Origin of the sequence: Levilactobacillus zymae DSM 19395, from assembly GCF_001434115.1 — a bacterium.
Lineage (GTDB): Bacteria > Bacillota > Bacilli > Lactobacillales > Lactobacillaceae > Levilactobacillus > Levilactobacillus zymae.
Window position 1 is genome coordinate 157,573 of sequence record NZ_AZDW01000034.1, and the last position, 45,081, is coordinate 202,653.

The window sequence follows — 45,081 nt, forward strand, 5'->3', positions numbered from 1 at the left end:
GTGATGTTCGGGAACCCCGAAGTAACGCCCGGTGGCCGGGCCTTGAAGTTCTACTCGACGATTCGTTTGGAAGTTCGTCGGGCCGAACAGATCAAGAACGGGACGGACGTCATTGGGAACCGGACCCGAATCAAGGTCGTGAAGAACAAGGTTGCGCCGCCGTTTAAGAAGGCCGAAGTGGACATCATGTACGGTCACGGGATTTCCCAAACGGGTGAACTGCTCGACATGGCGGTGGAAAAAGACATCGTGGATAAGAGTGGCTCATGGTACTCGTACGGTGAAGACCGGATCGGCCAAGGCCGGGAGAACGCCAAGCAATACCTAGCGGATCATCCGGACATGATGGCGGAAGTCAATCAACGGGTGCGGGCCGCGTATGGGGTAGCCGATGAGGACGCTGCTACGACCGACACGAAGGATACTAAGGCGGATAAGACCAAGGACGGCGCTAAAGCCGATACCAAGGCAACGCCTAAGGATGCCGCGACGAAGCCGGCGCCCAAGGTGGATACCACGCCCGGGACGCCCGGTAATTCCGGCGCCACGGTGATTCAACCCAATCATCATAAATAACGTCAAAAATGGTTTGAGCCGGTGAGCTCAAGCCTTTTTTTGTGGGGTCAAGTGGCCCCAATAACGCCTCCATGACCCCCTAGTTGGCCGGTCAAGGGTGGAGATTGACGGCTTCAGCTGCAGAATAGGGAACTGGTGGTGAACTTCGTGCGGCTTTCTGGTGAGTTTAGTTGACAGGCTTGGTGGCAACTATTAAAATTGAATTTGTGTCAGTTATCATACAAACATCTTAAAAAGTCTGATTTTTAATTAGTCATTTTTGATGATGCGGAGGTGGAATCATGAGTGTTCCAAGCATAATCCTCGCAATCATCGCTATCGTTGTTGGTGTCGTGGGTGGTTATTATCTACGGAAATCCGTCCATGAACGCAAGTTAGATGCTGCTAAGTACACGGCCAAGGGTGTGTTAGCAGAGGCTCACAAGCAAGCCGAGACGGCTACTAAAGAGGCACTACTCAGTGCTAAAGAGGACAGTCATCAGTATCGTGCGGAAGTCGAACAGGAGCTCAAGCAACGCCGAGCCGAAGTTCAGAAGCAAGAAGATCGGTTGATTCAACGGGAAGAAACGTTGGATCGCAAAGACAACTCGTTGGAGAAGCGTGAAAACGCCTTGAACCGACGGGATAAAAAGTTGAGCGCTGAAGAGCAGAATTTGACCAAAAAGCAACAACAAGCAGACTCACTGATTGAAAAACGGCAGACGGCGGTTGAATCCGTCGCTGCTCTCTCCCAGGAAGACGCACGTGACCTGATCATTTCCGAAGCCAAAACGGCTTTGGCCGGGGAACGGGCAAAAATGATTAAGGAAAGCGAAGAAACCGCTCGCAAGACGGCCCAGGCCAACGCCAAGGACTTGATTGTTTCCGCGATTCAACGGAGTGCCGCCGATATGGTGACCGAAACCACGATTACCGTGGTCACGTTACCTAACGACGACATGAAGGGTCGAATCATCGGTCGGGAAGGTCGGAATATTCGGACCTTAGAGACGTTGACCGGAATCGATTTAATTATCGACGATACGCCGGAAGCCGTCGTCTTGAGTGGCTTCGATCCGTTACGACGCGAAGTCGCGAAGATTGCGTTAGAGAAATTGATTCAAGACGGCCGGATTCATCCGGCACGAATCGAAGAAATGGTGGCCAAAGCCAAGAAGGAGCTGGGCGAACACGTCCGCGAACTCGGGGAACAGGCAACCTTTGATTTGGGAATTCATTCCATGCATCCCGAGTTGATCAAACTCGTGGGCCGGTTGAATTTCCGGATTTCTCATGGGCAAAATGCGTTAGCCCATTCCATTGAAGTGGCGAAGATCACTGGGGTCTTAGCCGCCGAACTCGGTGAGGATGTTACGTTAGCAAAACGTGCAGGATTACTACATGATATTGGCCGCGCTGCAGAGCACGAAGATGATAGTTCGTACATCACGCTCGGAACTGAACTGGCGAAGAAGTACCGGGAAAGTTCGACCGTGGTGAACGCCATCGCCGCTCAAGCAGACCAAACGGCGCCGCAATCCGTAATTGCGGAACTGGTCAGCACCGCGGATACGATTTCCGCGACCCGACCAGGCGCACGGTCGGATTCCCTGGAAAGTTACATTCACCGCTTAGACAAGCTAGAAACGATCGCCAACCAGTTTGACGGCGTCGATCATAGTTTTGCCATCCAAGCGGGCCGGGAAGTTCGCGTGATTGTGCGGCCGGAGAAGATTTCCGATACGGATGCCGTGGTCTTGGCCCGCGACATCAAGAAACAAATTGAAGGCGACCTGGATTACCCAGGCCACGTCAAGGTTTCCGTGATTCGGGAAGTTCGGTCAGTTGAATATGCAAAATAAGTCAGAGAAGCTAGGCCAATTGGTCCTAGCTTTTTTACGTCATGGACGAAAAAAGCATGGTAAAATAGACAATATTTATAACGACGGGGGTCGCCGCTAGAGTGGCCCGTCAAGATAGGGGTACAAAGATGCGTATTTTGTTTGTTGGTGACGTGGTTGGAAACGTTGGGCAGGCCATGATTCACGAGTATTTGCCACAACTCAAGCGGGATTTGAAACCGCAAGTCACCATCGTTAACGGTGAAAATTCCACGCCGGTGGGCCGGGGAATCAGTTACAAGATTTATAAGCAACTCTTAAAGGACGGCGCCGATGTAGTCACCATGGGCAATCACACCTGGGATAACGCCGAACTGTTTGACTTCATCGATGACGCCAACCGGTTGGTCCGCCCCGCTAATTTCCCGGGACCAACGCCCGGTCAGGGGTGGACCAAGATTAAGGTCAACCAACAGACGCTCGCCGTGGTCAACTTACAGGGCCGGGTCTTCATGAATCAGTTAGTCGACGATCCGTTTGCCATGATGGCCGACTTAGTGGACGAGCTCGACACGCCGTTTGTCTTCGTTGACTTCCACGGGGAGGTCACCAGCGAGAAACGGGCCTTTGCCATGCGCTTCACCGGTGACGTGTCGGCGGTGGTCGGCACCCACACCCACGTGCAGACCAGCGACGCGCAGGTCTTAGACCACCAGACGGCCTTTTTGACCGAGGTGGGGATGACCGGTCCGGCCGATAGCATCTTAGGCATGCAGGCCGATAGCGTCATTACTAAATTCGAAAACCAACGTCCGGCGCGGTATACGGTCCAAGAACAGGGTCCCGGACTCCTCTCCGGTTGTGTGATCGATCTCAACGACAAGACGGGCCACGCGACCGCCATTCACGAGATTCTGATCAGCCCGCAACACCCGTACCAAAGCTAAGCGCTAAAAACGGAAGGATGACACATTTTTCATGAGTAGTACACCAAAACAAACGCCAATGATGGCCCAGTACCAGAAAATCAAGGATCAATATCCCGACGCCTTTCTGTTTTACCGGCTGGGGGACTTTTACGAGATGTTTAACGAGGACGCCGTCAAAGGGTCCCAACTCCTGGAACTGACCCTGACCACCCGGAGCCATAGCGCGAAGAACCCGATTCCCATGTGTGGGGTGCCGCACAAGGCCGTGCAAAACTACATTGATATCCTGGTGGACCAGGGGTATAAGGTCGCCATCTGCGAACAGATGGAGGACCCGAAGCTGGCCAAGGGCATGGTCAAACGTGAGGTCATTCAACTGGTCACCCCCGGGACCCAGACCGATACCGGGGCGGCCGGCGCCAAGCGCAACAACTATTTAACGGCGCTGATCATGCCCCAACCCGACCATTACGGGTTGGCCTACACCGACCTGTCGACCGGGGAACTGAAAGTGGCCGCCATCGACAATCTGACCACGGTGATGAACGAACTCATGAGCCTGCAGACCAAGGAAGTCGTGGTGGACGCCAGCGTCCCGACCGACCTCACGGACCGGCTGAAAAAGCTGGGCCTGTTGGTCTCCCAACAGTTGGCCGTGCAACCGAGTTCGGAAGTCAGCTACGTGGAACAGGACCTGACCGACCCGCGGCTCATCCAGGTCGTGGGCCTGCTGGTGACCTACGTGACCGTGACGCAAAAGCGCAGCCTCGCGCACCTGCAACGGGCCCTGGCTTACCGCCCGACGGCATTTTTGAAGTTCGACCACTCGTCGCAGGTCAATCTGGAACTGACCCAGAACCTGCGGACCAAGAAAAAGTCCGGGACGTTGTTGTGGTTGTTAGACGAGACCAAGACCGCGATGGGTGGCCGACTGCTCAAACAATGGTTGGACCGGCCCTTGATCGACCGGGCCCAGATTGAAGACCGTCAAGCCAAGGTCGGGGCGTTACTCGACCACTATTTCGAACGCAACAGCCTCCAAGACGAACTGGTCAAGGTCTATGACCTAGAACGGTTAGCCGGGCGGGTGGCCTTCGGTAGTGTCAACGGGCGCGACCTGATCCAACTGCAAACGTCGCTGGAACAGGTTCCCCAAATTAAGCACACTTTAGAAGAGCTCGACGAGGCCGTCTTTGACCCGATGCTCGACCAGCTCGACCCGGTCAGTGACGTGGCCGCGGCGATTCGGGCGGCCATCGTGCCGGAACCGCCGCTGTCGGTGACCGACGGTGGGGTGATTCGCGACGGGTATAACGACCAGCTCGACACCTACCGCGACGCCATGCGCAACGGCAAGAAGTGGCTGGCCGAGATGGAGGCTCACGAACGCGAGGTCACGGGCATCAATAACCTGAAGATCGGGTACAATCACGTTTTCGGTTACTACATCGAAGTCACCAAGGTTAACCTGAATAAGCTACCGGCCGACCGTTACGAACGCAAACAAACGTTGGCCAACGCCGAACGGTTTTCCACGCCGGAACTCAAGGAAAAGGAACGCCTGATCTTAGAGGCCGAAGAAAAGTCGGTCGCCCTGGAATACCAGCTGTTCGTGGACCTGCGCGAACAGGTCAAGCAGGCCATCACCCGGCTACAAACGCTGGCCGCCGCAATTGCCAGCTTAGACGTGCTCCAAAGTTTTGCGGTGGTCAGCGAAGACTACCACTTTGTGAAGCCGACCTTTACGCCGGACCACGTCTTAGACATCCAGCAGGGCCGACACCCCGTGGTCGAAAAGGTGCTGGGCCGCCAATCTTACGTACCCAACGACGTGACCATGCCCGACGATACCAATATTTTGCTGATCACCGGGCCCAACATGTCCGGGAAGAGTACCTACATGCGGCAACTGGCCTTGACCGTGATCATCGCGCAGATGGGCTGTTTCGTGCCCGCCGAAAAGGCGCAAATGCCGATTTTTGACCAGATCTTTACGCGTATCGGGGCGGCCGACGACCTGATCTCGGGCCAGAGTACCTTCATGGTCGAAATGCAGGAGGCCAACCGGGCGTTAAGCCAGGCGACGGCCAACAGTCTGATCCTGTTCGACGAGATTGGGCGGGGAACGGCGACCTACGACGGGATGGCGTTAGCCCAGGCCATCGTGGAATACGTCCACAACAAGGTCCACGCCAAGACCCTGTTTTCGACCCACTACCACGAACTGACGGCGCTGGACACGGTCCTCCCGCAATTGAAAAACGTGCACGTGGGGGCCGTGGAACAAGACGGCGACCTGGTCTTCTTGCACCAAGTGCAGCCTGGTCCGGCCGATAAGTCCTACGGGATCCACGTGGCCAAGTTAGCGGGGATGCCGGATTCGCTCCTGCACCGCGCCGACGTGATCTTACAAGAACTCGAACAACAGGCGGCCGCGGCGCCGACCGTGACCAAAGCCGTGATCACGGGGCAGGAGACCGCGGCCGTTGCCCCGGTAACCGCGCCGGTAAATCCGCCGGCCGGCCCAGCTTCGGCGGCGCCAGAACCAACGGTCACCGCCCCCGAACCGGCCGCTACCGACGCGACCGTTGGCGCCGACCAACAGTTGTCGCTATTTACGGACGAACCGGAACTCAACCCCACGCAGGCCAAGGTCTTAGACCAATTGAAGGACCTGAACCTGATGGGGATGACGCCGATGGCCATCATGAACCAGGTTTATCAGTGGCAACAGAAGCTCAATAAATAAAGTTTAATCACACGAAAGGAAGGGTCACAATGGCGAAAATTCATGAATTAGCCTCGGTGTTAGCCGATCAGATTGCGGCGGGTGAAGTGGTGGAACGCCCCGCCTCCGTGGTCAAGGAATTAGTGGAAAACGCCATTGACGCCCACAGTACCCAAATCGACATCACGGTCGAAGAGGCCGGTCTCAAACGCATCTCGGTGGTCGACGACGGCGACGGGATCGCCGATGACGACACCGAAATGGCGTTCAAACGGCACGCGACCAGTAAGATCACCGACCGCCGCGACCTGTTCAAGGTCCAGTCTTTGGGCTTTCGGGGCGAAGCGTTACCCAGTATTGCTTCCGTGGCGGACGTGACGCTGACCACCTCGACCGGCGGTGTGGGGACTCTGATCCACAACGTGGGCGGCCACATCGTCGCCCACGAACCCGCGGCGGCGCGGAAGGGGACCGACATTACGGTCACCGACCTGTTCGGCAACGTGCCAGCGCGACTGAAATACCTGAAGTCGCCGACCACCGAACTGTCAAAGATCACCGATATCGTGAACCGTATCGCGCTGAGTTATCCCGACATCGCGTTTTCGCTGGTGCATAACGGCCGGGAACTGACCCGGACCAGTGGGCGCGGCGACCTCCAACAGGTGATCGCCGGTATCTACGGGGTGCAGAGTGCCCGGAAGATGGTGGCGATTGCCGGGGAGAATTCCGACTTTAAGGTGACCGGTTACGTTAGCTTACCCGAATTGACGCGGGCCAGTCGCCAGTACATTTCCATCCTGCTCAACGGCCGCTACATCCACAACTACCAGCTCAGTAAGGCCTTGGTGGCGGGGTACGGGTCGAAACTCATGGTCGGGCGTTACCCGTTAGCGGTGCTCGCCATCACCATGGACCCGCTATTGGTCGACGTGAACGTGCACCCGACCAAGCAGGAGGTCCGAATCAGTCAGGAACCCGAGTTGACCCAGTTGATTCAAAAAACGGTGTTCGACCGGTTGGCTCAGGAGAATTTGATTCCGGACGTCTTTAACGAACTACCGCAGACCAAGTCGCACGAACGCGCTAGCGACCAGCTGACCATGGCGTTAAACGACGCGTCGCAGAAGTACACGCCGACCACGGGCCCGACCTTGACGCACCGCGAGCCGGCACCGCGACCGACCGCAACGCCCACGTCTCAATCGGCCCCCACGACCGCGCAACCGACGCCCTCAGCGCCGATTGCGGCGGGTCCGGCCCCGTTGAGTACCCCGGCGACCAGTCCGGTGGAACCCGTGATGGTGCAGAAAAAAGCGGAGTTAAACTTGCCGCTGGTGCAACAGTTTGACGCCAAGTACCAACACGAGGGGAAGGTCTGGGCGTTGGGTACGCCGGCGCCGGAATCAGCCGCCCCGGCGAAGACCGCGGCCACGCCGCTCCCGACGACTCCGCGGTTTCCGCAGTTGCGTTATCTGGGACAGGTCCACGGCACCTACCTGTTGGCCGAGGCCGACGATGGGTTGTATCTGATCGACCAACACGCCGCCCAAGAACGGGTGAACTACGAGTTCTACCGGCAGGCGATTGGGGAGGTCAGCGACGACGAACAGAAGCTTTTAGTGCCCATCGTGCTGGATTACCCCACCACCGACGTCTTGGCCTTAAACGACCACCTAGACACCTTAGCCAGCGTGGGGCTCAACCTCGAATCGTTTGGTCCGAACAGCTTTATCGTCCACGAACACCCGACCTGGTTTAAGGCGGGGCAGGAGACCGACACCATCAAGGAAATGATCGACTGGGTCTTACGGGATGGTAAGCTGACCGTGGCAGCGTTTCGGGAAAAGACGGCCATCATGATGAGCTGTAAACGCGCCATCAAGGCCAACCACCACTTAGACGATCAGCAGGCCCGGGCCTTACTGGTCAAGCTGGCCACGGCCGAAAACCCGTTTAACTGCCCGCACGGTCGCCCCGTGTTGGTCCACCTGACCGACCAGGACCTGGAACGCCTGTTCAAACGCATCCAGGATCCGCACCACAGCGGGGATGACTGGGGCGAGTAGTCCATCTTAATTTTTTCCGGAATTATGGTACAATTTAAATGCAAACATACGTTTTCTTAAAGGAGCTAAACTGGCATGTATGAATACCTGCGGGGAACCGTGGCGGCGGTGACGCCCGACCATATCGTGGTGGACGTTCACGGCGTCGGCTACCTGGTCAACACGGCTAACCCCTACCGCTACACGGTCGACGAGCAAGTGACCATCTATGTTTATCAGGCTGTCAGCGATTCGGCCCAGACCCTTTACGGGTTTAGTGACTACGCGGAAAAGCAACTCTTCTTGAAATTGATCGCGGTCAGCGGCATTGGGCCGAAGAGTGCCCTGGCGATTCTCGCCAACCCGGACCATCAAGGGTTGATGCTGGCTATCAAGACCAACGACGTCAGTTTTCTGACCAAGTTTCCCGGCGTGGGCAAGAAGACGGCCGGCCAGCTGGTCTTGGATCTGCAAGGCAAGCTCGACGATTTGGCTCCGGCCGAGACGCCGGACCTCTTCGAACCGGAGACCGTCACGACTGGCGAGGGCAACGCCCAACTCGACGACGCCTTAGCTGCGTTACTGGCGCTTGGCTACCGCGAAACGGCCATCAAGAAGGTGACCCCCAAGTTACGGCAATTTGCGGGGCACGATACCAACGATTATCTCAGTGAAGGGTTACGTTTATTGACCAAGTAAGGTCAGAAAGGAGGGGTCGGTCATGGCAGACGACGACCGGATAGTGTCACCAGAACCGGAGGACGCCAGAGAAGATTCCGTGGAGAAATCCTTACGACCCCAAACGCTGGGGCAATACATCGGGCAAGCACCGATCAAACACGAATTAAACGTCTACATCCAAGCGGCGAAGCAACGCGAAGAGTCCCTGGACCACGTGTTGCTGTACGGCCCACCCGGCTTAGGGAAGACCACCCTAGCTTGGGTGATCGCCAACGAGATGGGCGTGCAGGTGCGCACGACCAGTGGTCCGGCCATTGAAAAGCCGGGGGACCTGGTCGCCTTGTTAAACGAGCTACAACCTGGGGACATCTTATTTATCGACGAAATTCACCGGTTGCCGAAGGTCGTGGAAGAAATGCTATATTCGGCGATGGAAGACTTCTACATCGATATCGTGGTGGGGCAAGGCCCGACCGCGCATCCGGTGCATTTTCCGTTACCGCCGTTTACCCTGATTGGGGCCACGACGCGGGCGGGGCTATTATCGGCACCGCTACGGGACCGGTTCGGCATCGTCGAACACATGGCTTACTACAACGCCGACGACCTGGAAGAGATCGTTTTGCGGTCGGCCGACATTTTTCAAACGCCGATCGCCCCGGCCGGCGCGCACGCCATCGCGTTACGTTCTCGCGGGACCCCGCGGATCGCCAACCGGTTATTGAAGCGGGTCCGCGACTTCGCGGAAGTTTCCCCGGATCACGACACCATCGATCCGGAAATCGTGGACCACGCGTTGACCCTGTTACGCGTGGATTCCGCGGGGCTAGACTCGACGGATATCAAGTTACTGACCACCATGATCGACTACTATAACGGCGGTCCGGTGGGCCTTAACACCCTGGCGGCCAACATCGGTGAAGAAACCGAAACGGTGGCGGCCATGTACGAACCCTACCTGTTACAACGCGGATTTCTGAAGCGTACGGCCAAGGGGCGCGTGGTCACCGAAGCCGGCTACCGCCACCTGGGACGACCGTTGCCCACCGATGATTAGACTGGCTTAAAAGGAGGACTTCACCATGACGGAGACCTTAGCGGATTTTGATTACGATTTGCCGCATGAATTGATTGCCCAGACCCCAATCAAACAACGGGATACGTCCCGCTTGCTGGTGCTCGATCACCAGACCGGTGACTTGGCCGATAAGCATTTTTACGACATTTTAGCTGAACTACACCCCGGGGATGCCGTCGTGCTGAATAATTCGCGCGTCATGCCCGCCCGGTTGTACGGCGTGAAACCGGAAACCGGCGGCCACGTCGAGGTCCTCCTCTTACACAACGTCGCAGGTGACGTGTGGGAGACCCTGATGAAGCCCGCCAAGCGCCTGCGGGTGGGGACCACGGTCAGCTTTGGTGACGGGCAACTGACGGCGACCATCACCGAGGAACGTGAGGACGGGATTCGCTTGATTGAGTTTCACTACGACGGGATTTTTATGGAAATCCTGGAGCGCCTGGGTGAGACGCCGTTACCGCCCTACATTAAGGCCAAGCTCGACGATCCGGACCGCTACCAGACGATTTACGCCAAGGAAAATGGGTCGGCGGCCGCCCCCACGGCCGGGCTGCATTGGACGCAAGAGTTGCTCAATCAAGTGGTCGCCAAGGGTGTGAAGCTGGTTTACCTGACGCTGCACGTGGGGTTAGGAACGTTTCGGCCCGTGGAAGAGCGCAACATCGACGACCACAAGATGCATAGCGAGTTCTACCGCCTCGATGAGCAGGCCGCCCGGACGTTAAACGACGTTCGGGCCCACGGTGGTCGCATCGTCGCGACCGGGACCACGTCGATTCGCACGCTGGAGACCATCGGGACCAAGTTTCACGGTCAACTCCGTGCCGATTCCGGGTGGACCGACATCTTTATCAAACCAGGCTATCAGTGGCAGGTGGTCGACGCGTTTATCACCAATTTCCACTTGCCTAAGTCTACGTTGGTGATGCTGGTCGCCGCCTTTACCGGCCGGGAACGGATCTTAAACGCCTACCAGCACGCCATTGCCGAGAAGTATCGTTTCTTTAGTTTTGGTGACGCGATGTTCATCAAGTAATGGAGGAAGCTATGGAACCCGCGATTAAGTATCAGCTGATTAAAACCGAAAAGCACACGGGTGCCCGCCTAGGGGAAGTCATCACCCCCCACGGGACTTTCCAGACGCCAATGTTTATGCCGGTAGGGACCCAGGCGGCGATGAAGGGGGCCCTCAGTCCCGAAGAACTCGACGAGATGGGCTCGCAGGTCGTGCTGGCCAATACCTATCATCTCTGGCTGCAACCGGGGCCCGACCTGGTCGCAGAGGCGGGGGGCTTACACCAGTTCATGAACTGGCCCAAGGGCATCCTCACCGATTCCGGGGGCTTTCAGGTCTTTTCGTTGGCCAAGCACCGGAAGTTGACCGAAGCAGGCGTGCATTTCCGCAACGAGCTTAACGGGGACAAGCTCTTCTTGTCGCCCGAAAAGGCCATCAACATTCAAAATAAACTGGGGCCGGACATCATGATGAGTCTCGACGAGTGCCCGCCGTTTTTTGAAAGCTACGACTACGTCAAACACTCCGTGGAACGCACGTCGCGCTGGGCGGAACGGGGACTCAAGGCCCACGCACATCCCGATTACCAAGGCTTGTTTGGCATCGTTCAGGGGGCCGGCTACGCAGACCTGCGCCGGCAATCGGCCCACGACCTGGTCAGCCTGGATTTTCCGGGTTACTCGATTGGCGGGTTATCGGTGGGGGAATCCAAGTCGGAAATGAACCGGATCTTGGAACTGACCACGCCGCTACTGCCCACCAACAAGCCCCGGTATTTAATGGGCGTGGGGACCGCCGATTCACTGATCGACGGAGTGATTCGCGGGGTCGACATGTTCGACTGCGTCTTGCCGACCCGGATCGCCCGGAGGGGAACCTGCATGACCAGTCACGGGCGGTTGGTGGTCAGAAACGCGGCTTACGCTCACGATTTTCGCCCCATTGATTCCGAGTGCGACTGCTATACCTGTCGGCACTACACCCGCGCCTACCTCCGCCACCTGTTTAAGGCGGACGAAGACCTGGGGCGGCGCTTGACCAGCTATCACAACTTGTACTTCTTGCATCACCTGATGAAGCGGGTCCGGCAAGCAATTTTAGACGACAATTTGTTAGACTTACGCGCCGAGGTTTTCGAAAAGTACGGCTACAATGCCGAACATCCCAAGAACTTCTAGAAATAATTGGACGGATTCCCCGTAGTCTGGTAAAGTTGTTCATTAGAGTAAGCTACAGAAGGAGTGAACAAATGTGTTAAGTAATCTGGTAGTTGCTGCGGCCAGCCAATACTCCACGTTGATCATCTTAGTGGTCTTCTTGGCGTTGATGTATTTCTTGATGTTACGGCCACAACAAAAGCAACAAAAGAAGCACCGGGACATGATGAGCGAACTGAAAAAGGGCGATCACGTGATCACCATCGGGCGCTTACACGGTGTGATTGACGAAATCAACCAAGCCGACAAAACGGTGACCCTGGACTGTGACGGAATCTACTTGGTCTTCGACTTACGGGCCATTGCCCAAGTCACGGCCCAAGCACCCCAAGCGGTGACGGCCCCTGCTGCGGCAGAAGCCGCTAAGGACCAGGACGCTTCAGCGAAACCCGCTGATGACGCCAAGCCCGCCAAAAACGACGACGCTGCCTCAGCCGATTCAGCTAAGGCTGAAGACACTGATGCTAAGGCAGACGGCGACGCTAAATAAGCTGGTAACGTAACGACTCCACTGTGGGGTCGTTTTTTTTTCGGGAGCGGGGGGATGCAAACGAACAAACGTTCCGTTATAATGGAACTAATGATGAGTCACGACTTGAAAGGGGTGGAAGACGTGCCACGACCGGCGGCAAAATTCACACAACGCAAAATCATTCACGTTGATATGGATGCCTTTTATGCGTCCATCGAGATGCGCGACCACCCCGAATTTCGGCGGCACCCGCTGATCATCGCCAAGGACCCGCGTAAAACCGGGGGGAGAGGCGTGGTCACGACCGCCAATTACCTGGCGCGCCAACACGGGGTCCACTCGGCCATGAGCGCCAACGAGGCCTTAAAATTATGTCCCGAAGCCATCTTTCAAACCCCGAACTTTCCCCATTACCGGGAGATTTCCGAACAGATTCACCGCATCTTTCACGAGTACACCGATAAGATCGAACCGGTGGCCTTCGATGAGGCCTACTTAGACGTCACTGAGAACAAGCACCATCTGCATTCGGCGGTCCAGGTGGCCCACGAACTGCAGGCCGAAATTTACGATCAGACCCACCTAACCTGTTCGACGGGGATTTCTTACAGTAAGTTCTTGGCCAAGGAGGCCTCGGATTTCCGTAAGCCGGTGGGGGTGAGCGTGATCCTGCCCGAAGACGCGCATGATTTCTTGATGGCGCTGCCCATCGAGCGGTTCCGGGGCGTGGGCAAGAAGACCGTCCCCAAGATGCACGACCTGGGCATCCAGACCGGTGCCGACCTGTACCAACGGTCGCAGTTGGAGCTGATCCACGACTTTGGCAAGTTCGGCTACATCTTGTACCAGCGGGTCCGCGGCATCGACGAGCGGCCCGTCGAGTATCAGCGGGAACGTAAGTCGATCGGCAAGGAGCGGACGTACGGGCCGCCGCTGACCACGGCGGGCGAGGTGGAAAACCAGTTGCGCCGCCTAGCGACCATGGTGGCCCAGACGGTCGCCCAGAAGCAACGCCACGGTAAAACGCTGGTGTTGAAGCTGCGGACCAGCGACTTTACCACGGTCACCAAGCGGATCACCCAGGAAGACTTTTTGACCAACGAGGCGACGACCTATTATGAGTTGGCCCTCCAGTTGTACCACGAGGTGGCCACGGCCGACGAACAGATTCGCCTGCTGGGCATCACCATCACGGGACTAGCCGCCCAGAGCTTTGAAAACGTTCGGCTACCTTTATGGGGTGATTAGACAGACTTTCTTTGAAATTACCCCCCAAAACTTGTATACTGAAACGCAGTATTGCGGCGGGTTATCCCGCCAATCGGAAAGAACGGGTGAGCAGCATGGCCATTGAAAACGCCATTTTAGAAGAAATCAAACACTACCAAACCATTATTATTCACCGACACCAGCATCCAGATCCGGACTGCGTGGGGGCTCAACTGGGTCTGCGCGAAATTTTGCGGGCCAGTTTTCCCGACAAGACCATCTTAGCGGTCGGCAAACACTACGCCGGCTTTGATTGGCTGGGCCAGGCCGATACCGACGTGGCCGACGACCAGTACGCCAACGCGTTGGTAATCGTGGTCGACACGGCCAACCAACCCCGCGTCGATGACGACCGCTGGCACACCGGGAAGGCCGTCGTGAAAATCGACCACCATCCCAACGACGACGCCTTCGGGGACCTGCAATGGGTCTTAGATCAGGCGTCGAGTACTTCGGAAATGCTGTACGACTTTTACGCGGCCAACGCTAGCGAGTTAACGTTACCGCAAGAGGCCGCCCGGCTATTTTACGCCGGTATCGTGGGTGACACGGGTCGCTTCATGTACCCGGCCACCTCGGCCCACACCATGGCCGTGGCGGGTAAATTGATGGCGACCGGCTTTTCGGCCAGCGACGTCAACCAGGCCGAAGACGAGGTTTCACCAGCGATGGCCCGACTCTCGGCTTACGTGTACCAGAATTTGACGATTTTACCTAGCGGGGCCGCTTACCTGAAATTAAGCGACGCCGACCTCGAACCGTTCGAATTGGGCGAGACCGACTCGACTTCCGCGGTCGTACCGTTACCCGGTAAGATCACCACGGTTGTGGCCTGGGCCTTCTTCGTGGAAGCCAAGGATCACACCTACCGCATTCGGTTACGGTCGAAGGGTCCGTCGATCAACGGCCTCGCCAAGGCGCACGGTGGGGGCGGCCACGCCTTAGCCAGTGGTGCCACGGCCCACGACCAAGCAGAAATTGACCAGGTGATCCACGAGTTGGACGCCCTGGTCGCGCAAGACAAAGGAGAATAGCATGACCGCAACATTTAACGAGTTTCATTTGCAGCCATATTTAATGACGGCGTTACAGAAGATTGGGTTCAAACAACCCACGCCCGTTCAAGAGAAATTGATTCCCATCATCGCCGCCGGTAAGGACGTCGTGGGTCAGTCCCAGACGGGGAGTGGCAAGACCCATACCTTTTTACTGCCAATCTTTAACCAATTGACCAGTGATAACCAGGTCCAGGCCGTGATCACCACGCCTAGCCGGGAACTGGCCTACCAGATTCACAGTGCGGCCGAACAGTTAGCTGCCGAAGCGCCGTTTGAGATTCGCATCGGTAACTACGTCGGGGGGACCGACAAACAGCGGCAATTGAACAAGCTGCATAATTTCCAACCGCAACTGGTCATCGGGACGCCCGGACGGGTCATGGATTTGATCCAGTCCGACGCCTTAGACGTTCACACGGCGCGGCAGTTCGTGGTGGACGAAGCCGACATGACGCTGGACCTCGGATTCTTGGACCAGGTCGATAAGATTGCCAGCCGGATGCCGAAGAACCTGCAAATGATGGTCTTTTCGGCGACAATTCCGCAAAAACTTAACCCGTTCTTACGCAAGTATCTGAACCATCCCGTGATCGAGGAAATCCCGGCGTCGGCCATCATCAGTGACACCATCGATAACTGGTTGATTTCCACCAAGGGTCAGGACCGCAACCGGTTGATTTACCAACTGATTACCATGGGCGAACCCTACCTGGTCTTGATTTTTGCCAATACCAAGACCCGGGTCGAAGAATTACACGACTACCTGAAGAATCAGGGGTTAAAGGTCGCCATGATTCACGGGGGTATCAAACCGCGGGAACGGAAGCGGGTCATGCGTGAGGTCAAAAACCTGCAATACCAATACGTCGTGGCGACCGATTTGGCCGCGCGGGGAATCGATATTGAAGGGGTCTCGCACGTGATCAACGACGATATTCCCGAAGACCTCGACTTCTTCATTCACCGGGTCGGTCGGACGGGCCGGCAGGGAATGCCGGGAACGGCCATCACCCTGTACTCGCCGGGCGAAGAAAAGCTGGTCTCCGAGATTGAAGCATTGGGGATTCACTTCGAGCCTAAGCGCATCAGTAACGGTGAAATCGTCGATTCGTACGACCGAAACCGCCGGACCAAGCGGCGCAAGTCCACGCAACATCTGGACCCGACGCTGATTGGGATGGTCAAGAAGAAGAAAAAGAAGATTAAGCCAGGGTACAAACACCAAATCAAGCAGGCTATCCACGCCAAGAAGGACCAGGACAAGCGGATTGCCGCCAGAGCGGCCGCCAGAGCGGAACGTAAGCGGCGTAAGCGCGATTCGGATCGCTATCAATAAGAATTGACAACCGGTAGCGTCCCACCTATAATTTCAAGTGGACAATTAAATATTAGTAGAGGATATGCCGGTCGTTGTCGATTTTCAGAAACGTTTTGGTCGCTGTGAAAAACGAATCGTGGTGACCGGTGCTCCCTCGTGAAACATCGCGACTCAGCGTTATGAGTTTAAGAGGTTAACGACTAAACATCGTTGCAAGTAAAGTGGTACCGCGCTTCGGCGTCTTTACGGGCAACGGTGTTTTTATCTTTTTTTGGAGGTTTTTAGAGATGAAAGAGCTCAGTAGTAGTCAAATTCGACAGATGTACCTCGACTTTTTCCAGTCGAAGGGGCACACCATCGAACCCAGTGCATCCTTAGTGCCTAAGGACGACCCGTCCTTACTGTGGATCAACTCCGGGGTCGCCACGATGAAGAAGTACTTTAGCGGCCAGGTGGTTCCCGAGAACCCGCGCCTGACCAGTTCACAAAAGAGTATCCGGACCAACGATATCGAAAACGTGGGTCGGACGGCGCGGCACCACACGCTGTTTGAAATGCTCGGAAACTTCTCGGTCGGTGATTACTTCAAGAAGGAAGCCATCACCTGGGCCTGGGAACTGTTAACGTCACCCGACTGGTTCGGTTGGGACCCCGATAAGCTGTACATGACGGTCTACCCTAAGGATACCGACGCCAAGATGTACTGGGAAAAGGCCGGCGTGGCGCCGGACCACATCATCCCGGTCGAAGACAACTTCTGGGATATCGGTGAAGGGCCTTCGGGTCCCGATTCCGAAATCTTCTACGACCGGGGCGAAAGCTTCAACAACCTGGCCGCCGATGATCCCGAAAATTACCCGGGGGGCGAAAATGAACGCTACCTCGAAGTCTGGAACATCGTGTTCTCCCAGTTCAACCACGAACCGGATGGCAGCTACAAGCCACTGCCCCGGAAGAACATTGATACGGGGATGGGCCTCGAACGGGTGGTTTCCATCTTCCAAAACGCCAAGACGAACTTTGAAACCGACCTGTTCTTACCGTTGATCGAAAAGACGCAGGCCTTAAGTGACGGTAAAAAGTACGGCGCCAACGCGGAAGACGATATCTCCTTTAAGGTGATTGCCGACCACGCGCGGGCGATTACTTTTGCCATCGGCGACGGGGCCTTACCGGGCAACGAAGGCCGGGGCTACGTCATTCGCCGGTTGATTCGGCGGGCGGTCGTCAACGGCCAAAAGTTGGGTATCCAGGGCGCCTTTTTGGACCAACTGGTACCCATCGTGGGCGAAATCATGCAGTCCTACTACCCAGAAGTGCTGAAGCAAAAGGACTACATTGCGAAAATCGTTCGTTCCGAAGAAGACCGGTTCGGCGAAACTCTGACCGGTGGGTTGGACCTATTGAACGGGCTGATCGCCGACTTGAAGAAGACCGGTGGCAAGCAGATTGCGGGTCCCGACGCCTTCAAGCTCTACGACACCTACGGCTTCCCGGTTGAATTGACGCAAGAATACGCCATCGACCAAGGCGTCACGGTCGATCAGGACGGGTTCAAGGCCGAAATGCAAAAGCAAAAGGACCGGGCCCGTAACGCTCGGGGCAAGCAAAAGGCCATGGGCTTACAACACGACCTGCTGATCAACGTCAAGACGCCTAGCGAATACGTGGGCTACACCCAACTGGAAACGCACAGCAAGTTGACCGAACTGGTCGTCGACGACCAACTGGCGGACGAAGCCGTTAGCGGCACCGCCGAAGCCATGTTCGACACCACGCCGTTTTACGCCGAAATGGGGGGCCAAGTGGCTGATCACGGGGACATCTACGACCTAGAAGGTCACGTGGTGGCCCACGTCAAGGACGTGCAACACGCTCCGAACGGCCAAAACCTGCACACCTTAGACGTGGTTTCGCCGTTGAAGAAGGGCGTCACCTACGACTTGAAGGTCGACCAAGTCTTCCACAGCAAGGTCGAAAAGAACCATACCGCGACCCACTTGTTGGATAAGGCCTTACGCGAGGTCTTCGGTGAACACACCCAACAGGCCGGTTCCCTAGTCGAAGGCGATTACCTGCGGTTTGACTTCACCCACTTTGGTCAAGTTGACCCGGCGGACCTGGAAAAGGCCGAAGCCATCGTCAACCAACAGATCTTTGCGGAACTACCCGTCAAGACCGTGGTGACCGACATCGAAAGTGCCAAGAAGATGGGCGCCATTGCACTGTTTAGCGAGAAGTACGGTAAGACCGTGCGGGTCGTCAGTGCGGGCGATTTCGTCACCGAATTCTGTGGGGGGAACCACGTTAAGAACACCAACGAGATTGGCTTGTTCAAGATTACCTCCGAATCCGGGGTCGGCGCCGGGGTCCGGCGGATTGAAGCCGTGACCTCTGCGGCGGCGTACAAGTACCTGAACGACCGCAGCGCCATCTTAGACGCCGTGGCCGCCGACTTGAAGGTCACCCAGACCAACGACATCGAAACGCGGGTCCAGGCCTTACAAGCCCAGGTCAAGGAGCTGCAACAAAAGCAAGCGACCTTGGAAGGCAAGTTGGCCGGACAACAGGCCGGCGCCGTCTTTGACCACGTGGCAACGGCGGGCAACTACACGCTGATCAGTGGGACCGTGCAAGTTTCAAAGATGGACCAACTGCGGGCCTTAGCCGACACCTGGCGGGACAAGGCGTTATCCGACGTCTTGGTCTTAGGGGCGGAAGTCAACGGCAAGGCCAACCTGATCGTTGCGGTCAGTGCGGACAAGCAAAAGCAGGTCAAGGCCGGCGACTTGATCAAAGCCATTGCGCCTAAGATCAACGGGGGCGGCGGTGGCCGACCAAACCTCGCCCAAGCGGGGGGGAAGAACCCCGCTGGTTTGCCGGACGCCATGAGTGCGGCCAGTGCCTGGTTGCAGGAACAGGACTAGGGGCATCTCGACTAGTCTGTGAAACTAGAAATTAGTTAATGGAAGCGCGATTCCCAACCGGGAATCGCGCTTTTTGGATTGGTCTAATTAGGAGATTCCTATAGAGAATCAAATAGTTGGGTTATTGGTCTATTAGTGGTATAGTAAACTCTCCGAAAGGTGAAGTCCCAGGCTGAACTGGGAGAAATCGGCCCCGAGTTTGTATTACGAAAAGATTACATCGGGGGTCGGTCGTTGTAGTTTGCTAGGCAATCGAGTAAAATTAACACTAAGTGAGGAAGTGCGGGGGTGTTATATAGTGAGTTCATTAGACAAAACGATGTATTTTGACTTTGGCGCTAATCAACCGAAGGATGTCCACGAGACGCTGGTCACGGTTTATCGGGCACTAGAAGAAAAGGGTTATAACCCAATTAATCAGATTGTCGGGTACCTGCTATCGGGCGATCCTGCGTACATCCCGCGAATCAATGATGCGCGGAATTTAATTCGCAAACACGAACGTGACGAGATCATTGAAGAACTCGTGCGTTTCTATCTTAATCAGAATGGACCGGTGAAGCCTTCATGAAGTTAATGGGATTAGATGTCGGATCTCGCACTGTCGGGATCGCAATTAGTGATGCGTTGGGCTGGACGGCCCAAGGAATCGAGATCATCCCGATTGACGAAGAAAATGAAGTGTTTGGCTTGGACCGGGTCGCTGAATTAGTGAAGGCCCATGACGTTGACGGGTTTGTGGTCGGACTGCCCAAGAATATGAACAATACTTTAGGGCCCCGGGTCGCCGCCTCGCAGCGTTACGGTCAAATGTTAACGGATCGGTTTCATTTACCGGTCGACTTCGAAGATGAGCGGTTGACAACGGTGGAAGCGGAGCGTATGTTAGTGGAACAAGCTGACACGTCTCGGCGGAAACGCAAGCGCGTCATTGATAAATTAGCAGCTGGGTTGATTTTGCAGAACTACTTGGATCGCAAGGGCAAGTTAACCCGAGAAAAGTGAGGTTTCCCATGAACGAAGACCAAGAACAAATTACATTAGTTGATGAAAACGGCAACGAAGAGTTATACGATGTGTTATTTACGTTTGAATCCGACGACTTTGGTAAGTCTTACATTTTGATTTACCCTGCTGGCAAGAGTGACGACGAAGAAGTCGACATTCAGGCCTACGCCTTACCAGCAGACGATGACCCAGCCAATCCTTCCGGGGGCGACCTGCAATTGATCGAATCCGACGAAGAATGGGACATGGTCGAATCTGTTTTGAACACGTTCTTAGCAGACGGGACCGTTGATCCTAACGCGGGCAAAGAACAAAAGTAAGCAAGCACCAAGGGCGGATTTCCGCCCTTTTTGTTTGCCCTGGTTTTCAAACGGGTCTAAAACTAGGCCGGACCTAGGATTAATGGTAAAATAAGACGTTGTGAAAATTAGGGGGAATCATGAGATGACGGAACAAACTCACCGCTTCAAGGCGGTCATTGCGGGTAAACCGTACACGATTGTCGGCCAAGCGACCGATGATCACATGCGCGCCGTAACGACCCTATTAAACGAACAATTTAAACAATTAAAACAAGTGTCACCAGATATCAGTAAGGAAGACGCCGCCGTGTTGATGGCGTTTAACGCGATTTCGGATCAATTGAAGATGGCGGCGGCCGCAGACGCTGCAGACACTGCAGCTACTGCAGCCACCAGTACGTCGGCAGAACAGCCCCAGGCACCCACTAAGGAAACGGGGGAGTAGCGTTTGCTGCTAAGTATTGGAATCGTGTTGATCCTGGCCTGGGGCTTTTACCGCGGCTTTCACCGGGGGTTAGTGCTACAACTGCTCCTGACCGTGGGCTACCTGGTGGTCTGGATCGCCGCACGCTTTGGGGCCAAACCCTTAGCCAGCGGGTTAAGTCAATTTTTCGGTAACCTGTCTCTCAATAGTTCGGTCAGTGCGGTCACGGCCAGCCAAAGTAGTGCTTTTTTTCTCAACGGGCTGGCCTTCTCCGCCATTCTGACCGTGGGGTACTTCGTGGTGCGCCGCGTGTCCTATGGGCTGAATAAGGTGACCTGGTTACCAGTCATTCACCAGGTAAATTCCTTGGCGGGTGGCTTGATTAATTTGGCTATTCGTTACGTGATTATCTTTTTGTTACTCAATTTACTCATTCTATTGCCAATCGACAGTTTTCAGGCGACCTACAAGACGTCCACCGTGGCGCAGTGGGTCGTCAAGGAGACTCCGGTTTTGTCCCACCAGGTCTATCAGTGGTGGCTGACCCAGCATTAGGGTGACGCTTTAAAAAAGGAGCTCCCATGAATCAAAAAACACTAACCATCATGGAATATGGGCGGATCAAGCAAGCCATTCAGGGTTATCTGGTCTCGGCGGCCGGACAACACGAACTGGCTAAATTGCAGCCCACAGCCGACAGCAAAAAATTACAACGGTGGTTGGACGAGGCCCAAGACGGGGCGGACATCTACCGGTTGGAAAGCGGGATTCCGTTACCCAAACTGGATGACATTCGTCCGCACTTGAAGCGGCTAGCTCTGGAGGCCGTGTTAAACGGCCTCGAGCTGGCGCAAATCAGCCGGGTACTGTGGACCACGAGTTCCGTGGTCAAGTTCTTCGACCAACTCGCCGAAAAACAACTGACGTTACGGTTACTCAATCGCGAAGTTCGCGAACTGGTGACCTTACCGGACGTGACGTGGCGCCTACGCACATCACTGGAGGGCGACGGCCATCTGACCGACGACGCCTCTCCCGAGTTACGCCAGATTCGGCAACACATCGCGCAGACCGCCGCGGCGATCCGCGAAAACATGGATCAGTACACGCGGGGCAAGGACGCCAAGTATTTGAGCGAAACTATCGTCACGATTCGTGATGACCGGTACGTGATTCCCGTTCGTTCGGAATACAAGCAACACTTCGGCGGTATCGTGCACGACCAGAGTGCCAGTGGCCAAACGCTGTTTATCGAACCCCAAGCGGTCGTGAGTCTGAACAACCGCTTACGGCAGAATCAAATGGACGAGCGCCATGAAGAACAACGACTCTTGGCCGAATTGACGGCCTTACTCACGCCGTATCAGGATGAGATCTTACGCAACGCCGAGATTTTAGGTCACTTGGACTTTATCAACGCCAAGGCCCGTTACGCTCACCAAATCAAGGCGACGGAACCCAAGCTCTCGTTGGCAAACCAGGTCAACTTGCGGCAGGCGCGTCACCCGCTGATCGACCCCAAGAAGGTCGTGGCCAACGACATCGCCATTGGCAAGGACTATAAGACCATCATCGTGACGGGGCCCAACACCGGTGGGAAGACCATCACGTTAAAGACGTTGGCCCTGGTCCAACTGATGGGACAGTCCGGGTTATTCATCCCGGCCAACGAAAATAGTGTCATCGGGGTCTTCGACGACATTTTTGCCGACATCGGGGACGAACAGTCCATTGAGCAAAGCCTGAGTACCTTCTCCGGCCACATGGAAAACATCGTCAGCATCCTAAAGCAGGCCGACGACCGCAGCCTGGTCATCATCGATGAACTGGGTGCCGGGACCGACCCGCAAGAGGGGGCGGCGTTAGCCATCGCGATTTTGGACCAGATCGGGACGCTGGGTAGTTACGTGATGGTCTCGACCCACTACCCCGAGCTGAAGGCTTACGGGTATAACCGGCCGGAAACCATCAACGCCAGCATGGAGTTCGATGCGGACAGTCTTCAACCGACCTATCGTCTGTTGATCGGGATTCCGGGACGCAGTAACGCCTTAGACATTGCCGCCCGCCTGGGGATGCCGAGCCAGGTGGTGGCTGCCGCCCGGGGGTTGACCGACCAAGATAGTCAGGACTTAAACGCCATGATCAGTGACTTGACCGAGCAGAAACGCTTAGCCGATAGCCATGCGGCCAACCTGGAAAGTCAACTGACCGAGGCTACGGAACTGCACGACCAGTTACAAAAGCAGTTTGACCAGTACCAACACCAGAAGGATCAATTGTTGTTGGACGCCAAACGGGAAGCGAACCGGATTGTGGACGAGTCCCGCAAACGCGCCAACCAGATCATTAGTGACCTGCGCAAGAAACAGTTAGACGCCGGTAAGAGCGTGGTCAAGGAAGACGAACTGATCGCCGCGCAGGGGGCGTTGAACGCCCTGCAACAGGATACTGGGTTACGGAAGAACAAGGTCTTACGGCGAGAAAAGGCCAAGCACACCTTCAAAAAGGGTGATAGTGTCCTGGTCAAGTCGTATGGCCAGACCGGGGTGCTGATGCAGCAACTCGACGACCAACACTGGGAGGTCCAACTGGGCATCTTGAAGATGAAGATCGCCACGACCGACCTCGAGAAGGCCGCCGATCCCGCTAAATCCAAGAAGCAACCACGGGCGTCGATTCGGCGAACGGGGTCCAACGGCATGTCGCCGACCCTGGATTTACGGGGGCACCGGTACGAAGAGGCCATGGCCGAAGTCGACCGGTACATTGATTCGGCCTTACTGGCGGGTTATCCGTCCGTGACCATCATTCACGGTAAGGGGACCGGGGCGCTGCGCAAGGGCGTGACCGACTACCTGAAACGCAGTAAGCGCGTGAAGAGCTTTGGTTTCTCGCCGGCTAACGCCGGGGGTGACGGCTCGACCATCGTGCGACTCCAGTAACCGAAAAACCGGTTGTGAGCAATTCAGTTGTTATTTGACCCGATTCTGGTAGACTAATGATTGTAGACTTTTTAGCGCTACTGGTTATTAATCATCCCTTTAAGGAGGCAGTATTATGGTAGCAGAAACAACGGACAAGACCTTCGAACAAGATACGGCAACGGGTGTCACGTTGACTGATTTTTGGGCAACGTGGTGTGGCCCATGTCGCATGCAATCACCAGTGGTGGAACAATTATCCGAAGAAATGAGTGATCAGGTCACGTTCAACAAGATGGACGTTGACGCGAACCCGAACACGCCCCAATCCTTTGGCATCATGAGTATCCCAACGTTATTGGTGAAGAAGGATGGCGAAGTGGTGGACTCCATCGTGGGTTACCACTCCAAAGACCAACTAAAGAAGATTCTGGCGCAATACGTTGAAGCCTAACGGGCAGCGCTAAAAAAGCGGATTCCTGGTCGGAGTCCGCTTTTTTTAAACCGTTATTTCGATTGTTGGGGCGTGTCGGGCGTCTCCGGCGTGTCTGGGGCGATAACGTCGAGGGGGGTCGGCGCATCGTAATCGGGGATCACGTCGCTGGGGTCCGTGTAGACGTCGAACGTTACGGCCTGGTCCCGCAGTTTACGACTGGTTTCCACCAGTTCGGCTTCGGCGCTGATGCCCAGTTGTTGGGCCATCATTTCGGCGAGAAAACCGGCTTCTAGAGTGAAATCATTATCGGCCTTCAGTTGTTTGCGGAGCTTGACGGGTTCGCCACTGAGCTGCCAACGGGTCATTTCTCCCGTTTGCTTAAGTAAGGTCAGCGTCCCAAAGCCCACCTGTTGGAAGAAGATGGCGGCATCCTTAGGGTTACCCAACGGAAATTTGCGGGCGAGGGATTTCCCTGCCCAGTAACCGATGGCCCCCTTATCGTCCCCCAGTAATTCCGGAATAAGCGCGTCTCGAATGATGAGCTGTGGCAGGTAGGGCGCCCCCGCAGCGTCGCTCATGACGGTTTGGTATAAGTTTTTCACGATGATTGACTCCTTCGTCCAAAAGTTTTCTCTAATTTGTAATTATACTGTAATTATACCTTAAAAAATCCCAGACACTAGGGACCAGCCAATTTTAAAACTTTTTTATAAGCCCACCTTGCTTATTGGGGCGGCGTGGTTTTCTAGCATCTGGCTTGAAACCGATTTATAAAAAGGCGATAATATAGGTTCAAGTAAGATTGAGGAGGCGTGGCGTCATGCGCAATGCGGCAATTGGATTTATGGACTCGGGCGTGGGTGGTTTAACGGTGTTAAGGGAAGTTCAACGGTTACTTCCCACGGAAAAGACCGTTTATTTGGGCGATCAGCAGCGGCTCCCGTACGGCCCGCGGCCCCAAAGTGAGGTCTTGACGTTTACGCAACAGATTGCGGCGTTTCTTCAACGCCACGATCACATCAAATTGTTGGTGCTGGCGTGCAATACCGCGACTGCGGCGGCGTTGCCGACGTTACAACAAACCCTGGCGATTCCGGTCGTGGGGGTGATCGCTCCGGGAGCCCGAGCGGCGGTGCAGGCCACCAAGACCCATAAGATCGGGGTGATTGCCACCGCCGGGACCGTCAAGAGTCAGGCCTACCAGCAAACCATCCTGGCCCAAGATCCCCGTAATACGGTGACCAGTCTGGCCTGTCCCGAGTTTGTGCAGCTCGCGGAAGCCAACGACCTGGCGTCACCGCACGCCCAGCAGGTGGTGGCGGATAAACTGGCTCCCCTGCAAGGCACGCAGATCGATACCTTGATTCTGGGCTGCACGCACTTTCCACTGTTACGGCAGGTCATTCAACGGGTGCTGGGGCCGGGTGTGCAACTGATCGATCCCGGTACCGCCACCGCCAACGCGGTCACGGCGTTACTCGATTACTGGAACCTGGCGAATTCAACGGGCCAGCCGCAACCGCAGGCGACCTATTATACGACCGGAGAGGTGACCGGCTTTGACCGGGCCGCGAACCATTGGCTCGATACCACCCCGGTCCACGCGCAGGCAATTTCCCTAGAGACGTTAACCCAAATTGATTTGGAGGCTGAATAGAATTATGGCAGATACTTTAGTCATTGCGACCACGAACGCCGGGAAGGCCCGGGAGTTTCGGGCCATCTTTGAACCCAAGGGCATCACGGTCAAAACGTTGGCCGATTTTCCCGACCTACCGGCGGTTCCCGAAACCGGCAAGACCTTTACCGAAAATGCGCAACTTAAGGCCACAACGGTCGCGCAGGCGACCCAGTTACCCGTGTTGGCCGATGATTCCGGTCTGATGGTCGACGCCCTTAACGGCGAACCGGGCATCTACTCGGCGCGCTACGCCGGGGATCACGACGACGAAAAGAATAAAGTGAAATTGTTGACTAAGTTGGAAGGCGTTCCGGCAACCCAGCGGACAGCGCGGTTTCATACCTCGCTGGTGTTGGTCAAGCCCAACGGTCACGAACTGGTGACCACGGGTGAGGTGGTCGGCACGATTCTGACCGCCCCGCGGGGGACCGACGGCTTTGGTTATGACCCGCTGTTCTTCGTGCCGAGCGAACACCAGACCTTTGCGGAAATGCCAATGGCCAAGAAGAATCAGTTGAGCCACCGGGCTAAGGCTACGGCGGCGATGTTACAGGAATTTGACGAATGGTGGGAGGCGTAGAGATGGCTCGCTGGTTAGTAATTAGTGACAACCATGGCGATCGCGCCATTCTCGACACGTTGAAGCACCAATTCCATGCCGACGCGGTCTTTCACTGTGGCGACTCGGAACTCGCCGCCGATGATCCCTGGTTCGACGGGGTCGCGGCCGTTCGGGGCAACATGGATAGTGATGACCGCTTTCCGCTGGTGCTAACGCCCGAAGTCAACGGCTGTCGGGTCTTGTTGGCGCACGGTCACCGCGATGCCGTGAACTGGGATCTGACCAAACTCTCCTTACACGCCCAAGCCGTTGGGGCCCAAGCGGCCTTTTACGGGCATACGCACGAACTGGCCGTCGAGATGGCGGGGGGCTGCTTGTTCCTGAATCCGGGCAGCATTAGTCAGCCCCGCGGCGAGTTTCGCCACTTGGGGGGGACTTGCGCGGTGGTAACCGTGACGCCCGACCAGTGGCAGGTCCAATACTACACCCGCGACGCGCGGCCCGTGACCAAGTTGCATTTTACGTTTGAACGCTAGGCAGAAAGGATGACGGTATGTTAGATCCTGCAGTCGCCGCGTTACTCCGTCAGAGTCCTAAGAGTTACGTGATTTCGGCGGATAAGGTGGCCAACGTGACCGCCACCAATAATTTAGAGCACGCGTTGATGGTGCTTTCCAAGGTGGGGTACACCCGCATTCCGGTCCTATCACCGGATGACCACCTTCAGGGGATGTTGGCGTTATCGGCCGTGACCGACCGGCTCTTACGGGTTCCCGGGGCGGCCGTGGACCAATTAAGTGGGGTCCAGGTTGCCGAAGTAATGCAGCCGATTCGTCACTGGGTCGACGATGCCACCAAACTGGAAACGATTCTTAATTTATTGGTGGACGAACCCTTTATCCCCTTGGTCGATGCGGAGATGACCTTCCGGGGAATCATTACGCGGCGGGAGATTTTAAAACGCGTGAATTACTTAGCCCACAACCTGGATAAGCAGTACCAGGTTAGCCCACGTACCGACGTGGCGGTGGGTGACTAGAAGTGAAACCGCAGCCCCAGACAGCGAAAAACGTTGTCTGGGGCTTTTTGGCGTTGCCGGTGAAATATGAGATAAGGTATAACTGACGGAATGTAGATGATAAAACGGCTAATAATGAGTTGATTAACATTAATAATAACGAACGATTTTAAAATAAATCGTAAAAACAAACGGTAACTTTCGTTGGGGTCTGAATGATCAAGAAAGAATTGTTGTCGATTGATGGTAACTATTAATCGATAATGGATAATCGTATATTAACTCATTAATTTTTCATAAATGCCCATATATTGAAAACAATAAATGCAATTCAGTTATTATAAAATTTTGTATATGGACGAAATAATCCCGTCATGGTATGCTGTATGCATAAAATGTATTAATTAATAATTGTGTGTTGTGCTGGATAAATCCGAACATTATTTAAGTAGAAAGGAAAACCATAGGATGCTTAATAATCGCTTGAAACCAACCAACCGTCAACGTCACCAGTGGCTGTACGTGAGTGCGACCGCCCTGGCGTTAGCCTTAGTCGCGACCACCAACGAAACGGCGCATGCTGAGACGGCGGCCGACCGTTCGACCGAGCACCAGCAGGTCACCCAACCCAGTGTGGCGCAAGCCCAACAGGTCACCCTGACCCCGGCAACGCCGACAACGGACCCAACCCCGACCGCCCCGGCTGACGAGGTGACAGAGGAGCCCGCCACCCCGGTGACCACCACCGACGAGACGCCGGCCGTCACGGCACCGACTGACGTTACCGAAAATGAAACCGCTGACACCGAAAAGACGCCTGACGTTGAGAAGCCGGCCGCGGTGACCACCACCACCGAAAAGAGCGATGCCCCAGCTTCAGCCGCGGCCCCGGTCACGTCAACCCAGCCGGTGGTCTCCGCTGACAAGCCCGCGTCGACTGCCAATTCCCCTGAGCCGCGAGTAGCCCGCGCAACGACCTTTGCAGCGGCCGCGGCTCCGGTCACTCAGTCGTTAAGGACGGGGAACGTTGCCACCGCCGCGACGACCATCGACGACTGGATGCCCAATAAAGTGATGCAAGGGAAGGTGTTAAAGGCCCTCCAAAAGTTGTCCAATCCGGGAAAGACTTGGGCCAGTGTCCAAGACATTACCCAGGATGATTTAGCCCTATTGGACAAGCTATCTTTGGAGGATACCTACTTGGACGGGGACCAGGTCTATTCGCTGGAGGGGCTCCAATATGCCGTTAATCTGACCTATCTGAGCCTAAATAGCGGGTTGAATGCCCCCTCTGGTGCTTACTATGGCAACGTCACGGACATTTCGCCGTTGGCTGGATTGACCAAGTTGACCCAGTTAGATATTCAATACAATCGCATCAGTGACCTCACGCCACTGGAAAATTTAACGAATTTGAAATCGCTGTCGACTTCGTTTAACCGGATCGCCGATTTTCGACCCTTGAAGGATCTGCCGAAGTTAACCGATTTTACTTATGGTAATCAAATTATCGTGAGCGACACCCCGGCTTACGTGAAGCGTTCGGAGCGGACGGCCCACCTCGCAAGTACCATGTACCTGCGGGATGGCACCCAGATCGTCCTCACTCCTAAGGCGGAGGTCGGGGAACCCGTGCAACTGACGTCCAGTTTCCAGTTTTTCTATAAGTGGTATTTCTCGGGCTCGGATGTCGCGAACAACGAGGTCACCACGGATGGCCACGGTGGGTTGAATTTTACGAACCTCAAGGACCAGAAGTCAGGAATTACGGGGACGTACAACGGAACCACCGTGGTTCCCGTTGAGAATTACTACTATTTAACGGGGGCTTACAAGGAAGAAGGAATCGTGTACTTTGCGGCCGTACAGCCTTACGTGCTCTACGATAGTGCCGTGACCGTGCATTACCAGGACGAGCAGGGCCGGCAGTTGGCCGCTGACCGGGTACTATACGGCAACGTGGGGGACGACTATACCACGGAACAGGCCGTGATCGACGGGTATACGTTTAAACAAGTCAACGGCAACGCCACGGGGAAATTTACCGACACTGATCAAGAAGTGACCTACGTCTATACCAAGGATCAGGCTGCCCAGGGCACCGTGACTGTCCATTACGTCGACGAAACGGGAACGGCGCTTGCGGACCCGACCACGCAAACGGGTGATCAGGACAGCACCTACACCACGACGCCCATCGACATTCCGGGCTACACGTTAAGTGAGACGCCGGCGAACGCGACGGGGACCTTTACGGACGGTAACCAGGACGTGATCTACGTTTATACCAAGAACGCCGTAGCGAAGGGCACAATTACCGTGCACTACGTCGACGAGGCGGGTAAAGCCCTCGCCGACCCAACGACGCAAACGGGTGATCAGGACAGCACCTACACCACGACACCGGTCGATATTCCGGGTTACACGTTAAGTCAAACGCCAGCGAACGCGACGGGGACCTTTACGGACGGCAACCAGGACGTGATTTACGTTTATACCAAGAACGCCGTGGCAAAGGGGACCATCACCGTACATTATGTCGATGAAGCGGGTAAGGCCCTCGCCGACCCAACCACGCAAACCGGCGACCAGGACAGTACCTACACTACGACGCCCATCGACGTTCCGGGCTACACGTTAAGTGAGACGCCGGCGAACGCGACGGGGACCTTTACGGATGGCAACCAAGACGTAATCTACGTTTATACCAAGAACGCGGTAGCGAAGGGGACCATCACCGTGCATTACGTCGACGAGGCGGGTAAAGCCCTCGCCGACCCGACGACACAAACCGGTGAACTGGATAGCACCTACACCACGACACCAATTAATATTTCGGGCTACACGTTGAGTCAAACGCCAGCGAACGCGACGGGAACCTTTACGGACGGTAACCAAAACGTCATCTATGTTTACACCAAGAACGCGGTAGCGAAGGGGACGATTACCGTGCACTACGTCGATGAAAACGGGAAGGTCATCGCCCCCGCCACGACCCAGACTGGCGACCAGGGGAGTGCCTACACCACAAGTCCACTGGACATTACCGGCTACACGTTGCAGCAAACCCCAACTAACGCTACGGGGATCTTCACCGAGGGCAATCAGGACGTGACTTATGTCTATCGGGCTACCATCAGTGGTGGCGGCGATGGGGATGGCGGTACACCGGGCCCAGAGAAGCCCACGCCACCAACCGCACCAGAACCAACGCCAACCCAACCGGAAACGGGTGGGGACGGCGACCAACTCGTTAACGGTGGCGACACAGCGGGGGGCGTGTCAACGACGCAACCAGCCGCCGGCACGCCGGTGACGCTTGGCACGGCAACCGGTCGCAGCACCGAGAGCGTCAAGTCAACCACGCCAGCGGCCAAGGCCCTACCGCAGACCGACGAACAAACGACCAAGACGGGGCTTTTCGGTCTAGTGGCACTCGCCTTGAGTGGTCTCGGGTACGCCCTGTTTCGCCGGAAGAATTAAGGACTAGCGGTTAGCAAAACCATCAATGACTTAAGTATCAGATGATTTAAAAACAGGCAGCTCCCAGATGATGGGGGCTGCCTGTTTTGGAAACTTAAGTTAAGCTTTGGGTGACGTGACGTTATGGGTTGGCAGGTGAATCCCGGCTTGCCGGATGGCCTTCAAATAAGCGGTCAAGAAAGTCGCTTGCAGGTTGAACTGACTGCCGTTCTTGGTCATCAAGACCACCTGGTAGACCAGTTCACCGGTCGGCAGGGTCACAATCCCGATGATGGCCGGCTCATCAATGATGCTGGGATGCTGGGGCACTAATTTGGCGTTGACCGCTTCAACGATGGGGCGGAGTTCCTCGACCGGCGTGGTGGTCGCAATGGGAATGTTGACCAGCGCGCGCATGTTGTTGCGCGACCGGTTGGAAATAATGGTGATGTTTCGGTTGGGGATGAAGTTGATGGTCCCGTCGGCGCCGGTCACCTGAGTGGTCCGCAGACCGATGGCCGTGACGGTCCCCTCGATGGTCCCGATTTTGACCGAATCCCCCACGTCGAGCTGCTGCTCCATGAGAATGGAGATCCCGGTGACCAGGTCACTGACGAACCCTTGGGCGCCCAGCCCTAACGCCAGACTGAAGATTCCGGCCCCGGCGACCAGCGTGCCCACGGGAACCCCCAGGGTAGAGAGAATGGCGTAGATCCAAAAGAACAGGATCGTGTAGTGAAAGAGGTTCATGGTCAGCATGCTGATGGTCTGCAGGCGGTTGTTGGACTGGTCCTTGTTTTGAAGGTAGCGTTTAAAACTCCGGTTCAAGATGGCCTTACCAATGAGGTTGATCAAAAAAAACAGGATGGTCAGGGAGACCAGCGATAAGAAGCGACTGGTGACCAGGTGTAAAAAGGACTCCCAATTAAAGGATTTAAGGTAATTTTGAAACCATTGATTGGATTTTAGTGCCGTGGTGACGGCTGTTTGGATCGCCAAGAGACGAACCTCCTTTGACTAAATTTCTAGGAATGGCCCGAGCTGGCCAAACTAGTTTCTAGTTTAGCAGACTTTGGGGGCACCGCCTACGTTCCCGGGAAAATTGACCGGTCCAGGTAGGGTTTTCATTGCACGCCTGGCGCGACAATGCTATTCTATTGGTAAGTAACCAAGTACAAGGAGGGGTTGTCATGACCGGTGGACAAATAGCAGGCTTGATCGCAGCGATTGCGTTGTTGATCTTGGTGCTCTTCATTGGAATGTTCTTAGTAAAGTTGAACAAAACGTTGGGTGAATTGAATCGCTCGATGAAGACCATGACCAGTGACGTCGATACGTTAAGTCATCAGACGGAAAACATTATGGCGAACGCCAACGAATTGTTGGCAGACGTGAACCAGAAGGTGGCTAAAATCGATCCCGTCTTTCAGGCGGCGGCTGATTTGGGTGAAAGTGTCTCCGATCTGAACACGGCAACCCGGAAATTAACGGATCGCGTGGGAGAGACTGCTAAGAAATCCGCGACGAGTTCGCTGGCCGCTCGGGTCGGTAAAACGGCTTTTGATCTGTACCGGAACCGGAGTCGTAAGAACAAAGCGAACGATTAATACGGAAGGGAAGTCATCAGAATGGCAAAACATAAATTATTAGCAGGTTTAGTTTTAGGTGGCGCGGCCTACGCCGCTTACCACGCGTTAGATCTGGAAAAACGCGAGGCGTTAAAGGACATGGCGCGCGAACAATGTGATGCCTTCAAGGACCGGGCCATTGATTACGCCTTTTACGCGGCCGATGCGTTAGACGATTTTAAGGAAAATCTCAGCGAACGCATGGGCGAAAAAACCCCAGATGAGGGCGTTGAAGATTGGCGGACAGCCACCGATGATACCGCGGATGCCACCGATGACGACATCGTGTTGAGCAGTGACGATGTGCCGACGATGACTGCGGATTCGACGAGTGAAACGCCAGCGTCAACCACGGCGACCCCGACGGATGAACCGACGCCCGAGGCCCCAACCGATACCACTGATACCGAAAATTCAGAAAAATAAGCAAACAAAAACCGTAGCGCGAGGGCTACGGTTTTTTTGTTGCGATTAACCCACGTAGGTCAAGTCTTTAGACGTATGGGTGAACGGTAAACTCCCGTCGGCCGTGACGTGGACACAGTCTTCAATCCGGACGCCGGCGACGCCTGGAATGTAGATGCCGGGTTCAATGGAGAAGCACATGCCGGGTTCTAAGACCAGGTCGTTGCCCGCCATGATGGATGGAAATTCGTGATCACTCATGCCCATTCCGTGACCTAACCGGTGAATGAAGTATTCGCCGTAACCGGCCTTAGTGATGATGTCACGGGCGATTTTGTCGAGTTCCGCGGCGGTCATGCCCGGTTTCACGGCGGCTTGGGCCGTTAATTGCGCTTCAAGGCAGACGTCGTAGATTTCCTTTTGCTTGGCGGTCGGCGTGCCTAGGGCCACCGTCCGGGAAGCGTCGGAGATGTAGCCGTCGTAGACCGTTCCTAAGTCAAACAAGACCAGTTCGTTGTTTTGGAACTTGGTGTCGTTAGTGGCACCGTGCGGTTCTGCGGCGTGGGCGCCGGCTTGCACCAGGCTCCCGAAGGACATTTCCATGATGCCTTCCTTCATTAAAGCGTATTGCAGTTCGGCCACGGCGGATTGTTCCGTCTTGCCCGCCTTAACGGCCGCAAATCCGTGTTCGAAGGCGAAGTCGTCCCACTTACCGGCGATTTCCAGTTTCTTGATTTCGTCAGCCGACTTGATCAAGCGCATGTGGTCGATGAAGCTGGTAATGTCGATATCGAAGGCCGGAGCGGTGAATTGAGCGCCCAGCGCTTCCATGCGGGCGACTTGCAGTTGGCCCTTTTCCAACGCGATGTGCGCGGGGTTAACGTGGCGTTGTTTGATTTGGTCGCCAATCATGGCCCAGGGATTTTCGTGATCCAGGTAACCGATGACTGGGAAGGCCCAACCCGTTTCCTTGATGACTTCGACTTCTAAGGCTGGTGCGAAGATGAAGGGATCTTGGTCGGGGAAGACCACTAAAGCTAAGACCCGTTCGATGGGGTCGCTCCCAAAGCCGGTTAAATATTGAATCGTTTTGGGATTACTTAAGTAGGTTAAATCCGCGTGTTGATCTGCAGTCCATTGCTGGATCTGTTCGAGTTTTGTCATGTCATCACCCTTTCAAAAGTTAGCCCTATTATAGCATAGCTGGCCTCTTGGCTTGAAAATTCCATGAAATTAGGGTATTCTTTGATATGAAAGCGTTTTCAACTTGCGTCTGAAACTAACTTTTTGTATACTAGTTCAAGTCGCATGAAAACGGATGAAAACAAATCAAAACAGTAAAGAAAGGGCTATCGTTATGGAAAAACAGACAGTAACAATTTACGATGTGGCGCGTGAGGCGGCAGTCTCCATGGCTACCGTATCTCGGGTGGTTAACGGCAATCCCAACGTTAAACCAGCTACGCGGAAGAAAGTTTTGGAGGTCATCGACCGCCTCGACTATCGTCCCAATGCCGTTGCGCGGGGATTAGCTAGCAAGAAGACGACCACTGTGGGGGTCATTATCCCCGACGTGACTAACGCGTATTTTGCTTCCCTAGCCCGCGGAATTGACGATATCGCGATGATGTACAAGTACAACATTATTTTGACCAATTCCGATGAAAATGGTGGCAAAGAGGTCCAGGTCTTAAACACCCTGATGGCCAAGCAAGTTGACGGCATTATTTTTATGGGTAACCGGGTAACCCCCGAACTCCGTGAAGAATTTAAACGTTCTAAGGCACCGATTGTTTTAGCGGGCTCCGTTGACGCTGAAAAGTCGCAACCTAGCGTGAACATCGATTACGTGGCGGCGGTTGCGGAAGCCGTGAAGAACTTAATCGACCACGGCAACCAGAAGATTGCCTTCGTTTCGGGGCCGATGGACGAAGCCATCAACCACGATTACCGGTTGAAGGGGTACAAGAAGGCGTTGAAGGACGCCGGCTTGACCTACGACGAGAAGTTGGTCTTTGAAACGGATTACACCTACAAGGCCGGCCAAGCGCTCGAACCCGCTTTGACCGCTGCTGGGGCGACGGCCGCTTTTGTCGGGGACGACGAACTGGCCGCCGGGGTTATGAACGGTTTGACCGACGCCAAGATCGACGTGCCGGGTGACTTCGAAGTGATCACCAGTAACGACACCAAGCTGACCGAATTAGTTCGGCCTAAGATGAGTTCGATCACCCAACCCCTTTACGATATTGGGGCCGTGGCGATGCGCTTATTGACCAAGTTAATGAATAACGAAACGGTTGAGGAAAATACCGTCATCTTACCTTACGGCTTGATGAAGCGGAGTTCCACGAAGTAGTGTTTTAGAGAGCGGCGAAATTCTTCGGAATTTTGCCGCTTTTTTGCGCGAACTTAAGGCCGGCTTAATCCTTTACCCAACTAAATGTGCTACAATGAAAAACAATTAATTTTGTGATGGAGGTGGCTGGTGTGAGTGCTGAGAGTCGAATGGCGCGCTACCATTTTGCGGATGAAGAGCCGTCGCAACAACAGCCGAAACCCACAACGTATCACCGCCGACCGGCGTTAGCGCGCTGGGGGGCCTTGTTAGTCCTCTTGTTGACGGTGACGTTGGGCCTTAAATTGACCGTGTTTAACGCCACGTACACGGCGGGGGTCGTTTCCCGCTCGACGGTGGGGGAGAAGGTCATCAACCGCTTAAATAACGACCTCAACGATTTGGGCGTGACGGGCGATCCCGTTACCGCGAGTGTGATTCAACCGTATCTGGCGCAGGGGGTCACACAACTGTACGGTCAGGAAACGACCACGGTGGACGCCACGGAACTGACGAACGCCATCAGTGCGCAGGCCAGTTCGGCGGGCGTTACCGCCAGTTCTGCATTAACCACGCAGGTGGCCAAGCAGGCGCAAAAGTTAGTGACCAAAGCGTTTAACACGTCGGCCATGCAGGAGGCGGCCGCGCGGTTACAGCGGGCGCGCCAGTTAAACTTTTATGGGCTGGTCGCCGCGCTATTGTTGCTGGTGGTCACGCTGATCTACGCGTTAAGTATCCACCACTTTCTGGGCAGCCTAGGCCCTAGTTTGGCCTTAGGTGGTCTGCTCACCATCTTGGTGGGACTTGCGGGGTGGCTGGGGCTACCGTTGCTGGTGACCACATCGACCGCCAGTGTCACGGCACTGTTAACGGCCGTCGGGCACAGTAGTTTGAGCGTCGTGATCTTTGCCGGTGGTGCGGAACTGATTTTGGGCCTCTTGGTCCTCTTGGGCCATCGAACCTTTCGCCAGGCTTAGTGCGGGCGACCTCAACGGTTAGGTTATGAAGATTAACGTCAAAAGTGACCATTATTCCGGAATTGGGAATAATGGTCACTTTTTGAGTGAAGCGGTTTTTGACACAGGTTTCGCCGTATACGATTTAAGTGGTCTGCAAGCGGACGTCGTTCAGAATGTCCTGTAGCGAAATGCGGGCCATTTGGGCCTCGGCGGCGGCCTGAACCTCACTGTAGTAGTGGCTCAACGTTTGCGGCATGGCCACGCCGACCGGACAATGTTCGGAGGTGTGCCGGTCCACATTCAGTAGGGCGGGGTCGCCGGGTAAGGTCCGGTAGACGTCACGCAGCGTGATGGCTTGCGGCTCGCGGGCTAAGGCCAAGTTCGTGGTCCCGTGAGTCTGGACTAGAAGACCGTGCTGCTTGAGGTTAGCCATGATTTTACGCACCAAACTGGGAGACGTTTCGAGGCTACTTGCCATTTCCTGACTGGTGATTTTTCGGCCGCCAAAGTAGGCCACATAGGTTAAAACGTGGAGGGTATCACTGAGTTGGGTATTTGCCATGGTTTCAGCTCCTTTGAAACAATTGTGTATTACATTCTATAACACTTTTCACAAAACGTCATCTTAAAAGGTTTAATTAATCTTTTTAAGAACTAGTTATTGACAATTTTTCAGAAATCGGTTAATTTATAAGTGTACTTAAAAATAATACACTTTTTTGGAGGGATTGCGTTATGGCAGAGATTACGATTTTTGGTAAGGGTAACATGGGACAGGCAATTGGTGGGTTGATGACTCAGGGCGGCAACCAAGTGACCTACTTGGGGCATGCCGATGCCGTCACCGCGTTAGGATCAATCGTGGTCTTGGCGGTGCCGTATCCGGCAGCGCTGGCCATTGCGAAGGCTAACGCCACCCAGTTGGCAGGGAAAGTTGTTGTGGACGTCACGAACCCGTTAGATTTTGATACCTGGGACGGGTTAGTGGTACCGGCCGACAGTTCCGCGACGGCCCAATTGGCGGAACTATTACCCGAATCGCAGGTCATTAAGGCGTTCAACACGACCTTTGCGGGAACGTTAGTGGCCAAGCAGGTCGGCGGTGCGGCACCGACCAAGGTCTTAACGGCCGGGGATTCCACCGAAGCTAAGCAGGCGTTAACGACCGCCTTAGCGGGCAGTGACGTGGCCGTGATCGATGCGGGTTCGTTGAAACGCGCCCGGGAACTTGAGGCTTACGGGTTCCTGCAAATGACGTTGGCCGCCAATGACAAGATTTCATGGAACGGTGGCTTCGCCGTCTTAAATTAACTTTCATAATCAACGCCCCGCTAGGCACCACTAGCGGGGCGTTTTTTGACTGGTTAGATTGGTTACCGTTAGAAGCCGGGAAAGAACGATTGTAAGCGGAATCAAAAATATTTGTGACAGGAACCTTTGTATAGTGTAAAATAAATTATCACTTAAAACTATCGCGATGCAATAAGGGTTGCTGATTGGTTATGTTTCACTTATAGATAATAGTTGCATTGAACGAGTTATCAATTAATATATGTGGTGAGCAAGAAACCATCGTGCGGTTTAAGCTATCGCTTTGGGGGGAATCCGATATGTCAATGACACGACACACAACGAAAAAAACACAAGAAAGTAAATATTTGATGGCGGCGGCCATCACCGTGGCAACCTTAGGAGTAGGGGCCACGACGACGATTCCGGCACACGCGGCCACGACTGACCCGCAAACGGCCACGACCAGTCAAGCAACTTCGGCGGCCACGGCCGCGCAGACGGTCAGGTTGACGCCCAGCTCCGCGGCCTCATCCGCGGCTAGTTCGGTGGCCAGTTCGACGGCCGCTTCGTCGCAAACGAGTCTGACCAGTAGCACGGCTAGCGTTGCGGCTTCGAGTGCCGCTCCGATTAGTGCGGCGCCGGCCTCAGTGGCCTCAGCGGCGACAATGACGACCACGGCAGCGTCGACGGCACCGGTCAGTTCTGGGGCGGCTTCGGCGGCCGCTAACCAGGCTGAAGGCGTCGTCACCAGTTCGGCCACCAGCGCGGTCGCGGCCGCTACGGCGGGAACCAGTAGCGCGGCGCCGGCTAGTGCCGCCACGACTAAGACGCCGGTCGCCTTGGCGGGCGTTCAGGCTAGAGCGGCTAGTGCCACGCCGGCCTATACGGACAGTAGTGTCTTTAATTGGCAATTGAATGCCGACGGGACGGCCACCATCACCGGGCTCAATCAAAAGGTGAGTGGCGTCATGAGCATTCCGCCGACCTATACGGTGAACGGTAAGACCTACACGGTGACCAACATCGGGACCGCGGCCTTCGCTTCGGATACCGGTATGACGGATGATCTGACCGGCGTCGACTTTGCCAACGGGCTGACCACCATTGGTGACTCGGCCTTTGCCTACCTGGGGAACTTACAAAACGTTGATTTCTCGGCGAATACGACCTTGACGACCATCGGGAATCAAGCCTTCGTTTCATCGGGAATCAATCAATTAGTCTTACCGGCCAGCGTGACCACCATTGGCAACGAAGCCTTTACCTATAATAAGAATCTCACCAGCGTCACGTTGCCGGCGGGGTTGACCAGTCTAGGGAATACGGCCTTTGCCAGCAGTGAAGCGTTAACGACGGTCGATTTAAGCCAGGCCACGCAACTGACCGCGTTAAGCGACCACGCCTTCGAAAACGACCCACTGACCAGCATCACGATTCCGGCAAACATTCAAACGATTGGGGCCAACACCTTCGCCAACAACCTGTCCTTGAGTAGCGTAACTTTTGCACCGGATAGCCAGTTGACCAGCATTGGCGAAAATGCCTTTATTTATGACGGGAAGATCAAGTCGTTGACGTTGCCGGCCAACCTACAAACGATTGGCAATCAGGCCTTTCTGGCGAACGTGGGTCTGCAAAGCGTGACGTTGAACAGTCAGTTACAAAGCATCGGCAATCAAGCCTTCACCTATGATTCGGACTTAAATACGTTGAATCTTGACCAGGCGACCCAGTTAAAGACCATCGGCAACGGGGCCTTCGAATACAACGCGTTGACGGGCGACCTGACGACCCCTGCTAACTTGACCAGCATCGGGGATTACGCCTTTGCGGGGAACCCCATCGACGGGCTGACGTTAAATAACGGGTTGGTCAGTGTCGGGGACTCGGCCTTCATCTATAACCATTTGACGGGCACCCTGACCATTCCCAACACGGTCACGACCGTGGGCAACATGGCATTTTACGGTAACGAGTTGACCGGGGTCACCATTCCGGCGGGCACGACCATGGGCCAAGACGCCCTGTCGTATAACCGCATCACGACTTTGACGGGGCCGACCACGACGGTACCCCTCGCTAACGAGCAGATGGTCACCGCGTTCGAGACGGCGCCGTCCGTGATCCCACTCACGACCTTATTTACATTGGACCTGGGCGGTCTGACCACGGCGGACCTGCAGCTGACGAACCTGAGTGACGGGGTCACGTTACAAAATGGTCAGTTGATCATTCCGGAAGGCGTGAACAGCTTTAGTTTTGACTGGGCGTTACCGTTAGCCAATAGTGCCGAACCGATTTATAGCGGGCATTACACGGTCGTCTTGGATAATCCCGACATCAAGGTCATGGATTCGACCATCTTCGCCGGGACGACCTGGACGCCCAGTGATAACTTCGTGAGTGCGGTCACGCCGAGTGGAACCACGGTGCCATTGGCCGATTTGACCATTGACGGTACGGTCAACCCGGACGTTGCCGGAACCTACACGGTTACTTACCAGTACGGGACGGATCAATCGACGGCGACCATTAAAGTGGTTAAGCGTTCGGGCACCTACACGGTCACGGGACCAGCCGTCACGCAAACCTACACGGGTGGTTCCGTCACGTTGAACGCCAGCCAGTACGCCATCGTCTTACCGAACCCCGATGGCTCGACGATTAAATTACGAAACGGCGACTTAGAAACGCCAACGGCGACGGCTGCCGGGACCTACGCGGTGACCTTGTCGCCCCAGGGAATCGCGTATTTGAACCAACAAGCGGCCTCGCAAATCTATGATTGGACGAATTCGGCCGATACGGGATTGACCTATACGATTACGCCGGCGCCTATGACGATTACCGTGGCGGACCAGACTAAGTACGTGGGGGATGCCGACCCAGTTTTGACGGCGACGGTCACGAACACCGCGCCAGCAGGGGCGTCCGTCAACTATACGTTGGCGCGTACCGCGGGAGAAGCGGCCGGGACCTACGCCATTCAAGCCACGCCCACTGATAATCCTAACTATAACGTGACGGTAAGGGACGGAACGTTAACGATTCTGCCATCCGAACAAAGTTTGACGGGCTCCGATTATGTAATGACGGTCGGGGATCCCGAACCGACGTTGACAGACTTTAACGCCACGGCGACGAACAACCATGGGACCACGATTCCGGTCACCATGGACCTGAGTCAAGTTGATTTGACCAAGGCTGGGACGTACAACGTGGTTTTGAGTACGGCGGACGGCCAGAGTAAGACGGTGACGTTAACGGTCAATCCATCACAACAGAGTTTGACGGGTTCTGGTTACACGATGACGGTCGGCGACCCTGAGCCAACGTTGACGGACTTTAACGCTACGGCAACGAACAACCATGGGACCACGATTCCGGTTACCATGGACTTAAGTCAGGTTGATTTGACCAAGGCCGGGACGTATAACGTGGTTTTAAGTACGACAGATGGTCAGAGTAAGACGGTCACGCTGACCGTCAATCCGTCACAACAGAGCTTAACGGGTTCCGATTACACGCTGACGGTCGGTGACCCTGAGCCCACATTGACGAACTTTAACGCCACGGCAACGAACAACCATGGCGTAACGATTCCGGTCACTATGGATATGAGTCAAGTTGACTTGACCAAAGCCGGGACGTACAACGTGGTTTTGAGTACGGCGGACGGCCAGAGTAAGACGGTGACGTTAACGGTCAATCCGTCACAACAGAGCCTGAATGGTTCAAACTACACGATGACGGTCGGCGATTCCGAACCAACGTTGACGGACTTTAACGCGACAGCCACAGATAATCATGGCACCACAATTCCGGTTACCATGGACTTAAGCCAAGTAGATTTGACCAAGGCTGGAACGTACAACGTGGTTTTAAGTACGACAGATGGTCAGAGTAAGACGGTGACGTTAACGGTTAACCCATCACAACAAAGTTTGACGGGTTCCGATTACACGATGACGGTCGGCGACCCTGAGCCAACATTGACGGACTTTAACGCGACAGCCACGGATAATCATGGCACCACGATTCCGGTAACGATGGATATGAGTCAAGTTGATTTAACTAATGCCGGCACGTACAACGTAGTTTTAAGTACGGCAGATGGTCAGAGTAAGACGGTGACGTTAACGGTCAATCCATCACAACAGAGTTTGACAGGTTCCGATTATACGATGACGGTCGGCGATTCCGAACCAACGTTGGCGGACTTTGGGGCCACGGCAACGAACAACCATGGCGTAACGATTCCAGTTACCATGGACTTAAGTCAGGTAGATTTGACTAAAGCCGGCACGTACAATGTGGTCTTGAGTACGACAGATGGTCAGAGTAAGACGGTTACCTTAACCGTTAATCCATCACAACAAAGCCTAACGGGTTCAAACTACACGATGACAGTTGGTGACCCCGAGCCAACATTGACGAACTTTGACGCCACGGCAACGGATAATCATGGCATCACGATTCCGGTCACTATAGATATGAGCCAAGTTGATTTGACCAAAGCTGGGACGTACAACGTAGTTTTGAGTACGGCGGACGGTCAAACTAAGACGGTCACGCTGACCGTTAATCCGTCACAACAGAGTTTGACGGGTTCCGATTACACGATGACGGTCGGCGACCCTGAGCCAACATTGACGGACTTTAACGCGACAGCCACGGATAATCATGGCACCACGATTCCGGTAACGATGGATATGAGTCAAGTTGATTTAACTAATGCCGGCACGTACAACGTAGTTTTAAGTACGGCAGATGGTCAGAGTAAGACGGTGACGTTAACGGTTAACCCATCACAACAGCGTTTAACAGGTTCCGATTATACGATGACTGTCGGTGACCCTGAACCAACGTTGACGGACTTTAACGCCACAGCAACGAACAACCACGGGACCATGATTCCAGTAACGATGGATTTGAGCCAAGTTAACTTGACGAAGGCAGGTATCTATAATGTAGTTTTGAGCACGACTGACGGTCAGAGCAAGACAGTCACGTTAACCGTATCTCCGTCGCAACAAAGCTTAACGGGTGCCGATTACACCATGATGGTCGGTGATCCCGAACCAACGGCCACGGACTTTAAGGCCGCGGCAACAGATCGTCACGGCAAGGCTTTGCCGGTCACCTTGAACCTAGGAACGGCTGATTTAACCCAGGCCGGAGATTACGCGGTCACGTTAACCACCGCAGATGGTCAAAGTAAGACGGTGACGTTACACGTTAGCGCCTCGAAACAAAGTTTAACCGGAGATGATTACACCATGGCGGTCGGCGACCCAACACCAACGGCTACCAGTTTTCACGCCCAAGCGACTGATCGGCAGGGCGCCGTCATTCCCGTTACGGTAGATTTGAGTCAGGTCGACTTCACGCAACCGGGCACGTACAATGTGGGGTTGAGCACGACAGACGGTCAAAGCAGGACGGTCACGCTGACGATTGTAGCGCCGATTGCCCCAGTTGACCCCACTGATCCGGTCGATCCGACTGACCCAGAAACGCCAACAACACCAACTGATCCGGAAACGCCAACTACACCGGTTGACCCCGTGACACCAACTGACCCAGAAACGCCGACCACGCCGGTTGACCCAACCACGCCAACTGACCCAACGACGGACCACGAAAAGCCAAGTACCGCGGGCCAGGGTGATCATCCGGTAACGCCAACGGCTCCAGTAGCACCAACCACTGAAACGCCAACCGAATCGGTGGCACCGACTGGACAGACCACGGCGCCAACAGCCAAGCTGGTCGTTAAGCACGGTCATGCGGCCGCCCAAGGGATGCCGACGACCCCAAGTCGCCAAGCTACGTCGGCGAAGACCGCGCAACCAACCACGCCGACAACGGCAAAGAACGCAACGATCACACCGACGAATCAGCAGACCAAGTTACCTCAGACCAATGAACACCCAACCACGGGCTGGTCACTATTGGGCTTGATTTTAGGGGCGCTAGGTCTCAAGGCATGGCGCCGGCAAGACCGTGATCAACACTAACGCAATTAGCAGCTGAAACACCGAAAAGCCGCAACCAGGTAAACGTCTGGTTGCGACTTTTTTCGTTATCGAATTAAGCGTGTTGCCACTTCTTTTCGAAGTGGTTGAGGAGCCGGGAGGCGGTGAAGGTCAGGATGAAGTACAACACCATGATGACCACGATGGGCGCGACGCCCCGGTAGGTATCGGACCGCACGATGTTGCTTTGGTAAATCAGTTCGGAGACCCCGATAATCGACACGATGGAACTATCCTTGATCAGGGTGATGAATTCGTTGCCCAGCGACGGCCAAATGTTCTTTAGGGCTTGCGGTAAGACCACGTAGCGCAAAGTCGCCGTGCGCGTTAGCCCCAGGCTCCGCGCGGCTTCGGTCTGACCCGCATCGACGGAATTAATGCCGCCCCGGATGTATTCGGCCACGTAGGCTCCGGAATTTAACGAGATGGCGATGATTCCGGAGGTCAGGGCGGGGAGGTTCACGATGAGGCCTAGTCCGAAGTAGACGAACATGACTTGGACCATCATCGGCGTGCCCCGGATAAATTCGACGTAGGCGGTGGCGAGCCACCGGCCGGCGGTCTGCAGGAGACCACCGTGGCCTAACCGCAGTAGCGCTAGGAGAACGCCTAAGATAAAGCCAAAGAAGACGGCACACACGGTAATGATTAAGGTGTACTTGACCCCGGTCAGGAAGGCCTTCCAGTAGTGCCACATGCTGGTGTTGACCGTGTTGGTCTTTAAGTATTGCCCCGCGGCGGGCAGGTAGTCTTTGTTGATCAGGTCCTGATGCTTGATCTGGTCGACGGACTTGTTGGCGGCGGTTACCAGAGCGGTCGAGCCCTTCTTGAAGGCGACCGCGGTACTGGTGTCGGCGGCGCTGAGGTTAAAGTGGCTGGGAATCATGACCAATTGCTTGTTATTGGCGACGTAGGCCTTGGCGGAAGGCTTTTCCATGGCCACACCGGCGACCTTATGACTTTGTAAGGCCAATACCAGGTTGGAGATGGTGGTCATCCCCTTGATGGTGGTTCCGGTGGTCTGCTTTTTGGACTCGTTGTACAGGGTGGTCCCGGTTTGGGCCCCAAGATTCTGGCCCTTGAAGGAATCCTTATCCTTGTACCGGCCCTGGTCGCTCTTGTTGATCACGATGCTGTAGCCGCCCTGGTAGTAGGTGTGGGTAAAGGCCACGTTTTTGCGCCGGGCGGGGGTGGGGTTCATGCCGGAAATGACCATGTCGACCTTACCGGTTTGTAGGGCGACCAGCAAAGAATCGAAGGACATCGATTTGATGACCAGTTTAACCCCCAGGTCCTTGGCAATCTTTTGGCCCACGGCAACGTCCATCCCCACGACTTGGGTCTTGCCGTGGATCGTGGTTTCAAATTCGTACGGGGGATAGTCGGGGGCGGTCCCCATGACCAGGGTGCCCTTCTTTTGAACGGCGGTGAGTGAGTGGTCGGTTGCGGCTTGAGCGGTCGTGG

37 protein-coding genes (1 of these 37 only partly in view) are annotated in these 45,081 nt (G+C 55.1%); 32 read left to right on the forward strand and 5 right to left on the reverse strand.

Features of this window, described 5'->3' with window-relative positions:
• The 21 genes from recA to trxA all read left to right on the forward strand — a co-directional run.
• Positions 1-576: the end of a recombinase RecA gene (recA, locus tag FD38_RS08670; protein ID WP_057733299.1), read on the forward strand. The gene continues 597 nt to the left of window position 1, outside the view; the window shows 576 of its 1,173 coding nt (coding positions 598-1,173); the start codon falls outside the window, past its left edge; it ends in the stop codon at positions 574-576.
• A 281-nt stretch (positions 577-857) separates the two neighbouring features.
• Entirely contained in the window at positions 858-2,417 is a 1,560-nt protein-coding gene (gene rny / locus FD38_RS08675; protein ID WP_057733302.1) for a ribonuclease Y, read from the forward strand.
• Between the two features lie 128 nt (positions 2,418-2,545).
• The gene (locus tag FD38_RS08680) at positions 2,546-3,343 is read left to right on the forward strand and encodes a TIGR00282 family metallophosphoesterase (protein WP_057733304.1); all 798 of its coding nucleotides are present in this window, start codon (positions 2,546-2,548) and stop codon (positions 3,341-3,343) included.
• Positions 3,344-3,374: 31 nt separating this feature from the next.
• Positions 3,375-6,074 carry a DNA mismatch repair protein MutS gene (gene mutS, locus FD38_RS08685; protein WP_057733306.1) on the forward strand — a complete coding sequence of 900 codons (2,700 nt, stop codon included), beginning with the start codon at positions 3,375-3,377 and terminating at the stop codon, positions 6,072-6,074.
• A 29-nt stretch (positions 6,075-6,103) separates the two neighbouring features.
• Complete coding sequence (mutL, locus tag FD38_RS08690; protein ID WP_057733308.1) at positions 6,104-8,122, forward strand: DNA mismatch repair endonuclease MutL; 2,019 nt, start codon at positions 6,104-6,106, stop codon at positions 8,120-8,122.
• Between the two features lie 75 nt (positions 8,123-8,197).
• Positions 8,198-8,800 (forward strand): Holliday junction branch migration protein RuvA, encoded by a 603-nt coding sequence (ruvA, locus tag FD38_RS08695; RefSeq protein ID WP_057733310.1) that lies wholly within the window; start codon positions 8,198-8,200, stop codon positions 8,798-8,800.
• A 22-nt stretch (positions 8,801-8,822) separates the two neighbouring features.
• Positions 8,823-9,839 (forward strand): Holliday junction branch migration DNA helicase RuvB, encoded by a 1,017-nt coding sequence (gene ruvB, locus FD38_RS08700; protein WP_057733312.1) that lies wholly within the window; start codon positions 8,823-8,825, stop codon positions 9,837-9,839.
• A gap of 25 nt (positions 9,840-9,864) precedes the next feature.
• Positions 9,865-10,899, forward strand: a complete 1,035-nt coding sequence (gene queA / locus FD38_RS08705; RefSeq protein ID WP_057733314.1) for a tRNA preQ1(34) S-adenosylmethionine ribosyltransferase-isomerase QueA — start codon at positions 9,865-9,867, stop codon at positions 10,897-10,899.
• 11 nt (positions 10,900-10,910) lie between these two features.
• A complete protein-coding gene (tgt, locus tag FD38_RS08710; RefSeq protein WP_057733316.1) occupies positions 10,911-12,056 on the forward strand; it encodes a tRNA guanosine(34) transglycosylase Tgt in 1,146 nt (381 codons plus the stop codon).
• Positions 12,057-12,129: 73 nt separating this feature from the next.
• A complete protein-coding gene (gene yajC / locus FD38_RS08715) occupies positions 12,130-12,585 on the forward strand; it encodes a preprotein translocase subunit YajC (protein ID WP_083485322.1) in 456 nt (151 codons plus the stop codon).
• 93 nt (positions 12,586-12,678) lie between these two features.
• Positions 12,679-13,815, forward strand: a complete 1,137-nt coding sequence (dinB, locus tag FD38_RS08720) for a DNA polymerase IV (RefSeq protein WP_057733421.1) — start codon at positions 12,679-12,681, stop codon at positions 13,813-13,815.
• Between the two features lie 95 nt (positions 13,816-13,910).
• A complete protein-coding gene (locus FD38_RS08725; RefSeq protein WP_057733318.1) occupies positions 13,911-14,870 on the forward strand; it encodes a DHH family phosphoesterase in 960 nt (319 codons plus the stop codon).
• A gap of 1 nt (position 14,871) precedes the next feature.
• Positions 14,872-16,230, forward strand: coding sequence for a DEAD/DEAH box helicase (locus tag FD38_RS08730; RefSeq protein WP_057733320.1), 1,359 nt, complete (start codon positions 14,872-14,874; stop codon positions 16,228-16,230).
• 269 nt (positions 16,231-16,499) lie between these two features.
• Complete coding sequence (gene alaS, locus FD38_RS08735) at positions 16,500-19,139, forward strand: alanine--tRNA ligase (protein WP_057733322.1); 2,640 nt, start codon at positions 16,500-16,502, stop codon at positions 19,137-19,139.
• A gap of 298 nt (positions 19,140-19,437) precedes the next feature.
• Positions 19,438-19,710, forward strand: coding sequence for an IreB family regulatory phosphoprotein (locus tag FD38_RS08740; protein ID WP_057733324.1), 273 nt, complete (start codon positions 19,438-19,440; stop codon positions 19,708-19,710).
• A complete protein-coding gene (gene ruvX, locus FD38_RS08745) occupies positions 19,707-20,144 on the forward strand; it encodes a Holliday junction resolvase RuvX (RefSeq protein WP_057733326.1) in 438 nt (145 codons plus the stop codon). The genes FD38_RS08740 and ruvX overlap by 4 nt, the downstream gene beginning before the upstream one ends.
• A gap of 8 nt (positions 20,145-20,152) precedes the next feature.
• Positions 20,153-20,467 (forward strand): DUF1292 domain-containing protein, encoded by a 315-nt coding sequence (locus FD38_RS08750; protein ID WP_057733328.1) that lies wholly within the window; start codon positions 20,153-20,155, stop codon positions 20,465-20,467.
• Positions 20,468-20,591: 124 nt separating this feature from the next.
• Positions 20,592-20,894 (forward strand): cell division protein ZapA, encoded by a 303-nt coding sequence (locus FD38_RS08755; protein ID WP_057733329.1) that lies wholly within the window; start codon positions 20,592-20,594, stop codon positions 20,892-20,894.
• Between the two features lie 3 nt (positions 20,895-20,897).
• Entirely contained in the window at positions 20,898-21,428 is a 531-nt protein-coding gene (locus FD38_RS08760; RefSeq protein WP_057733331.1) for a CvpA family protein, read from the forward strand.
• Between the two features lie 26 nt (positions 21,429-21,454).
• A complete protein-coding gene (locus FD38_RS08765; RefSeq protein ID WP_057733333.1) occupies positions 21,455-23,818 on the forward strand; it encodes an endonuclease MutS2 in 2,364 nt (787 codons plus the stop codon).
• Between the two features lie 115 nt (positions 23,819-23,933).
• On the forward strand, positions 23,934-24,251 hold the full coding sequence (trxA, locus tag FD38_RS08770) for a thioredoxin (protein ID WP_057733335.1): 318 nt from the start codon (positions 23,934-23,936) through the stop codon (positions 24,249-24,251).
• Positions 24,252-24,304: 53 nt separating this feature from the next.
• Here trxA and FD38_RS08775 read toward each other — a convergent pair whose 3' ends face one another.
• The gene (locus FD38_RS08775) at positions 24,305-24,835 is read right to left on the reverse strand and encodes a YslB family protein (protein ID WP_057733337.1); all 531 of its coding nucleotides are present in this window, start codon (positions 24,833-24,835) and stop codon (positions 24,305-24,307) included.
• A 218-nt stretch (positions 24,836-25,053) separates the two neighbouring features.
• On the opposite strand from FD38_RS08775, the gene racE reads away from it, so the two are divergent.
• From racE to FD38_RS08800, 5 genes are all read left to right on the forward strand, one after another.
• Entirely contained in the window at positions 25,054-25,890 is an 837-nt protein-coding gene (gene racE / locus FD38_RS08780) for a glutamate racemase (protein WP_057733340.1), read from the forward strand.
• A 4-nt stretch (positions 25,891-25,894) separates the two neighbouring features.
• On the forward strand, positions 25,895-26,494 hold the full coding sequence (locus tag FD38_RS08785; RefSeq protein ID WP_057733342.1) for an XTP/dITP diphosphatase: 600 nt from the start codon (positions 25,895-25,897) through the stop codon (positions 26,492-26,494).
• Positions 26,495-26,496: 2 nt separating this feature from the next.
• Positions 26,497-27,012: a YfcE family phosphodiesterase gene (locus tag FD38_RS08790; protein ID WP_057733344.1), complete on the forward strand. Its 516-nt coding sequence runs from the start codon at positions 26,497-26,499 to the stop codon at positions 27,010-27,012.
• Between the two features lie 17 nt (positions 27,013-27,029).
• The gene (gene cbpB, locus FD38_RS08795; RefSeq protein ID WP_057733346.1) at positions 27,030-27,515 is read left to right on the forward strand and encodes a cyclic-di-AMP-binding protein CbpB; all 486 of its coding nucleotides are present in this window, start codon (positions 27,030-27,032) and stop codon (positions 27,513-27,515) included.
• Between the two features lie 447 nt (positions 27,516-27,962).
• Positions 27,963-30,977: a MucBP domain-containing protein gene (locus tag FD38_RS08800; protein WP_057733348.1), complete on the forward strand. Its 3,015-nt coding sequence runs from the start codon at positions 27,963-27,965 to the stop codon at positions 30,975-30,977.
• Positions 30,978-31,076: 99 nt separating this feature from the next.
• Here the strand turns inward: FD38_RS08800 and FD38_RS08805 are convergent, their stop codons facing one another.
• Positions 31,077-31,949 (reverse strand): mechanosensitive ion channel family protein, encoded by an 873-nt coding sequence (locus tag FD38_RS08805; protein ID WP_057733422.1) that lies wholly within the window; start codon positions 31,947-31,949, stop codon positions 31,077-31,079.
• A gap of 197 nt (positions 31,950-32,146) precedes the next feature.
• On the opposite strand from FD38_RS08805, the gene FD38_RS08810 reads away from it, so the two are divergent.
• Together FD38_RS08810 and FD38_RS08815 are read left to right on the forward strand one after the other, a co-directional pair.
• Positions 32,147-32,563, forward strand: a complete 417-nt coding sequence (locus tag FD38_RS08810) for a DUF948 domain-containing protein (RefSeq protein ID WP_057733350.1) — start codon at positions 32,147-32,149, stop codon at positions 32,561-32,563.
• Positions 32,564-32,584: 21 nt separating this feature from the next.
• A complete protein-coding gene (locus FD38_RS08815) occupies positions 32,585-33,010 on the forward strand; it encodes a hypothetical protein (RefSeq protein WP_083485323.1) in 426 nt (141 codons plus the stop codon).
• 45 nt (positions 33,011-33,055) lie between these two features.
• Here the strand turns inward: FD38_RS08815 and FD38_RS08820 are convergent, their stop codons facing one another.
• Complete coding sequence (locus FD38_RS08820) at positions 33,056-34,153, reverse strand: M24 family metallopeptidase (RefSeq protein ID WP_057733352.1); 1,098 nt, start codon at positions 34,151-34,153, stop codon at positions 33,056-33,058.
• A gap of 193 nt (positions 34,154-34,346) precedes the next feature.
• On the opposite strand from FD38_RS08820, the gene ccpA reads away from it, so the two are divergent.
• Together ccpA and FD38_RS08830 are read left to right on the forward strand one after the other, a co-directional pair.
• On the forward strand, positions 34,347-35,348 hold the full coding sequence (gene ccpA / locus FD38_RS08825; RefSeq protein ID WP_057733354.1) for a catabolite control protein A: 1,002 nt from the start codon (positions 34,347-34,349) through the stop codon (positions 35,346-35,348).
• Between the two features lie 131 nt (positions 35,349-35,479).
• Positions 35,480-36,304 (forward strand): hypothetical protein, encoded by an 825-nt coding sequence (locus FD38_RS08830; protein ID WP_057733355.1) that lies wholly within the window; start codon positions 35,480-35,482, stop codon positions 36,302-36,304.
• A gap of 124 nt (positions 36,305-36,428) precedes the next feature.
• On the opposite strand, the gene FD38_RS08835 is transcribed toward FD38_RS08830, so the two are convergent.
• Positions 36,429-36,848 carry an Rrf2 family transcriptional regulator gene (locus FD38_RS08835; RefSeq protein ID WP_057733356.1) on the reverse strand — a complete coding sequence of 140 codons (420 nt, stop codon included), beginning with the start codon at positions 36,846-36,848 and terminating at the stop codon, positions 36,429-36,431.
• Between the two features lie 173 nt (positions 36,849-37,021).
• Here FD38_RS08835 and FD38_RS08840 point away from each other — a divergent pair, with 173 nt between their 5' ends.
• Positions 37,022-37,597, forward strand: coding sequence for an NADPH-dependent F420 reductase (locus FD38_RS08840; protein WP_057733358.1), 576 nt, complete (start codon positions 37,022-37,024; stop codon positions 37,595-37,597).
• A gap of 299 nt (positions 37,598-37,896) precedes the next feature.
• A complete protein-coding gene (locus tag FD38_RS08845) occupies positions 37,897-43,599 on the forward strand; it encodes a leucine-rich repeat protein (RefSeq protein WP_083485324.1) in 5,703 nt (1,900 codons plus the stop codon).
• Between the two features lie 73 nt (positions 43,600-43,672).
• Here the strand turns inward: FD38_RS08845 and FD38_RS08850 are convergent.
• Positions 43,673-45,081: ABC transporter substrate-binding protein/permease (locus tag FD38_RS08850; protein ID WP_057733362.1), on the reverse strand; the 1,409-nt coding region annotated here is incomplete at its 5' end.

Excerpts from the sequence above, each read along its gene's own strand:
- FD38_RS08810 (WP_057733350.1), top strand. The coding sequence starts at position 32,147 with ATGACCGGTGGACAAATAGCAGGCTTGATCGCAGCGATTGCGTTGTTG.
- FD38_RS08840 (WP_057733358.1), top strand. The coding sequence starts at position 37,022 with ATGGCAGAGATTACGATTTTTGGTAAGGGTAACATGGGACAGGCAATT.
- FD38_RS08680 (WP_057733304.1), top strand. The coding sequence starts at position 2,546 with ATGCGTATTTTGTTTGTTGGTGACGTGGTTGGAAACGTTGGGCAGGCC.
- alaS (WP_057733322.1), top strand. The coding sequence starts at position 16,500 with ATGAAAGAGCTCAGTAGTAGTCAAATTCGACAGATGTACCTCGACTTT.
- FD38_RS08845 (WP_083485324.1), top strand. The coding sequence starts at position 37,897 with ATGTCAATGACACGACACACAACGAAAAAAACACAAGAAAGTAAATAT.
- rny (WP_057733302.1), top strand. The coding sequence starts at position 858 with ATGAGTGTTCCAAGCATAATCCTCGCAATCATCGCTATCGTTGTTGGT.
- dinB (WP_057733421.1), top strand. The coding sequence starts at position 12,679 with ATGAGTCACGACTTGAAAGGGGTGGAAGACGTGCCACGACCGGCGGCA.
- FD38_RS08800 (WP_057733348.1), top strand. The coding sequence starts at position 27,963 with ATGCTTAATAATCGCTTGAAACCAACCAACCGTCAACGTCACCAGTGG.
- FD38_RS08820 (WP_057733352.1), bottom strand. The coding sequence starts at position 34,153 with ATGACAAAACTCGAACAGATCCAGCAATGGACTGCAGATCAACACGCG.
- queA (WP_057733314.1), top strand. The coding sequence starts at position 9,865 with ATGACGGAGACCTTAGCGGATTTTGATTACGATTTGCCGCATGAATTG.
- mutL (WP_057733308.1), top strand. The coding sequence starts at position 6,104 with ATGGCGAAAATTCATGAATTAGCCTCGGTGTTAGCCGATCAGATTGCG.
- FD38_RS08755 (WP_057733329.1), top strand. The coding sequence starts at position 20,592 with ATGACGGAACAAACTCACCGCTTCAAGGCGGTCATTGCGGGTAAACCG.
- cbpB (WP_057733346.1), top strand. The coding sequence starts at position 27,030 with ATGTTAGATCCTGCAGTCGCCGCGTTACTCCGTCAGAGTCCTAAGAGT.
- FD38_RS08725 (WP_057733318.1), top strand. The coding sequence starts at position 13,911 with ATGGCCATTGAAAACGCCATTTTAGAAGAAATCAAACACTACCAAACC.
- FD38_RS08790 (WP_057733344.1), top strand. The coding sequence starts at position 26,497 with ATGGCTCGCTGGTTAGTAATTAGTGACAACCATGGCGATCGCGCCATT.
- FD38_RS08730 (WP_057733320.1), top strand. The coding sequence starts at position 14,872 with ATGACCGCAACATTTAACGAGTTTCATTTGCAGCCATATTTAATGACG.
- ruvX (WP_057733326.1), top strand. The coding sequence starts at position 19,707 with ATGAAGTTAATGGGATTAGATGTCGGATCTCGCACTGTCGGGATCGCA.
- ccpA (WP_057733354.1), top strand. The coding sequence starts at position 34,347 with ATGGAAAAACAGACAGTAACAATTTACGATGTGGCGCGTGAGGCGGCA.
- trxA (WP_057733335.1), top strand. The coding sequence starts at position 23,934 with ATGGTAGCAGAAACAACGGACAAGACCTTCGAACAAGATACGGCAACG.
- mutS (WP_057733306.1), top strand. The coding sequence starts at position 3,375 with ATGAGTAGTACACCAAAACAAACGCCAATGATGGCCCAGTACCAGAAA.
- ruvB (WP_057733312.1), top strand. The coding sequence starts at position 8,823 with ATGGCAGACGACGACCGGATAGTGTCACCAGAACCGGAGGACGCCAGA.
- FD38_RS08785 (WP_057733342.1), top strand. The coding sequence starts at position 25,895 with ATGGCAGATACTTTAGTCATTGCGACCACGAACGCCGGGAAGGCCCGG.
- tgt (WP_057733316.1), top strand. The coding sequence starts at position 10,911 with ATGGAACCCGCGATTAAGTATCAGCTGATTAAAACCGAAAAGCACACG.
- FD38_RS08750 (WP_057733328.1), top strand. The coding sequence starts at position 20,153 with ATGAACGAAGACCAAGAACAAATTACATTAGTTGATGAAAACGGCAAC.
- FD38_RS08815 (WP_083485323.1), top strand. The coding sequence starts at position 32,585 with ATGGCAAAACATAAATTATTAGCAGGTTTAGTTTTAGGTGGCGCGGCC.
- racE (WP_057733340.1), top strand. The coding sequence starts at position 25,054 with ATGCGCAATGCGGCAATTGGATTTATGGACTCGGGCGTGGGTGGTTTA.
- ruvA (WP_057733310.1), top strand. The coding sequence starts at position 8,198 with ATGTATGAATACCTGCGGGGAACCGTGGCGGCGGTGACGCCCGACCAT.
- FD38_RS08835 (WP_057733356.1), bottom strand. The coding sequence starts at position 36,848 with ATGGCAAATACCCAACTCAGTGATACCCTCCACGTTTTAACCTATGTG.
- FD38_RS08765 (WP_057733333.1), top strand. The coding sequence starts at position 21,455 with ATGAATCAAAAAACACTAACCATCATGGAATATGGGCGGATCAAGCAA.